The sequence below is a fragment of the Streptomyces sp. ADI96-02 genome (assembly GCF_003846185.1).
Taxonomy (GTDB): domain Bacteria; phylum Actinomycetota; class Actinomycetes; order Streptomycetales; family Streptomycetaceae; genus Streptomyces.
In genome coordinates this window covers 4,144,931-4,191,076 of record NZ_ML123034.1, presented here as the reverse complement: position 1 = coordinate 4,191,076, position 46,146 = coordinate 4,144,931, and the positions used below count along the sequence as shown (strand labels likewise).

Below are 46,146 nucleotides of genomic sequence, written 5' to 3'. Positions count from 1 at the left end.
CACCTACTCACGTGAGTCGGTGCTTCATCGGCTGCACAGCCAGCCTGCCGAGGCCCTCTTGCGCGTCACGCGGACCGCCTGATGCTCGCCCAGGCTCCTGGGAGCGGCAGGCGCGGGGCGTCGGCATCCGAGAAGCAGTCTCCCCCACCAAGGCAGGGATCAGTGAGCGAGCCCCGGGCGTGCACTCCCGGGGCCCACCGCATCGACGGTGCGGCGACGCGTTCGCAGCACAAGAGTGGCGGGCCCCCCGACCTGTTCGGGCTGACCGTCTCAATAGCTCGCCGCGACCATAGCGCACAACTCCCCCCCATCCAGCTATCAGTCACACGATGGAAGAATTCTCGATACCGCCGAGGATCACCGCGCGAGGGGCACTCGGCCGCTTGCCCAGACTTTGTGCGCGCCCCCCTGAGTGACTGGCCAGCGGCCTGTTGCTGAGACAGTGAATCCCTGCGCCTCCGGAGAAGAAGACAAAAGACCTCAAGCCCCCGCGCTACCGCGACGCGATAGACATACCGGTGCTCTTCCGTCACGGCCCGGGCGGGCGAACCAGACGCGCGTGATGCAGAGCCGACCAGATTTCCCCGAAGCAGCGCTATTCACCTTGGAGTAGTACGCCACTGCTCCAGCCGTAGGTCTTGAGCGTGAGGCTCCAAGAGCCTCAATGACTAAAAATCATGATAAAGCACATCAAGTGTCCAGGTTTGGCTCCTCTCCCACCGGACATCAACCTTGCAACCCGTGAACAGGGTTGCACCGTTTCCCGTCTTCGGATTCCTCAATCAGAGATCACTTTTCGAGGTTGAAATGCCTGAACACTTCAGTCGGCTGACTCTCTACTGTCCCATCGAAAGAGCTGAGAACCCGGCCAGATCGGCAATCAATGAAAGCACGATGGCCTGGGCTGCCAAGCAGGGAATCCCTTCCGGCCGGGAACGTCGGGAACAGTTTTCGGCGATGCGGCCAGGAGCTCTCGCGGCGGGCGTTGTGCCGCACGGCAAAGAGGAAGGGCTCGCCGCCTTCGCCGATTACCACACCTGGCTCTTCGCGTTTGACGACGAGTACTGCGACGACGCCGAGAACTCGGACATAGATGTCACCGAGTGGGCGGCTTTCCTGGCGCGGCTCCACAGAGTGGCCGAAACCGGAGACATCGGACTCCTGCCGGACAACGCCTATGCCTGGGCGCTCCGTGATGTAGCCTCCCGCATCTCCGCATGCGCGACACCCACGCAATTCTGCGACTGGGCTGACGCCGTCCGGTCCTACTTCGCCGCTCTGGTCTGGGAGCGGTCGCGGCGGCGAAACGGTGAGAAGCCCCAGAGGCTGGACGACTACTTGTTACTGCGCCTGCGCAACGGTGCGATGCAGAGCAGTATCGCGCTGTTGGACGTGGCCCACGGATACGTGATGCCGAGGCAGTTGCGTGATACGCCCGAGGCCCGGGCTCTGGTGGAGATGTGCGCGGTCCTCGTCTCCCTCGACAACGATATCTTCTCGCATCACAAGGAGTCCCAGCGCGGCTCTCTGGAGGTGAACCTCCTGGATGTGCTGGCAGCGGAGCGGCAGGCAACGACCGCGGAGTCGCTCCAGGAGGCCGTAGTGCTGCGCAACACGGTGATGCGCCGCTTCGTCGAACTGAGTGAGCGTACGGTGACGCCGGAGGTCGGTGCCGAACTCCAGATGTTCGTGGGGAGTCTTGGCCGATGGGTGCGCGCCAATCTGGATTTCAGCCTTGTCACCACGCGCTATGCCGGTCCGGTACGGGAGCGTCTCGTTCTCAGCCCGCACGCACCGGATCCGCGGCCGACGGAGGAGGCATCAGCCCTCGATTCCGCCGTGATCGGCTGGTGGTGGCGCACTCCTGACGTCGCCCAGGCGGGTGAACGCCGACGGCCGTCCCGGCGGGCGGACCCGCTCATCTGATGGACGCGCTCCGGACGGCTGCCCCGCCTGTCCCGGCCGTCCGGACGTCTCGGCATCCAGCCGGGCTGGCGGTGCCTCGAACTCGGAGGCGGCGCCGGCTCCGTCGCGCGCTGGCTGGCCGAGCAGTGCGCCCCGGGGGAGGTCGTGGGCACCGACATCGGCACCACCCTGCTGCCCCGGGACGTGCCCAACCTGTCCGTCCGACGCCACGATGTCGTCCAGGAGGACTTTCCGGCGGCCTCCTTCGACCTCGTCCATGCCCGAGCACTGCTGGAACACCTGCCGGAGCGAGCTGAAGTCCTCGGCAAGATGGCGCGCTGGACCGCACCGGGAGGCTGGGTGTGCGTGGAGACGGTTATGGCGGTCCATCCCCCGTCCGGCACCCGGAACGCCTACCAGCGCTGTCTCAACGCCGTGTTCACCCTGTCCGAGAACGTGATGGGCACCGACCAGCGATGGGGCACCGCGCTGCCGGGACTCCTCTCACAGGCAGGTCTGACCGATATCGGCGTCCACTGCACCCCGGGCCTGGTGGGCAGGAACGGCAACGCCGACGCCTTCCTGCGGCTCTCCCTGGAGCAGATCGGTCCAGCCCTGGTCCGCGCACGTCTCACCACACCCGAAGAACTGACGGAGTGTACGGACCTGCTGGAAGGCGGAAAGTACACCGACCTCGCCCTCATGACCCTGTCCGCCTGGGCCGACGCACCCGCCACTGACTCCCCATAAGCTGATCCCATCCTGAAATCCACAGGTCACGGGCGCCGGCGTGGTGCGGGGGCAGGGTGCTCGGGCAGGTCACGGGCTTGATCATGCTCGGGTGCTCGTCCGCCGGCGGGAGATCTCGGTGTCGATCGCCACGATCAGGGGCGCGCACGAGCCGCATGCGTCTTCTCCGGTGCTCAGACGGAGTAGTCGGTAAGGCGATCCCGCGTTCGGGGTGGGCGACCCCGAACGCGTGGACGTCTGTGATCAGCGGCAGATCGTCACGGGTTGCGGAGCGACAGCGGCCACAAGCGCTCCTTCGCGGGGACGACGCTGACGCTGCCGCCGCCGAAGGGGTATCCAGTGGGCGGCTGGATGCGGTTGAACCGCCGGTGATTGGACATGGTGTACGCGCCGAAGGCGGTGAGTACCAGCCGGCCCAAGGGCCGGCAATCGGGGAAGCGCGGCACGGCGTGCCTGCCGTCGACACGAATAGCGAAGAAGCCGTCGCCGAGGGTGTGTTCCGCGAACAACCCGGGGAGATCGGGGCCGAAGTGGCCTGGCCATCGGGGGCGCGGTGGGCAGCACGCACGACCGGTGCCAAGGCGCGAGACCCCAGGCGCAGGCGTCGACATCACCACACGGTTGCCGACGTGCGGGTGGTGCCGCCGAGCCGAGCGGACCTCGGTGAGGAAGATCCGTGGATGGCGAGGATCGTGCCGACGGGCTCGAAATGCAGCCGAGGGAAAGCACATTCGAACTAAATTTCCATTAACGAACACAATAACGATTTCTACTGCCCATCGAGGTTAGCCTCCCCGGGCCTAAATTAATACAGCAATAAGGTCTATCGAATGTTCATAACATCCCGTAGTGTGTAGCAGCACGGCGAGGAGGCGTCGGCGCACTGCGGAGTGATCACGGGTGATGCGCACTCGACCGTCGAGTTGTACTGACGCGCTCGCTGGGCCGCCGTGACGAAATGACAGGTTTCGTCTCCAAATGACCTGAGCCGTTCGGGCAGAGAATTCGGTGTGAATTCTGACGTGACGGCCTTCTCTCTTCGGGCCGCCCACTTCATGGCGGACTTTCAGACCTGGCGACCGGGAACAGGTATTGGCATGAGAACGTGGCATACAGATGCAGGTAAGCGGTGGTGACCGTGGATTTCCTGATTCGACCACAGAGCGAGAATTGCCGTCGGATCGTCGATGCCTCCGACCACTGCGTCTTGGGTCTGAGCCCGTTCAACGGCTATTACACACCGTGCCGGGTGGAGGCGTTGGCCCAGTGGGCGGCCGGACATTTCACGAGGGTCGATGTTCTCGTTCCCGGGTTCGAGGCGGCGCATACCCTCACCGCCGCTGGTGTCAGGCCGCTGGAGGCGGTGGGACGTGTGAGGCGGGCCGTGAATCAGCTCAGGAATCCCGCGGTGCTGGCGCTGTCGCGTGCCGGTGTGTCCGCGCCGGAGGAGCACGTGCACACCTGGACTCAGCTGATGAGCCGACCCGAGTACGCGGCGTCGCGCGAGCGGGCCAGAGCGGCATACCGAGTCGATCCCGATCTCAGGGCGGCCTGTCGGGCGGTTGCCCGGGCAGCGGTCCGGTCCATCGCGGATACGGAGCCCGGCGAGGAGCAGATCGACGCCTGTGTCAGTTATCCGATCGCCGAGTTGCCGCTGATCGTGGACAGCCCGTCGATCTTTGACGTGGCTTCTTCTGTGTTCGTCTACCACCGGCGGATCGAGCTCGCTGCGGCCCTGCTCGCCGGTCCGGCGACCGGGCTGCGGTCAGCTGCACAACAGGGGTTCGTGGTGGCCGAGCCCGTACTGCCGGATGGTTCGTGATGAGACAGCTCAGGCAGCTCCCGATGCCGGCGAGGACACCGGAAGTACCGTTGAGGTTTCCCTTTGTGCTGGGCCCCCTGGGCACGCCTCCGCCCGTGATCCACTGGGCACGCCGACGGCAGCCGGTCTGCCCGGTAGAGCTTCCGGGCGGATCCTGGCTGTGGATGATCTCCCGCCGGGACGACCTCCTGCGAGTATTCACCGACCCGGACCTCGTGCGGCTGAGCGATGCCGCTGAAGCGCTTCCCCCTCCGGCCGCGATCAGCGGGGCAGCGCGCTCGCGGGCCGGGCAGCCGGGCGCCGAGTATTGCGCGACGTGGGCGGTGGAATCCCACCGGCCCGCAATCGTAAAACAGGCGGGTCTCGTCCTGGACGCCATGGAAACCGGGAACAACCCTGCCGATCTGCTGGAACAATGGGCGGCGCCGCTAACAGCCGCCGTGTGCCGCGATGTCTTCGGGCTGTCATTCGATCCCCAGGAATTGCGGAACCTTCTGATCCAGGAAGAGCCGACAGGAAATTCGGCTGCCAGGCACCCGGTCCTGCACTCGCTCACAGAGCACCTCCGGGATGACCCCGTCCGCGGTAATGCCGCCGGTGCGCCCTTCAAAGCCCGCGAACAGCGGGAGGTCGACACTGAACCGTCGCACACCATGGTGAGCGGCTTACTCGTCCGGTGCGCGAGGTCACTCTTCTCGGCATTGCTGACCGGACCATTCACTCTCCTGCTCCACCCCAAACCGTTACGTGAATGCCTGCGCGATCCAGTGCTGTGGCAGGCGGCAGCAGGGGAACTCCGCCGCTACCACCCGGGCACGGTGCTCGGCCCCACCCACATCGCGCTCAGAGACCTGGAACTACACAGCACTCTGATCAAGGCCGGGGACGCGGTATGCGCGTCGCCCCTCGGCGCTGCCTGGGACGAGGAGCACTACCCCACCCCGGCGAAGTTCGACATCCATCGTCCGGACGCCGGGGCCACGTACCTTCGCACGAATCCTGGGCCCCTGGTGGACGACGGCCTGAGCCGGCTGGTTCTCAGCATTGTCTGCCCCGCCCTGTTCGAGCGCTTCCCACAACTGCGCCTGGCCGTGGATGAATACGAGATTCCCTGGAGGAGCGATCTGACGTTCATCCGTCCCGCCTGTCTGCCTGTGGCCTGGTGACAGCCAACCCGGTGAGAGGAGAACACCATGCGGCCGACTGCCCGCATCATCAGTGTCCTGTCGGACGAGTTCGCCCGGGACCCGTACGCCTGGTACCCCCAGCTACGGGAGAGCGACCCAGTCCACTACGAACCCGGCATCGGCGCCTACTTCCTGAGCCGGCACAAAGACGTTCGCCGGGTTCTGACCGAGGACCAGATATTCACCACCCAGGCCCTACGAGAACGCGCCGAGCCGGTCATGCGCGGTCGCGTCCTGGCACAGATGACCGGCGTCGAGCACACCGCGAAGCACCGAACGATGATCCGCGGATACACCGGGCCGATGCTGGAGAATCAGATCCCGCTCATCCGCCGCAACGTGGAGGAGCTCATCCGCCCCCATCTGCGGCGCGGCCGGTTCGATCTGGTGAAGGACTTCGGACAGCAACTGGCCATCTGGGTCGCGCTGGACAGTCTTGGACTGCCCAAGGACGACTGGCAGAATGTGCACTCCTGGTTCCAGGGGGTGGCCGAATTCGTGACGAGCGTCACCCTGACCGAGGAGCGATACCAGCACTGCGTCCAGTGCGCCCGCCGGCTGGAGGACTATCTGCGGCCCTTCATCGAGGAACGGCGCGAGAACCCCGGCCGGGATGTGATCTCGCTGATGTGCCACACGGAGTACGAGAGCGGGAGGATGAGCCTGCACGAGGTCACGGCTCTGTGCCACAACGTGCTCCTCGCCGCGACCGAACCGGCGGACAAAACACTGGCCCTGCTGTTCCGGCATCTGATCACGCACCCCGATCAGATGGACCTGGTCCGCGGCGATCCCGGGCTGGTGACCAATGCCATCGCGGAGACGCTCCGCTACACACCACCTGTGCAACTGATCCCCCGCAGGACAGCGGAGAGCGTCGAGATCTCCGGTGTCGCCATACCCGCCGAGACCATGGTGTGGTGCATGCTCGCCGCCGCCAATCGCGACCCGCGTGTCTTCGAGCGGCCCGACACCTTCGACCTTCAACGCACAGACCTCGGTCCCGAACGGTCCTTCACCGCCGCCGCGACCCATTTCGGGTTCGGCGCGGGCATGCACTCGTGCGTCGGGGCCGCATTCGCGCGCAGGGAACTGGAGACGGTCGTGACGATGCTGCTGGCCCTCATGGAGAACATCGGCTTCCCCGAGGACGCCTGCTACGAGGAGACCGGCTTCTACTCCCGCGGCCCTGAATCCCTCACCCTGACCTTCGATCCCACCGCGGAAGGACGGCTCCTGGCGGCCTGAACCACCAGAAAGGGGAAACCGCATACAGCCGGCTGCGGCCTCCTCCGCATCACGATGACGGAGGACCGGAAAGGGGACATGCCGTGGACAGTAATCGCCACCACACATCTGTTCTGATTGCCGGAGGAGGACCTGCTGGACTGGTCCTGGCGTTGGAACTGGCCCGTCGGCACGTTGACTTCCGGATCATCGATGCGGGCACGGGCCCCTTTCCGGGATCACGGGGCAAGGGTCTCCAGCCGCGCACCCTGGAGATCTTCGACGACCTCGGAATCATCGACTCCGTACAGGCGGAGGGAGCGCCGCTGCCGCCGATGGTGGCCTGGGAGGAGGGAAGGATCATCAAGGAGTGGGATGTCATCGCCCGTGGCGAGCCCACCGGGTCCACGCCCTACGCGGAACCGCTGATGCTTCCTCAGTCGCGTACCCAGGAACTGCTGCGCGAGCGACTGCTGCGGCTGGGACACGGCGTCGCGTTCGGAGCGCGGCTCGTCGGATTCTCCCAGGACGAGGCCGGGGTGCTGGCCCAGGTCGTCCGGGCCGACGGAGGTACGCGGGAGATCACGGCCGACTATCTGGTCGGGGCGGACGGGGGCGGCAGCACCGTACGGAGAATCCTGGGCGTGAGGTTCGACCGCGAAGAAGTGGATACCCGGCCCCTGCTCGTGGCCGATGCCGATATTCCCGGACTGGACCGCGAGCACTGGCACACCTGGGGCAGCGCGGCCGGCATCATGACCGCGATCTGTCCCGTCGCCAGAACAGACTACTTCCAGGTCATCGCACGGTTCGCGGCAGGAACACCCGACCCCGCCCCGGAGCGGGTCCGCGAACTGGTGGCCGCCCGCACGGGATTGCAGGTGCGGAAGGTGCTGTGGTCATCGGTCTTCCGGGCACGAGCGGCACTCGCGGAGCACTTCCGTGTCGGCCGGGTGTTCCTGGCCGGTGACTCCGCGCATGTTCATTCCCCGGCGGGCGGCCAGGGCATCAACGCGAGCATCCAGGACGCCTACAACCTGGGCTGGAAACTGGCGCTCGCGGCAACCGGGCAGGCAGCACCCTCGCTTCTGGACTCCTACGAGGCGGAGCGCCGGCCGGCCGCGGCGGAAGTACTGGGAGTGAGCACTCGCATCCATCAAGGGGCGGGCCGGGTCAGGGAACTGGCCGCACATCGCGACCGCACCACGCACCACCTGGCACTCGGATACCGGGGCATCCCGCCCAACACGGAGATGCGCCCCGCCCTGGCCGAGGAAGCCCTCCACGCGGGGGACCGCGCACCGGATGCCCCGTGCACCGACCTGGGCGGAGCCCCGGTACGTCTCTTCGACCTCTTCCGCGGACCCCACTTCACCCTTCTCGTCTTCGGAAGCCCGCCCATCCAGCCTGTCAGCGCCCGGGGTCCCGCGGTGATCCGCGTGGTGCGCGTCGGCCACGACGTCTCGGACCCCGCAGGGTTCGCCTCCCGCGCGTACGCACCGCACGGCCTGTTCCTCGTACGACCGGACGGATACATCTCGCTGGCCACGGAGACTCCAAGTGAGGTGACCAGCCATCTTCGCTCACTCGGCATACATGTCGGATGACCGGCGGAACCCTGATCCGGGCTGCTCGTGCTCGCGTCGGCGGCCCTGCACCGCTCGTCGGGCCCGGAGGAACCAGAGAGGCAGACCATGACCGACCCGGACCGTCCGCAACCCGCCCCCTACGTTCTGGATTCAGCCGCCCGAGCGGATCTTGAATTCGATCGCCTGCGCACGATCGAGCAGGTCTACGACCCCGGAACCGAGGAGATCCTCACCCGGGTGAAGCCGGCACCTGGGTGGTCATGCCTCGAAGTCGGCGCGGGAGCGGGCAGTATCGCCCGTCTCCTGGCATCTCTCGCCGGAGAGACCGGAAGAGTGGTGGCAACCGACACCGATCCGCGATTTCTGAGGAACATCGCACATCCCGGGGTCGAAGTGATCGAACACGACATCACCGCAGGCCCTCTGCCACCAGGTTCCTGGGATCTGATCCACGCCAGATCCGTACTGGAGCATCTGCCGGACCCCGAATCCGTCCTGGCCCGGCTGATCCCCTCGCTGGCACCACACGGGCAGCTCTTCGCCGAAGCGATCGACGTCAGTCGCGAGACACTCGCCATCGCCGCCGAACACGCCCCGGACAGAAGAGCGGCCACAGCCTTCCTGGAGTTCGCAACCGCGGTGCACCGGCTGATGACACTCGCCGGAGCACACCCCGAACTCGGCAGCACCCTCCCGGTGCTCCTCGCCGCCCAGGGTCTGGAGGGCATCACCCACCAGCGGCGACACCCCCTCGTCTCCGGTGGAGAGCGCGGTTTCTACGCGCTCTCGCTCGCCCGCCTCGCACCGTCGTTCCAGGACCACGGTCTGCTCGACACCGCGGACGACCGGCTCTCCTCCCTGTTCGACGACCCGTCCATGGTCTTCCCCGCACTCCCCATCGGCGCCGCCCATGGACACACCCCCGCGGTCGGACGGCGACAGCGGAGAACCTGAAGAGCCGGTCCGCCAGGAAGGGCGGAGAGCGCCCATCCGAACGGAACAACACGCAAACGGAACACCGAGAGAGGCGAAGCCGATGAGTGAAGTAACGGTTGTGGGCCGGGTCGTCGCCAAGGCGGGCAAGGAGGCAGAACTCGCACAACTGCTCCAGGCGGTCATCGAACCCACCCGGAACGAGGAGGGAAGCCTGCACTACTCAATCCAGCAGAGCATCGAAACCCCGGAGGAATTCATCGCCATCGAGCGGTGGCGACACACCGAAGACCTCCAGCGCCACTTCCGAAGCGCGCACTCCCAGCACCTCGCCGCTGCGGTGGAATCACTCCTGGCGGAACCGATCAAGATCACGACTTACCGGGAGCTGACATGCGGTGAGAGTCCCCACGAGGGCGACCGCTGACCCCACGGAGACTGCACGGACAAGACCTGAGAAGCCGTATCTCAACCGAACGTGATCTCTTGATTTCTGCTGGTCAGGCATGGTTTCGCTCGGAGTGAGGGAGGCATGCGGCGTCTTGTCCGCTTCATGACCGAGGGGTGCGCGGTGGCGTCGGTGCTGGGAATGCTGGAGGTGCGGGAGGCGGCTGCCCGGGTACGGGTGGAGGGCCTGCGGGAGGAAGCCGCGCGGTTGGCCGAGGTGTTGGAGGCTGCGGAGATCGAGCTGAACCGGCGGGTGATCGCGCGGGAGGAGCTGGTCGAGGCTCTGGCATTGTCCGCCGCCGAGACGACGGCCGTGACCGAGGCGGATCAGGAAACGGTGCCCTCACCGGTGCCGGGGTCGGTGGTGCCGCCCTGGCGGGACGGGCTGCCGGTGACCGTTCTCGCGCCCGACTACCAGCGGATTCTGGCCGTGCTGGAGGAGCGGCGGTCCGCGGGCAAGGGACCGGTGATGGCCAGGGAGATCGCGGTGGAGCTGGGCCTTGGAACGACGCCGGGGAAGGTCGAGGGAGTGCGTTCGAAGGCCAGGCGCCTGGCGGAACGCGGGTGGCTCCTCGTGGAGGCATCGGGGATGTTCAGTGCCAGCCGGCAGGCCGTGGCCGTGCCAGACGCCGGCTCATCCGCGTGATCATCGACCACCGGATCACCGCCTCGTTGCTGACCGGCAACGTCTCGTAGTCCCGGGCCCGGCGGCGGGAGTTCATCAACCACGCGAACGTGCGCTCTGCCACCCAGCGCCTGGGGAGCACCACACCAGTAGGCTTGAGGGATCCGCTCGGCGAACATCCGGACACCACATGCTGACCCGCATCGAAGTCCACGGGTTCAAGAACCTCCTGGACCTGTCCATCGACTTCGGTCCTTTCACCTGCGTCGCCGGGGAGAACGGCACCGGCAAGTCGAACGTCTTCGACGCCATCCAGTTCCTCTCCCTGCTCGCCGACCAGTCGATGATGGAGGCGGCCCAGGAGGTCCGGGGCGTACACGGCGAGCGTCAGGACGACCCCCGCGACCTCTTCTGGAAGGGCTTCGCGCCTGGCAGTCACCGGATGCGGTTCGCCGCTGAGATGGTCGTACCTCTCAACACACAGGACGACTTCGGTCGTGCCGCGAAGGCCACCACCACTTTCCTGCGGTACGAACTGGAAGTCGGCTATCAGGAACCGTCCGGTCTCGACCGTTTCGGACGCTTGACCCTCCTCCACGAAACGCTGGCCCACATCACCAAGGGCAAGGCTCCGCAGCACCTCCGTTTCCCCCACAGCGCCAAGCACTTCCGTGACACCGTCATCCAGGGGCACCGCAGCGGCGCACCGTTCATCTCGACGACCACCGAGTCCGGTGAGTCGATCGTCAAGATTCACCAGGACGGTGGCAGCAGGGGCCAGCCCAAGCCGGCGGCGGCATCCCGCGCGCCTGCGACGGTCGTCTCGACCATCACCAGCAGTGACGACCCGACAATCCTCGCGGCTCGTCGTGAGATGCAGTCCTGGCGACGACTCGCCCTGGAACCCTCCGCTCTACGCAGGTCCGACCGGTACGTCGACCCGCACGTGATGGGTGCTGACGGCTCTCACCTGCCCGCAACACTTTTCCGCGTGGCCCACGACACTCCCGGCGCGGATCCCAGCCAGGTGTACGCCAGGGTCGCGGGACGCCTCTCGGACCTCACCGGAATCCACATCCGTGATCTGGATGTCGATCAGGACGAGGTCCGACAGCTCCTCACGGTCAATGTGCACGAAGTGGCTGGGATGACGCTGCCCGCGCGCAGCCTCTCCGAGGGCACGCTGCGTTTCCTGGCCCTGCGCGTTCTACTCGAAGACCCGTCCGTGCGGGGGCTGATCTGTATGGAGGAGCCCGAGAACGGCATCCACCCGGCGAACCTCAACGCCATGGTCGACCTGGTGCAGGACCTTGCCGTGGACCCTTCCGAAAAGCCCGGCGCAGACAACGCGTTCCGGCAGGTGCTGATCAATACGCATTCACCAGGGGTCGTGCAGCTCGTCGGCAACGAGGATCTTCTCTTCGCCGACACCCAAATCCACAGGAGCGAAACCGGCGCCCTGAACCGGGCACTGCGACTGCGTCCGCTGGCGGGGACTTGGCGGTCCGCGAAAGCAGCACGCGGTGCCTTCGTGACGAAGGCCGACATCCTGCCGTACCTCACGACACCCGTCGGAGCGCAGCTCACGCTGAGCGAGGGGATCACGTGACCTATCGCGTCCTGTTCATCGGAGAGGGCAGCAGCGACAACGGCCTCGTACCCCACGTCGAATCCATTGCCGTTCGCAAGGGGCTCGAGATCTCGGTCACCGTCCCCGACTTCGGTCTGCTCCGGCCGTCGACCGGACACTCCGTGCCGGGCAAACTGAGGGCGATCCGCGCACTCGGAGGAACCTACGACCTGGCTGTGGTGCGACGGGACGCCGACCGGGGCCTTGCCCAGGATCGGAGGGACGAGATCGAGGAAGCCGTGGACGCCGAGTGGCCTGGCCTCCAGCACGTCGCCGTGGTGCCCGTCCGCATGCTCGAAGCCTGGCTGCTCCTCGACGAAGAATGTCTGCGCCAGGTCGCCGAGAACCCTCGCGGCCGTGTCGGTCTTGATCTTCCCAAGGGCGTAGCGGCGGAAAAGGTCGCCGACCCGAAGCAACTCCTCAAAGACTCGCCGGCGCAGGCAAGCGAGTACAAGGGGCGCCGCCTCGCCCAGTTCCAGAAGCGCTTCTCTCAGCACCGGCTGCGCATGCTCGAACTCCTCGATCCCGAAGGTCCCGTTGCCTGTCTTCCGTCGTGGCAGGGTTTCGTCAAGGACCTCGACATCGCGTTCGACACCCTTGGTGGATGACCACCCCCTGCGTATCGGCTCCCCTGTCGTGTGCCTCCAGAAGGGGCCGGGTCTCCGGCGCCAACCGCCCTGACATCACACGTTCCAGCCCCTGAGGGTGCCGTGCGGCAGAGCGGACGGCGCACGCCGGTTGACGGCCTCTGCCGGGCGGGGCGGGCAACCGCGACAGCGCGGGGCGTGACCCGGTGGTCCGGCGCGGAGAGGGGCCGGCCAGTCCCGCATACAGCCCCGGCCCCGGCTCCCCTGCCGCTCAGCCCCGGACGCGGGCCCGGCGTGACATCACCGCGCGCAGCACCCGGCGGCCCTCCGTGGAGAGGTCGAGGGCCTTGCGCATGCCGGCGCCGCTGCCCGCCGTGCCGCCGCTCTCCGCGAGGATCTCCTGGATCTGGATCTGGCGCTGCAACTCCCCGGCGGCGAGCGGCCCCAGGGCCACGTCCTCGCCGGCGCGCGCGGCCTTCAGCAGGTGCGAGCGGTCCTGCACCGGGTCGCCGTCCGGGGCGTCGAACCGTTCGTGGAGCTCCAGGGCCACCAGGGAGCAGGCGTCGGCCCACTCCCGCAGCGGCGCGCGGTCGAAGTCGGACGGGGCCGCGCCCAGCATGGCGCGCACCACGGCGGCCGGGCCGTCGGCCACGGGCTCGTGCTCCATGGCGGTGCGGACGGCGGTGAGGCGCGCGGTCCAGTCCCGCCCGTGCTCGCTGCTCGCCCAGAGCGGGCGCAGCGGCTCGGGTCCGTCCGGCTCGGCCAGCAGCGGCAGGCAGCGGTCCAGGCAGGCCACGGCGCCGGCGGCCAGCGCTCTCTCGTCGGCGCGTTCGATCAGTTCCAGCAGACTCATCGGCGTCTCCCTCGGTTTACCGCGTACTGCGCCGACTGGCTGAATATCGTCACCGCCATCATGGCAGAACAGGGGATTCCGCGGGCCGTTGCGCACGAAAAACGCGGGGCCGTGGCCAAAAGGTGACCACGGCCCCGCGTTCGGGCCGGCCCGCGCCGGACCGGGGCGACGCGCCGCGCTCAGTCCACGCTGCCCGTGCGGGCGGCCAGTTGCTGGAACTGCGTCCAACTCAGCGCGGGCTTGCGCGGGTCCCAGAGCTTCTGCGAGGTCGCCACCAGCGGCATCCTGATGCCGTCGGCCACCTGCTGGGCGGTCTGGGCGTTCGCCAGGTCGCCCCAGACGGCGAACCGGCCGCCGAGGATCTGCGGCGAGTAGCGCTCCGCGACGGGCTGGGTTCCGCGCATCACCAGCGGCGTCCACTGCTCGTAGATGCGCCGGCCCGTCGGGTAGGTGAAGTCGTTGGGCTCGCCGAGCACGTAGTAGAGGAACTCGTCGTTGAGATTGAGCATTTTGTAGCCGGCGGCCAGGTACTCCTGCGGCGGGCGCGCGCCGATCTCCTTGCCGGTCCAGTACTCGATCTCGATGTCCTCGTCGGCCTTGATCTTCGTCTTGCGGAAGAGCCCGTCGTTCCACGCCTTGGCGGTCTTGCCCTTCGGGACGACGACGGCCGCGCGGTCGTTGAGCCAGCCGGTGGCCAGGTCCTCGATCGAGGCGTCGGGGCCGTACTTCTTCTCGGCGGCCCGCTGGAGCTGCGGGAAGGAGGAGGCGGGGTCGCGCACGGTGAGCGCCTGGTACTCGTCGGCCCCCAGGTGCCAGTACTTGCCGCCGAACAGCTCGGTGTACTCGTCCAGCAGCTCGTCGATCAGCTTGGCCGCTCCGGGCTTCGAGATGTCGATGGCCCCCTTCGACGGCACGCCCGCGGTGCTGCGGAGCTGGAGGTCGGGGTGGGCCAGCAGGATGGCGCCGAGGTGTCCGGGCGAGTCGATCTCCGGGACGACCTCGATGTGCCGGCTCGCGGCGAGGGCGACGATCCGGCGGACCTCGGCGCGGGTGAGGTGCTCGCGCGAGACGACCTCGGGGTGGGAGACCGACTCGATCCGGAAGCCCTGGTCGTCGGAGAAGTGCAGGCCGAGCTGGTTGAGCTTGAGGTCGCCCATCTCGCGTATTCGGTCCTCGATCCACGCCGCGCTGTAGTTCTTGCGGGCGGTGTCGAGGTTGAGGCCGCGCTGCGGGCGGTCGGGCCGGTCGTTGACCACGCCCTCGGGCACGGTGCGGTCGGCCTTGAGCGACTGCTTCAGCGTGCGGGTGCCGTAGAAGACCCCCGACTCGTCGGGGCCGGTGATCCGGACCATCCGGTCGCGGACGGTGAGCGTGTACGACTCGGCCGGGCCCTTGTCCTTGTCGCCGAGCGCCAGCTCGACGTCCCCGGCGCGCGGGGCCGCCGCTCCCCGGTAGCGGATCTTCAGCTCTCCGGCGAGCAGCCGCGCCTCGTCTGCGAGGACCTGGCTGCCCTTCGCGATGACGACCGTACTGCCCTGCCCCGGCCGCCAGCCGGGGCCGCGGGCGGCGGTGTGCTCGCGGACCGCCGGGATGGTGCTCGGCGCGCTGGAGAGGGCGTAGCTGCGGGACGGCGAGGGGGCGGCGGAGGTCCCGGCGGACGCCGGTTCGCCGGACGGGTTCCCGTCGGAGCCTTCCGGCCAGACGGCGACGGTGAGGACGGCGGCGGCCACGGCCGTGACGGCCGAGCCGGTGACGAGGGCACCACGCGTAGGCGACATCGGTCAGATTCCTCCGGATCTCCGGGCAAGGGCCTGGAACAGGTGAATAGGCTGAAAGATTGACATTTTTGCGGAGGATTCGCCCATCGGGGAGGTAATGACATTGAACAGGACTCGTTTCCGTGCAGGTCAGGCGTCCATCACGCGTTCCGAAACTCTCCCGTCCGGGTGATTTTTCGGCCATCCACCGGACGATCGCCGACCGATCTCGCTAGCGTTGCGGCACATTCGCCCCTCCCTTCACATCACACGCACCCCGCGCAACCACGATGCACACCCGTCCCTCTTCGGAGTCACACGGGCCCCTCATCAGGGTCACAGACGTCACGGAACCCAAGGAGTCCACGCTGTCCAGGTCCAGCGAGTCCCCCGCCGGGCCGCCGAAGCGATCCGCGCTCCAGGCCGGACGGCCGGCCATACCCGGGCAGCTCCGCCGCCCGGCGCTCGGAGCCGTCGCGGCGGGCCCGGCCGCCGCCCTGCCGCCGGGTGACCACACGGTCGGCCTCGCCCGCTTCAACGGCGCTCCCGCCGACGCCGCCGAGGCGGCCCTCCTGGAGTGCTGCGGCAGCCGCCGCTGGGCCCGTCGCATGGTCTCCCACCGCCCCTACCCCGATCTCGGCGCGCTCCTGGCCGCCTCCGACGAGGCAGGCTACGACCTGGCCCCCGAGGATGTCGCGGAGGCCCTGGCCGCCGAGCCGGCGACCTGCCTCCACCACGCCGCGCCCCGCGCCGCGCACCTGGCGCTGCGGGCCGCCCACGCGGCGTACGAGAGCCGTTTCGGCCACACTTTCGTGATCTGCCTGGCGGCCTGCCCGCCCTCCCAGCACGTGGACCAGGTACTGGCCGGCATCCGCCTCCGGCTGGCGCACGAGCCGGACGAGGAGCGCGCGGTGACGGCGGACGAGCTGCGCCGGCTCGTCCGGAGCCGCCTCGTCGAGCTGGTGGCGGACGACGGGGACGAGCCGGACGCGGCGGGCCCGGCCTGACCGACCGGACGCGGCGGGCCCGGCCTGACCGACCGGCCGTGCGCCGCCCGCGCGGAACGCCGCCCGGGGCCCTTGCCCCCGGATGCCCCGAGGCTGTGTTTCCGGCAGGCCCTAGGCCGTACGTGGCTGATTGATTGCCTCTTTGATCACACCGGAGGCCCCGGCGCGAACGAACCGACAATGCGTCGCTACGATGGCCGGGGCCGGTGGACCGTACCCGGCCGGGTCAGACCGACAGTCAAGCCGGCCGACCCCAATCCCCGCTCCCGGAGGGTTCTTCCGTGCCGGCTGGAACGCTGTACCGCGGCCGGGAAGGCATGTGGTCCTGGGTGGCTCATCGAGTCACCGGTGTCCTCATTTTCTTCTTCCTGTTCGTACATGTCCTGGACACCGCTCTCGTGCGCGTCTCCCCCGAGGCCTACGACGACGTCGTGGCCACATACAAGACGCCGCTCGTCGCCCTTCTCGAATACGGCCTGGTGGCCGCGATTCTCTTCCACGCGCTGAACGGTCTCCGGATCATCGCCGTGGACTTCTGGGCCAAGGGCCCGCGTCTCCAGAAGCAGATGCTCTGGACGGTCGTGGGCATCTGGATCGTGCTGATGGTCGGGGCCCTGTACCCCGTCCTCGGCCACGCCGTACGCGAAGTCTTCGGGAGCTGAGGCCCATGTCGAGCGAGACTACTTCCGCAGCCGCGATCGGCGACGTCGAGGGCGTGAGCCTGTACGACGTCGACCACCCGGCCCCGGTGATCGAGCCCCCGCGCAAGCGCACCGGCAAGACGCCCAAGGCGTCGCGCACCAACTTCGAGATGTACGCCTGGCTCTTCATGCGCCTGTCCGGCGTCGTCCTGGTCGTCCTCGTCATCGGCCACCTGCTGATCCAGCTGGTGCTCGACGGCGGCGTCTCCAAGATCGGCTTCGCCTTCGTGGCGGGCCGCTGGGCCTCGCCGTTCTGGCAGGTCTGGGACCTGGCGATGCTGTGGCTCGCCATGCTCCACGGCGCCAACGGCCTCCGTACGGTCATCAACGACTACGCCGAACGGGACAACACCCGCTTCTGGCTGAAGATGCTCCTGTACACCGCCACGGTGTTCACCGTCCTGCTGGGCACGCTGGTGATCTTCACCTTCGACCCGAACATCCGCTAGGCGCCGGGACAGAGGGACCAGAGGAAACCATGCAGATCCACAAGTACGACACCGTCATCGTCGGCGCAGGCGGCGCCGGCATGCGCGCGGCCATCGAGTCGACCAAGCGCAGCCGCACCGCCGTGCTGACGAAGCTCTACCCCACCCGCTCCCACACGGGCGCGGCGCAGGGCGGCATGGCCGCCGCGCTCGCCAACGTGGAGGAGGACAACTGGGAGTGGCACACCTTCGACACGGTCAAGGGCGGCGACTACCTGGTCGACCAGGACGCGGCCGAGATCCTGGCGAAGGAGGCCATCGACGCCGTCCTCGACCTGGAGAAGATGGGCCTGCCGTTCAACCGGACGCCCGAGGGCCGCATCGACCAGCGCCGCTTCGGCGGTCACACCCGCAGCCACGGCGAGGCCCCGGTCCGCCGGTCCTGCTACGCCGCGGACCGCACCGGCCACATGATCCTCCAGACGCTGTACCAGAACTGCGTCAAGGAGGGCGTGGAGTTCTTCAACGAGTTCTACGTCCTGGACCAGCTGATCACCGAGGTCGACGGGGTCAGGAAGTCCGCGGGCGTCGTGGCGTACGAGCTGGCGACCGGCGAGATCCACGTCTTCCAGGCGAAGTCGGTCATCTACGCCTCCGGCGGCACCGGCAAGTTCTTCAAGGTGACGTCCAACGCGCACACCCTGACCGGCGACGGCCAGGCCGCCTGCTACCGGCGCGGCCTGCCGCTGGAGGACATGGAGTTCTTCCAGTTCCACCCGACGGGCATCTGGCGCATGGGCATCCTGCTGACGGAGGGCGCCCGCGGTGAGGGCGGCATCCTCCGCAACAAGGACGGCGAGCGCTTCATGGAGAAGTACGCGCCGGTCATGAAGGACCTCGCGTCCCGTGACGTCGTCTCGCGCTCCATCTACACGGAGATCCGCGAGGGCCGCGGCTGCGGCCCCGCCGGCGACCACGTCTACCTCGACCTCACCCACCTGCCGCCGGAGCAGTTGGACGCCAAGCTCCCGGACATCACGGAGTTCGCGCGGACCTACCTCGGCATCGAGCCCTACACGGACCCGATCCCGATCCAGCCGACCGCGCACTACGCCATGGGCGGCATCCCGACCAACGTCGAGGGCGAGGTGCTGGCCGACAACACCACCGTCGTCCCGGGCCTGTACGCCGCCGGCGAGGTCGCCTGCGTCTCGGTGCACGGCGCCAACCGCCTGGGCACCAACTCGCTCCTCGACATCAACGTCTTCGGCAAGCGGTCGGGCATCGCGGCGGCCGAGTACGCCGTGAAGAACGACTTCGTCGAGCTGCCCGAGAACCCGGCCCAGCTCGTCGCCGACCAGGTCGAGCGGCTGCGGAACTCCACCGGCACCGAGCGCGTCGCGGCGCTGCGCCTGGAGCTCCAGGAGTGCATGGACGCCAACGTGATGGTGTTCCGCACCGAGCAGACGATCAAGACGGCCGTCGACAAGATCGCCGAGCTGCGCGAGCGCTACCTCCACGTGTCCATCCAGGACAAGGGCAAGCGGTTCAACACCGACCTGCTGGAGGCCGTCGAGCTGGGCAACCTGCTCGACCTGGCCGAGGTCATGGCGGTCTCCGCGCTCGCCCGCAAGGAGTCCCGCGGCGGTCACTACCGCGAGGACTACCCGAACCGCGACGACGTCAACTTCATGCGCCACACCATGGCGTACCGCGAGGTGGCCGCCGACGGCGCCGAGTCGATCCGGCTCGACTACAAGCCGGTCGTGACGACCCGCTACCAGCCGATGGAGCGTAAGTACTGATGGCTACCCCGACCCTGGACAAGATCGACAAGGCCGAGGCCGGCTTCGCCGACTCGCCCTTCATCACGGCCACGTTCCGGATCCGCCGCTTCAACCCGGAGGTCTCCGACGAGGCCCAGTGGCAGGACTTCCAGATCGAGATCGACCCGAAGGAGCGTGTCCTCGACGCCCTTCACAAGATCAAGTGGGAGCTCGACGGGACGCTGACGTTCCGCCGTTCCTGCGCCCACGGCATCTGCGGCTCCGACGCGATGCGGATCAACGGCAAGAACAGGCTCGCCTGCAAGACGCTGATCAAGGACATCAACCCGGACAAGCCGATCACGGTCGAGGCCATCAAGGGCCTCACGGTCCTCAAGGACCTCGTGGTCGACATGGACCCGTTCTTCCAGGCGTACCGCGACGTCATGCCCTTCCTCGTCACCAAGGGGAACGAGCCGACCCGCGAGCGGCTCCAGTCCGCCGAGGACCGCGAGCGCTTCGACGACACCACCAAGTGCATCCTGTGCGCCGCGTGCACGTCCTCGTGCCCGGTGTTCTGGAACGACGGCCAGTACTTCGGCCCGGCGGCGATCGTCAACGCGCACCGCTTCATCTTCGACTCGCGCGACGAGGCCGGCGAGCAGCGGCTGGAGATCCTCAACGACCGTGACGGCGTGTGGCGCTGCCGTACGACGTTCAACTGCACGGACGCCTGCCCGCGCGGCATCGAGGTCACCAAGGCGATCCAGGAAGTGAAGCGCGCGCTCATCACGCGCCGCTTCTGACCCTGCGGGCTCCGCCCGGCACACCGACAAGCCCCGTCCCCGCGGTCTCGGCACCGCGGCGGGCGGGGCTTCTCGCTGCGGCCGGGGAGGTCCGGGCGGTACGGTCGTGCGGAGCCGAGGACGAGCGCCGAGCACGGGCGTCCAGGACGAGCAGAGGATCGGGGATCCCATGAGCGAGCCGAATCCGTATCCGGGCGACGCGTACACGTGGGGACCTCCCCAGCAGCCCGGCCACCCGCCCACCGCCGGCTCCGGCGACCAGGGCTACGGCTGTCCCGCGTACGGAGCGGCACCCGCGTACGGCTACCCGCAGCCGCTGCCCGAGTCCGCCGCTCAGCCCGGCCCCGGCTACGGCGTGCCCGGTGCGGGCACCGTGCCGGTGCTGACGCTCGGCGACATCACCGTCATGAACGACTCGGTCGTCACCCCGTCCGGCACGCTGCCGCTCAAGGGCGCGGTGTGGACGGCGACGGACATGTCGCACACGGAGGAGCGGATCCCGCCGGTCGCGATCGTGCTGGCGATCGTCTTCGCGCTGCTGTGCCTGATCGGGCTGCTCTTCCTGCTGATGAAGGAGAAGAGGACGACCGGCTTCATCCAGGTCACGGTCACCAGCGGCGGCCGGTACCACGCCACGATGATCCCGGCGATGGGCCCGCACACCTTCCCCGGAGTCATGGGCCAGGTCAACGCGGCCCGCTCGATGAGCGCCTGAGCCTCCGAGGCCGAGGGGGGCCGGGGCCGCGCCCGGTTCGGGCGCACGGTCGCCGTCGGGCGTCCGGCGGGCGCCCCGATAGCCTGGGACCGTGGCGAAGGAAGCGAAGAACGCGCAGGAGAACCGGCCCGCCAAGGCGGCGAAGAGCGAGCAGACCCGCACGCTGATCCTCGAAACGGCACTGGCCCTCTTCGCCGAGCGGGGCTACGACCGGACGACCATGCGGGCCATCGCCCAGGAGGCCGGGGTCTCCGTCGGCAACGCCTACTACTACTTCTCCTCCAAGGAGCACCTGGTCCAGGGCTTCTACGACCGGATCGCCGCCGAGCACGCGGCGGCGGTCCGGCCCGTGCTGGAGGGCGATCCGGATCTGGCGGTGCGCATCCGGGGCGTACTGCTCGGCTGGCTCGACGTGGCGGAGCCGTATCACCGCTTCGCCGCCCAGTTCTTCAAGAACGCGGCCGACCCGGAGAGTCCGCTCTCCCCGTTCTCCCGGGACTCGGCGGCGGCCCGGGACGCGGCGATCTCCATCCACGCGCGGAGCCTGGCCGGCGCGAGCACCGGAAGCGATCCGGAACTGGCCCCGCTGCTCCCGGAGTTGCTGTGGCTGATGCAGATGGGCCTGGTGCTGTTCTGGGTGTACGACCGGTCCCCGGGCGCGGAGCGCAGCCGCCGGCTCGTCGAGCGCGTCGCGCCGATCGCCGCACGGGCGATCGCGCTGTCCCGCTTCCGGGTGCTGCGCCCGCTCGTGCGGCAGGTGCACGGGCTGCTGGTGGAGTTCATGCCGCAGCCGGCGGAGACCTCCGCGCCGGCCGCGCGGACGGCCGGCCCGAAGGACTGACCGGCCGGTCAGATCCAGCCCAGCTCCCACAGGCGCCACAGGCCCGTGCCGTCGGAGAGGTACTGCGATCCGGAGACGTCCGACGTGGCGATGACGTAGTCCTTCTTCTGCCACAGCGGCAGCAGCGGGACGTCCTCGCCGACCAGCTTCTGGAGGTCCTTGAAGTCGGACGAGGTCCGGCTGCGGTCGCTGAACTCCTGGGTGGCCGCGATCAGCCGGTCCATCGCCTTGCTGGAGTAGCCGCTGTGCAGGACGTTGCCGGTGCCGACGAGCGGCTGGCTGAACGTGTCGGAGTCCGGGAAGTCGGGGAGCCAGCCGACGGTGTAGGCGTCGTACTCACCGGCCGCGTAGCCCTTCTGGTACTCCGTCCACTCGACGGCCTTGACGGAGACCTTGAACAGGCCGTCCTTCTCCAGCTGCCGGCGGAGTTCGGCGGTCTCCTTCGTGTACGCGTCGTCGTCGCGGTAGGCGAACTCGACGGGCACCGGCGTCCGGACCCCGGCCTCCTGGAGGAGCCGCGCGGCGCGCTCCGGGTCGGGCGAGGGATAGGAGTCGAAGAACGGCGTGCTGTGCCCGATGTAGCCCTGCGGGATCAGCGAGTACAGCGGCTCGACGGTGCCCTTGTAGACGTCGCCGACCAGCGGTCCGCGGTCGATGAGGGCGGCGACGGCCTGGCGGACCTTCCTGCTCGCGAACGGGGAGCCCTCGCGGACGTTGAAGATGATGTTGCGGATCTCGGCGCTGTCCGCCTCGGTGACCCGCAGGTCCGGGTCGCCGAGGTTCAGCTCGGCCAGCCGCTCGGGGGGCAGCTGGCGGTGCGTGACGTCGACCTCGCCGCTGTTCCAGGCGGCCAGCAGCTCTTCGGAGCCCTTGTAGTAGCGGACGTCGACCGCGACGCCGGTCTTCTTCAGCGCGCCGCGGTACTTCGGGTTGGGCACCAGCTCGGCGCTGACGCCCGGCTGGTAGGACTTCAGGACGTACGGGCCGGAGCCGTCGACCTGGTTGCCCGGACGGAGCGCGTCCTGCGGGTACTCGGTCGAGTCGACGATCGCCCCGGCGCCGGTCGCGAGCTTCTGCGGGAAGGTCGCGTCCTTGGCGGACAGGTTGAAGGTGATGAGGCGGTCCTCGGTGACAACGCTGTCGAGGTTCGGGAAGAGAGCCGCGGGGCCGACATCCGCCTTGATCCTCAGCATGCGGTCGAAGGAGTACTTGACGTCGTCGGCGGTGATCTTCCGACCGTTGGAGAAGGTCAGGTCGTCCCGGAGCCTGCACTGGTACGTCTGGAGCTTCTGCCCGACGAAGCCGCAGCTCTCGGCGGCGTCCGGCTCCGGCAGGATCGCGCCGGAGCGGAAGGTCAGCAGCGACTGGTAGAGGTTGCTGTAGATCGCCCAGGAACCGGCGTCGTACGCGCCGGCCGGGTCCAGAGCGGTGACCTCGTCCGAGGTCCCGACGGTGATCGCGTCGGTCTTCGCCTCCCCCGACGGGAGCAGTTGCCAGGCGACGACGCCTGCGATGACCAATACCGCGAGTATCGCGAGAATCCGAACCCGGACCGACCGCATTGCCGTGCTCTCCCTTGCCAGCCCCACCCCGGCCGCTGTGCGCGCAAACGCGCACGACCGCCGCACGTTTGGGCTCAGCCAATCACACGATTTTCACATCTGGAAGAGCAAAGGGGGCGCTCACGGCCTTTTGTTCGACACGTCCGACCAAGCCTGTCCGAAAAGGGCGTTTCCGGCTTCTCACCTGCTGCTTTTCGTCGCTCAGGGTGAGTCGTCCGTGCCGTATTCACGACGACGGACCGGTCGTTCGAGCGTCGTTCCAAAGGTTGCGGACGGCGCCTACGCCTGACGGGACGCCAGTTGTACGACGGTGATGTCGGACTCGGCGCCGACGCGCACGGGCGGACCCCAGGCGCCCGCGCCGCGGGAGACGAAGAGCTGCGTGTCGCCGTAGCGTTCGAGGCCGGCGACGGTCGGGTTGGCGAGCTCGGCGAGGTAGTTGCCGGGCCAGAGCTGGCCGCCGTGCGTGTGGCCGGAGAGCTGGAGGTCCACGCCGTGCTCGACGGCGTCGTGGATGACGACGGGCTGGTGCGCGAGGAGCACCGAGGCGCGTGTGCGGTCCCGGTCGCCGAGGGCGCGCTGGAAGTCGGGCCCCTGGCCCTCGGTCTCGCCCGCCACGTCGTTGACGCCGGCCAGGTCGAAGCCGGCGATCTCCACCCGGGCGTTCTCCAGCGGGTGCAGGCCCAGCTCGCGGACGTGGTCGATCCACTGTGCGGCGCCGGAGTAGTACTCGTGGTTGCCGGTGACGAAGAAGCTGCCGTGCCGCGCCCGCAGGTCGGCCAGGGGCTCGGCGGCCCGGCCGAGGTCGGCGACGGTCCCGTCGACGAGGTCGCCGACGACCGCGACCAGGTCGGGCGAGGTGGAGTTGATCGCGTCGACGATGCGGCGGGTGTGGGAGCGGCCGAGGGTCGGGCCGAGGTGGATGTCGCTGACCACGGCGATCCGGAAGCCGTGCGCGGCGCGGGGCAGCTTGGCGAGGGGCACGGTGATGCGTTTGACGCTCGGCCCGTTCAGCACGCCGTACGCGCCGCCGCCGACGGTGGAGAGCCCGGCGACGGCGGCGGCCCCGCCGACGATCCGGGAGACGAACAGCCGCCGGGAGGGGCCGGTGGCGGTGGCCCCCGCGGGTGTGTCCGAGCCGGGGCCCGTGCCGGAGCCCGTGCCCGGCACCGGTTCCTCGGCCTGGGACGGGCCGCCGCTCGGCGCGGGGGCGGTCGCGACGGCGGTTCCGGCCGAGGGCTCGGCGGACGTCCCGGCGGGCGTTCCGGCCGACGTTCCGACCGGCGCCGCGGCGGGCGCTCCGGCCGGGGTTCCGGCGGGTATTCCGGCCGGGGCCGCGGACGCGCCGTTCCGGGCCCGCCGGGCGAGGAACCGGGTCAGCAGCGGACGTACGGCCTCGCCCACCAGCAGGGCCAGCGTCAGGTACAGCAGCGCGGCCAGCCACAGGAAGCCCGGCCAGGCCAGCACCTGCTGGAGCCAGAAGGGAGCGCCGATCCGGCCCGAGGCCAGGGCCCCGACGCTCAGCAGCGGCAGGACGAAGGCGGCGACGGTGCCCACCCGGCGCAGCGGGCTGCCCGGCGCCGTGGTGTCACCGACGAAACGACGCCACACGTAGCGGTGCACGGCTGCGAGCACCGCCAGCACCACGATCGCCACCACGGCGGATACCACTGCCATCACTGCTTACCCACGTTCCTGTCGTCAACCGCGCTCGTTGCGCAAAGCCCGGACACCGCGCAACCCGATGACGCCGACGGCCGTCCCCAGAAGAAAGGACGTGATGGCGAGCAGCAGATGCACCCAGAAGTATCCCGTGGGCTCACCCGCGTCGTCGAACGCCAGCCCGCTGCCGTCCTGCCACAGGTTCTTGACGAAAGTGATCCAGATGAACCAGCTCCACACCCCGAACACGAGCAGGAACCAGGAGACGGGGCGGCTGAGCTTCATGGATCCAGTATCGCCGCCGCCTTCCGGGCCGGTCGTCCGGGGTGGGGTGGCGGAGCCGGGAGGCGACGCGGTGCGGGCTGCGTCGCGCACAGGGCTGTCCCGGCGGTCCCTGCGGCGGGTCCGGCGGTCCGGATCCCCATCACTATCTTCGCCCTGTACGTTTCCGACCGTGTCTGCTCTGAAGAAGATCGCTATGACGGTCACCTCCGCCGCATTGTTGTCCGTTTTTGTCCTCAATCCCGCAGTGGCGGCCGACAAGGACAAGGCCGACGACAAACAGCCGAAGCCGCCGAACGCGATGTCGAGCCTCGGCGGGGAGCAGCTCGCCAAAGCGGGCACCCAGGTCAATCTGGGCCCCGGCGCACCGGTGCTGCCCAAGGAGCTGTCGGGCCGCTCGTGGATCGTGGCGGACGCGGAGAGCGGGGACGTGCTGGCGGCGCACAACGCGCACTGGCGGCTGCCGCCCGCCTCGACGCTGAAGATGCTCTTCGCGGACACCGTGCTGCCGGCGCTCCAGCCGACCACCCTGACCCACACGGTGCGCGAGAGCGAGCTGTCCGGAGTCGGCGAGGGCAGCAGCCTGGTGGGCGTCAAGGAGGACCACACGTACACGGTCCACGACCTGTGGCTCGGGGTCTTCCTGCGCTCCGGCAACGACGCGGTGCACGTGCTGTCGGAGATGTACGGAGGCATCCCGAAGACCGTGGAGGCCATGCAAAAGCACGCCGAGGAGCTTCAGGCGCTGGACACGAAGGTGATCTCGCCGGACGGGTACGACGCCCCGGGCCAGGTCTCCAGCGCCTACGACCTCACGCTGATCGCGCGCAGCGGCCTCCAGAAGAAGGACTTCCGCGAGTACGCCGCGACGGCCTCCGCCGACTTCCCCGGCGACGAGAAGGAGGGGAAGAAGCGCGAGACCTTCGAGATCCAGAACACCAACCGGCTGATCACCGGGGACATCGGCGTCGATCCCTACCGGGGCATCGCCGGGGTCAAGAACGGCTACACCACGCACGCGGGCAACACCTTCACCGGCGTGGCCGAGCGCAACGGCCGAGTGCTGCTGGTAACCGTGATGAACCCGTCGGCGGAGGAGAGCCACGCCGTCTACAAGGAGGCGGCCAACCTGCTCGACTGGGGTTTCGCCGCGAGCGGCAAGGTGACCCCGGTCGGCGAGCTGGTACCGCCGAAGTCGGTGGACACCGGCATCGGCGGCAAGGGATCGCAGCAGACGGCCGGCGCGGACCGGGGCGCCGGGGACCCGGCGAAGGCCACGCACGCGTCCACGGGCTCCGGCTCCAGCGGGGTCGGCATCGCGCTGGCCGTCGCCGGCGGAGTGCTGGTGGCGCTGGCCGGCGCGGTGTTCCTGGTCAACCGGCGCTGGCCGCTGCCCGACCTGGTGCGCCGCCTCCCCCGCCGCTGACCGCCCGGGTGGAGCCGCCGGAAGCACCGCCCGGCGCTCCGGCGGCTCCGCCGCCGTCCGGACCGGCGGCCCCGCCGTCCGCCGTCTCGCCCCTGGACCGGGTGGCCGTCCAGGCGGCGCAGAACAGCAGCAGCTTGGCGGTGAGGTTGATCCACAGGAGCAGGGCGATCGGCACGCCGAACGCGCCGTACATGCTCTTGCCCGCGACGCCCTTGATGTAGCTGCCGAGGAGCAGCTTGAGCAGTTCGAAGCCGACCGCGCCCAGCAGGGCCGCGACGACCAGCCGGCGGCGGGGCGGCTCCACTCCGGGCAGCAGGGTCAGCAGGTAGAGCATCAGCAGGAAGTCGGCGAGGACGGCCACCACCAGGGCGGCGATCTGGAGCAGCACGCCGCCCGCACCGCCCTCCGGGATGCCGATCCGGTCGGCGCTCCAGCCGACGGCCGTCGAGCCGGCGGTGGAGACGGCGAGCGTGGCGAGCGCCGCGCCGCCGAGGCCGACCAGCAGCACGGCGTCCTTCACCTTGGCGACGACCGGGTTGGCCTCCTGGACGTCGTCCAGTTCCCAGACCGCGCGCAGGCATTCGCGCATCGAGCCGACCCAGCCGATGCCGGTGAACAGCAGCAGCGCGCCCGCGACGAGTCCGACCGTGCCCGCGTTGGCCACCAGGCCGTCGATGCCGAGCTGGTCGGAGATGCCGGGCACCTGCTCGGCGATCTTCTCCTTGATGGTGTCCAACTGCTTGTCCGTCAGCAGCGCGGCGGCGATCGCCGCGCCCACCGCGATCAGCGGGAACAGCGCGAGGAAGCTGATGAAGGTGATCGCGGCGGCGAGCCTGGCCCAGTGGACCCGCTCCAGCGTCTCGTAGGAACGCCAGGCGTGCGTCTCCATCAGCCGGGAGACGAGGGGCCCGACCACGGGGAGTTTTCTGAGCCAGTCCATGACGTACGCGTACCCTCCTGGGCCCGGAACACCAGCGGCCCGCACGGGGACTCTTCCGGACCTTTCGGACAGAACTCCACCTCGTCCCGCTGACACTCTCCCCATCACCCCTTCCGGTGAGTCCTGTAACAAATGCCTCAAATGGGTTTTGCCGGGCGATACGGTCACCGTCATGTCCGTCGACACGGTGTCCTTGACCGGCCGGGGCCGCACCGCCCCGACGACCGCCGTCCGGTTCCGCCCCGGCGGTGACGCGGAGGCGGCTGCCGTCGTCCGCGGTCGGGGTCCGCGCGGGGCCATCGCCCGCGGGCTGGGCCGCTCGCCCGGCGACGCGGCGCAGAACGCGGGCGGTTCGGTCCTCGACATGACGGGCCTGGACCGGATCGGCTCCGTCGACGAGGCGGCCGGCACGGTCCGCTGCGACGCGGGGGTGGGTCTGGAGCGGCTGCTGCGGGTGCTGCTGCCGCTCGGCTGGTGCCTGCCGGTCGTGCCCGGGACGGGCCGGATCACCGTCGGCGGGGCCGTCGCCTCCGACGTGCACGGCCGCGACCACCGCGTCAGCGGCTCCTTCTGCCGCCACGTCGGCGCGCTGGACCTGCTCACCGCCGACGGCGAGGTGCGTACGGTGCTGCCGGGCACCGCCCTCTTCGACGCGACCGCCGGCGGCCTGGGGCTGACCGGGGTGGTGCTGCGCGCCACGCTCCGGCTGCGCCGCGTCGCCACCCCGCTGATGGCCGTCTCGACGGAGCGGGCCCGGGACCTGGACGACCTGCTGGACCGCTTCACCGCGGGCGGCGACCGCGCGCCGTACGCCTCCGCCTGGATCGACCTGCTCGCGCGGGGCGGGGCGACCGGGCGCGGCGTGCTCACGCGCGGGGAGCACGCGCGCCCCGACATGCTCCCGGCGCACGCCCGGCGCACATGGCGCGCACCGCGCCCGGCGCTCCCGCCTCTCCCAGCCCTCCCTGCGCTCCCAGCCCTCCCGGCGCGGGTGAGCGCGCTGCCCGCCGCGGTCCCCGCGTTCCTGCCGGGCGGGCTGCTCGGCCGCGCTCCGGCCTCGGTGCTCAACGAACTCCGCTACCGCGGCGCGGTGCTGTCGCGGGGCGTCGAGCTGCGGTCGGTACCGGCGTTCTTCCACACGGCGGACGCCCTCCCGGACTGGAGCCGGCCGTACGCCCGCGGCGGCTTCGTGCGCTACCAGTGCCTCGTCCCGTACGGCCAGGAGGAGGCGCTGCACCGCGTGGTGCGGCGGATCTCGGCGCAGCGGAGCCCCGCCGTCCGGGCCGTGCTCCAGCGGCTCGGCGCACCGGGCCCGGGGCCGCTCTCCTTCGCCGCGGCCGGCTGGACGCTGGCGCTGGACCTGCCCGCCGGCCCGCCCGCCCACCCGGCCCGCCTGCTCGACGCCCTGGACGAGGAGGTGGCGGCCGTCGGCGGCCGGGTCTGCCTGGCGGAGGACTCCCGGATGCGCCCGGAGACGGCGGCGGCGATGTATCCCGGGCTGGAGACCTTCCGGGCGCTGCGCGCGGAGCTGGACCCGACGGAGGCGTTCCGGTCCGACCTCTCCCGCAGGCTCGCCCTCTGACCGGAGCCCTCACGGGCCCCGCCCCCCGCCCGGCCTCCCGACTCCGCCCGTCCCATTCCGCCCCGCCCCGCCCCACCCGTTCCCCGAACAGGAGTGTTCCGTGAAGGACGCCTTCGGTGCCCCGCAGTCCCTGCTCGTCCTCGGCGGCACCTCGGAGATCGCGCTGGCCACCGCGCGCCGCCTGATCGCCCTGCGCACCCGTACCGTCTGGCTGGCCGGCCGCCCCTCCCCCGCCCTGGACGAGGCCGCCGCCGAGCTTCGGGGCCGCGGGGCCCAGGTCCGTACGGTCGCGTTCGACGCCCTGGACTGCGCCGGGCACGAGGACGCGCTCGGCAAGGTCTTCGCGGAGGGGGACGTCGACGTGGTGCTGATGGCGTTCGGGATCCAGGGCGACCAGGCGCGCGACGAGGAGGATCCGCAGGCCGCCGCGCGCGTGGCGCAGACCAACTACACGGGGGCGGTCTCCGCCGGGCTGGTGTGCGCCGGAGCGCTCCAGGCGCAGGGGCACGGTTCGCTGGTGGTGCTGTCCTCGGTGGCCGGGGAGCGGGCCCGGCGGGCCGATTTCATCTACGGATCGAGCAAGGCGGGCCTGGACGCGTTCGCGCAGGGGCTCGGCGACGCGCTCCAGGGCACCGGGGTCCAGGTGATGGTCGTACGGCCCGGCTTCGTCCGCACCCGGGCCACGGCGGGGCTGCCGGAGCAGCCGCTCGCCACCACGCCCCAGGCGGTCGCGGCGGCGATCGTGACGGGGCTGCGCAGGCGCTCGGAGACGGTGTGGGTGCCCGGTTCGCTGCGGGTGGTGATGTCGGCGCTGCGGCACGTGCCGCGCCCGCTGTTCCGGCGGCTGCCGGTGTGAGGCGGGGCGCGGGTCCCGGCGACCGCCGGTCCGGGACGGACCCCGGCGGTCAGGGGCGCAGCGAGGGCGCGTCGACGGAGTAGCCGCCCTGGGCCGGGACGGCGGGGGTGCCGCCCCCGGCCCCGAACGGGAACTCGTTGATCTTGCGCCAGACCGCGTCCGCGCCCTGCTCGTACAGCGCGAAGGAGCCGCAGGTCCAGGCCGCCTCGTAGTCCGAGAGCTCCTCGTAGGCCCGGTCCATGGCCTCCTCGGAGATGCCGTGCGCGACGGTGACGTGCGGGTGGTACGGGAACTGGAGCTCGCGCACCAGCGGCCCGGAGGCGTCCCGGACCCGCTTCTGGAGCCAGGAGCAGGCCGAGGCGCCCTCGACGACCTGTACGAAGACCACCGGCGAGAGCGGCCGGAAGGTGCCGGTTCCCGACAGCCGCATCGGGAACGGCCGCCCGGCCGTGGCGATCCGCTCCAGGTGGGCCTCGATCGCGGGCAGGTCGGCCGCCTGCGCCTCGGTCGGCGGGAGCAGGGTGACGTGGGTGGGAATGCCGAAGGCGGCAGGGTCCCCGAAGCTCGCGCGCCGCTCCTGGAGCAGGCTGCCGTAGGGCTCCGGGACCGCGATCGAAACGCCGAGCGTTACGGTCCCCACGTCGTTCTCCTCGTCGTCGAAGGGCGGTTTTCGGTCGCCGCCGCAAGTGTCGTGCCGCCGCAAGTGTGGCCCCTCGGGCCGTGTTCTCGCCAGGGACCTTGGACTCGGTGCCGGTCGGGACTCAGTGCTTGGCGGGCAGGAATCCCATCCGGTCGTACGTCTGTGCCAAGGTCTCCGCGGCGACGGTCCGGGCCTTCTCCGCTCCCTTGGCCAGGATGGAGTCCAGCGTCTCCGGGTCGTCCAGATATTCCTGCGTACGGGTCCGGAACGGGGTGACGAATTCCACCATGACCTCGGCGAGGTCGGTCTTCAGCGCACCGTAGCCCTTGCCCTCGTACCGCCGCTCCAGCTCCTCGACCGTGCTGCCGGTGAGCGTGGAGTAGATGGTCAGCAGGTTGCTGACGCCGGGCTTCTTCTCGGCGTCGTAACGGATCACCGTGTCGGTGTCCGTGACGGCGCTCCTGACCTTCTTGGCCGTGGTCTTCGGCTCGTCGAGGAGGTTGATGAGCCCCTTCGGCGTGGAGGCCGACTTGCTCATCTTCACCCCCGGGTCCTGGAGGTCGAAGATCTTCGCCGTCTCCTTGAGGATGTACGGCGCCGGGATGGTGAACGTCGGCCCGTAGCGGCCGTTGAACCGCTCGGCGAGGTCCCGGGTCAGCTCTACGTGCTGGCGCTGGTCCTCGCCGACCGGGACCTGGTCCGCCTGGTAGAGGAGGATGTCGGCGACCTGGAGGACGGGGTAGGTGAAGAGTCCGACGGTGGCCCGGTCGGCGCCCTGCTTGGCGGACTTGTCCTTGAACTGCGTCATCCGCGACGCCTCGCCGAAGCCGGTGAGGCAGTTCATCACCCAGCCGAGCTGCGCGTGCTCGGGCACGTGGCTCTGCACGAACAGCGTGCACCGCTCCGGGTCCAGGCCGGCCGCCAGCAGCTGCGCGACGGCGAGGCGGGTGTTGGCCCGCAGCTCGGCGGGGTCCTGCGGCACCGTGATCGCGTGCAGGTCCACGACCATGTAGAACGCGTCGTGGGACTCCTGCAGCGCCACCCACTGACGCACCGCGCCCAGGTAGTTGCCGAGGTGGAACGAGCCCGCGGTGGGCTGGATCCCGGAGAGCACACGCGGACGGGAGGCCGCACCGGTGCGGCCCGTCTGCGGCTGGTCGGTGGGGAGCGAGGGGCGATCAGAGGCCATGCGTCCATTGTCTCAGGTACGGAGACGATCTCCGGCAGCCGGTGCGGGGCGCAACCGGGCATACCCGCATGGGTCTGGAGCCCGCAGGCGCATGCTTGAGACGAAGCACACATTCCGGCCGCCGGGGCGTGCGACGGCGGGCACGGCGCCGGGGCGGAGGTTTCCCGGCGCGGGATGCGACCGACGATACAAAGTGGGCACCACCCCGCGCCCGCACCGCACGACGAACGGAGATCCCGTGTCGATCACGGAGAACGCCATCGCCTCGGCAGAGGCGCACAGCGCGCACAACTACCACCCGCTGCCGGTCGTCGTGGCCTCGGCGGAGGGCGCCTGGATGACCGATGTCGAGGGGCGGCGCTTCCTCGATCTGCTCGCCGGCTACTCGGCGCTGAACTTCGGTCACGGCAACCGGCGTCTGATCGACGCGGCCAAGGCCCAGCTGGAGCGGGTGACGCTGACCTCGCGGGCCTTCCACCACGACCGGTTCGCCGACTTCTGCGCGAGCCTGGCGGAGCTGTGCGGCATGGAGACGGTGCTGCCGATGAACACCGGCGCGGAGGCCGTGGAGACGGCGGTGAAGACCGCCCGCAAGTGGGGCTACCGGGTCAAGGGCGTGCCGGACGGCATGGCGAAGATCATCGTGGCCTCGGACAACTTCCACGGCCGTACGACCACGATCGTCAGCTTCTCCACCGACCCGGAGGCACGCGCCGACTTCGGCCCGTACACCCCGGGTTTCGAGATCGTGCCGTACGGGGATCTCACCGCGCTCCGCGAGGCGATGACGGAGAACACCGTGGCGGTGCTGATCGAGCCGATCCAGGGCGAGGCGGGCGTGCTGGTGCCGCCCGCCGGCTATCTGGCCGGGGTGCGCGAGCTGACCCGCGAGCGGGACGTGCTGTTCATCGCGGACGAGATCCAGTCGGGGCTCGGCCGGACCGGGAGGACGTTCGCGTGCGAGCACGAGGGCGTGGCGCCCGACATGTACGTGCTCGGCAAGGCGCTGGGCGGCGGTGTGGTGCCGGTGTCCGCGGTGGTCTCCTCGGCGGCGGTGCTCGGGGTGTTCCGGCCCGGCGAGCACGGCTCCACGTTCGGCGGGAACCCGCTGGCGTGCGCGGTGGCGCTGGAGGTCGTCGCGATGCTGCGGACCGGCGAGTACCAGCAGCGCGCCGCCGAACTGGGCGACCACCTCCACCGCGAGCTGGGGGTGCTCGCCGGGGGCGGCACGGTGGACGCGGTCCGCGGCCGGGGGCTGTGGGCGGGCGTGGACATCGCGCCCGCGCTGGGCACCGGCCGGGAGATCTCCGAACGGCTCATGGAGCGGGGCGTGCTGGTGAAGGACACCCACGGCTCGACGATCCGGATCGCGCCGCCGCTGGTGATCTCCAAGGAGGATCTGGACTGGGGCCTGGACCGGTTGCGGGCGGTGCTGGGCGCCTGACGGGCGGAAGCCCCGGCGGCTACGGGCGGGGCGGGCGGCCCCGGCGGCTACGGGCGGGGCGGGCGGCCTCGGCGGGTTCGGGCGGGGCGGGCGGCGGCCCTCAGAGGATGACGTGGGGCAGGAAGCGGGCGTACTCGTCGGTGACCGGTCCCGCCGATTCCCGGATGCCGAGGCCGGCCGCCTCGCTCTCGACCACCCAGGCCCCGAGCACCACCCGGTTGCCGTCGAAGTCGGGCAGGGGGGCCAGCTCCTGGTAGCAGCAGGGCTCGTCACGGGTCTCGGCGGCCGAGCCGGGCCCGTGCAGTTCCACCCCGGCGCCCTCGCGGCCCAGCAGCGGCTTGGACGCGTAACCGGGCCCGCCGGGACCGGCCAGCTCGCGCGGGCCGTCCAGGTGGGACGCCAGCAGGTGCGGGTGTCCGGGGTACAGCTCCCACAGGATCGCCAGCAGCGCCTTGTTGGAGAGCAGCATCTTCCAGGCGGGCTCGATCCAGCAGGTGGTGCCGGTGGAACCGCCGTTGTCGAGCGTGTCCAGCACCCGCGGTCCGAAGCGGTCCGTCGTCAGCCACTCCCACGGGTAGAGCTTGAAGCAGCTGCGGATGAAGCGCAGCCGGTCGTCGACGAACCGGCCGCTCAGCCGGTCCCAGCCGATCTCCTCGACGGACAGCGCCTCGGTGTCGATCCCCGCCTGCCGGGCGGTCTCGCGCAGGTAGGCGACCGTCATCAGGTCCTCGCCCAGTTCGTCGCCGTCCGAGTGCGCGAAGTGCAGCGGCCCCGGCGGCAGCAGCGGCGCCTGCCGCCGCCAGGCGTCGACCAGGCGTTCGTGCAGGGAGTTCCACTGGTCGGCGTCGGGAAAGCGCTCCTCCATCCAGAACCACTGCGGGCCGGCGGCCTCGACCAGGGAGGTCGGGGTGTCGGCGTTGTACTCCAGCAGCTTCGCCGGGCCGCTCCCGTCGTAGCACAGGTCGAACCGCCCGTAGAGCGAGGGGAGTTCGGCACGGCGGCGCCAGGACTCGGCGACCAGGCGCACCAGCCGCGGATCGGTGATGCCGAGGTCGGCGAAGCGGTCGTGCTCGACGATGTGCGCGGCGGCGGCCAGGCACATCGCGTGCAGCTCCTCGACGGTCTCCTCCAGTGCCTCGACCTCGGGCAGCGAGAAGACGTAGTACGCGCTCTCGTCCCAGTACGGGCGCAGCGATCCGTCCGGGTAGCGGGTGAGCGGGTAGACCAGCCCCTGCGCCTCCACGGTCTGCTGCCAGCCGGGGCGCGGCTCGATGGTGCGGCGCTCCACGGCGGTCAGCCGCCGCCCGATCCGGAGCAGCCGAAACCGCCGCGCTCCACCGCGGACTTGTCGAAACTGCCGCCCGTGACCTTGCCCTTGCCGCTCTTGCCGCCGTAGTAGTACGAACCGCTGCCGCCGGTGCGGCACTCGGAACTGGGCAGGGTCTTCTGGGTCTGCCGGTCGGCGCAGCGCCGGTCCGGTTCCGATCCGCAGGACGTGATCGTCAGCGCGAGCAGTCCCATGCCGCCGAGCGCGACGGTGCTCGACCTCAGCCTTCGCTTGGCCATGTTCCGGTTTCTCCCCCGTGGTACGCGTCCGGCATCCACCTTCACCGGACCTCTTGTCAGATTAGTTGGACGGTCGGCCGGATCGAAACCCGGTTCCCCAACTTCCGCCCGGTACATTCCTTATGTGCTTCTGGGGATGATCTGCGCGCTCGGGGCCTCGGTCTGCTTCGGCACGGCCTCCGTCCTGGAGGCCGTCGCCGCGCGGGCCGCCGCCCGGCCGGGTCCGGCGGCGGGCGTCGATCCGGCGCTGCTGCTGCGGGCGCTGCGCCAGTGGCGCTACGTCGCCGGACTCGCCCTGGACGGCCTGGGTTTCGTCCTCCAGATCGTGGCGCTGCGTTCGCTGCCGATCTACACGGTGAGCGCGGCGCTGGCCTCGTCCCTGGCGGTCACGGCGGTGGTCGCGGCCCGGCTGCTGTCCGTCCGGCTGAGCGGTACGGAGTGGGCGGCGGTGGGCGTGGTCTGCGCCGGGCTGGGCATGCTGGCGCTCTCCTCCGGAGCGGAAGGGCACGATCCGGGCCCGGCGTGGCTGCCGTGGGCCATGCCGGCCGCGGCGCTCGGGGTGCTGCTCGTCGGGGCGGTGGCCGGGCGGCTGCCCGGGAGGCGGCGGGCGGCGGCGTTGGGGCTCGGTTCGGGGTTCGGCTTCGGGGTGGTCGAGGTGTCGGTGCGGCTGATCGACGATCCGGCGCCGGTCGCGCTGGTGACCGACCCGGCGGCCTACGGGCTGCTGCTGGGCGGTGGGGCCGCGTTCCTGCTGCTGACCTCGGCGCTGCAACGGGGCTCGGTGACCACGGCGACGGCCGGCATGGTGCTGGGCGAGACGGTCGGCCCCGCGCTGGTCGGGGTGGTGTGGCTGGGCGACGGGACGCGGGCGGGGCTGGACTGGCTCGCGGTGACCGGCTTCGCGGTGGCGGTGGCGGGTTCGCTGGCCCTGGCCCGCTTCGGCGAGGCGCCGGAACCGGGGTCGGGGGCCGGGGCGGATTCGGGGTCGGGGTCGGGGTCGGATTCAGGGTCCGGGTCAGGGTCCGGGTCGGATAGGGCGGGCGGGCCGCCGGGTCCCTGACCGTCGCGCCTGGCCGGGGCGGGGCCGGGGCGGTGGCGGTCCCGCCGCGTCTCTACGGCAGCACGCGGCAGAGCGCGTCCAGAGCGCCCGCCCAGGCGCTGTCCGACGGCGAGCCGTAGCCGATCACCAGTCCGTCCCGGCCGGGCGGCGCGTCGTCGTGCCGGAAGCGGGACAGGCCCTCCAGCGCGAGCCCCTGGAAGGCCGCCGCCTGGATCACTGACCGCTCGGCGCCCTCCGGGAGTTCGAGCACCGCGTGCAGTCCGGCGGCGATCCCGCTGACCTCCACGCCGGGCGCGCGTTCGGCGAGGGCCGCCACCAACTGGTCGCGGCGACGCCGGTAGCGCAGCCGCATGGACCGCACATGCCGGTCGTACGCCCCCGAGGCGATGAACTCCGCGAGCGTCAGCTGTTCGAGAGCTCCGGGCGTCCAGTTGGAGTAGCCCTTGGCCTCGGTCACCTCCGCCACCAGGGCGCGGGGCAGCACCATCCAGCCCAGCCGCAGCCCGGGGGCCAGCGACTTGCTGGCGGTGCCGAGGTAGACGACGCGTTCGGGGTCCAGGCCCTGGAGCGCGCCGACCGCCTGCCGGTCGTAGCGGAACTCCCCGTCGTAGTCGTCCTCCAGGATCAGCCCCGCGTGCGACCGGGCCCAGTCGACGGCGGCGGCCCGCCGGTCCGGGTGGAGCGGTACGCCCGTCGGGAACTGGTGCGCCGGCGTCATCAGGGCCGCCCCGGCCCCGTGCAGGGCGGCCAGCTCCCCGGTGCGGGCCCCGAGCCCGTCCAGCGGCAGGCGCGGGGTGCGCAGCCCGGCGCCGACGAGCAGGCCCCGGTGCAGGTCCAGCCCGTACGACTCGACGGCGACCGCCCGCACGCGGCGTCGCCTCAGCACCGTGCCCAGCAGGGTCAGCCCGTGGACGAAGCCGGAGCAGACGACGATGCGCTCCGGGTCGGCGTACACACCGCGCGCCCGCGCCAGGTAGTCGGCGAGCACCGTGCGCAGTTCGGCGCGCCCGCGCGCGTCCCCGTAGCCGAACGCCTCGTCCGGCGCGCCGGTGAGCGCCCTGCGGGCGGCCCGCAGCCAGGCGGCGCGCGGGAAGGAGGACACGTCCGGCGAGCCCGGCTTCAGGTCGTGGACGGGGCCGGACCGCGCGGGGCGGCCGATCCGGGCGCGGTCGGCCCCCGGGTCCGCCCGGCGCGGCGCGGACCGCCGGGCGACCCGGGTCCCCGAGCCCTGCCGGGCGGTGAGCCAGCCCTCGGCGACCAGTTCGGCGTAGGCGTCGGCGACCGTGTTGCGGGCGACGCCGAGGTCGGCGGCGAGCGCCCGGGAGGACGGCAGGCGGGTGCCTGGGGTCAGTCGGCCGCTGCGCACCGCCTCGCGCAGTGCCTCCCGCAGTCCGCTGCGCAGCCCCGTGCCGACCGGGTCCAGATGCAGGTCGGCCCCGAAAGTGGCCCACGAATCCGTCATGGCAATGGACCATAGCGGTGTGCCACCCGAGTCGTAACGTCGTACTCATGACGACGACACACGAACACCACGGCACGCACTCCCCGTACGCCCCCGAGGAGCCGGCCAGGCTGCCCTGGGCCAAGTTGGCGCCCGAGGTCTACAAGGCGATGGTCCGGCTGGACGCGGCTGCCCGGAAGGGGCTCGACCCGGTCCTGCTGGAGCTGGTCAAGGTGCGCGCCTCGCAGCTCAACCGCTGCGCGCTCTGCCTGGACATGCACACGAAGGACGCCCTCGCCGCGGGCGAGTCCGTCGAGCGGATCATCCAGCTCAGCGCCTGGGAGGAGTCGCGGCACTTCTACACGGAGAAGGAACTGGCGGCGATCGAGCTGACCGAGGCGGTCACCGTGCTGACCGACGGTTTCGTCCCGGACGCGGTGTACGCGAAGGCGGCCGAGCACTTCGAGGAGACCGAACTGGCCCAGTTGATCGCCGCGATCACGGTGATCAACGCCTGGAACCGCTTCGGCGTCTCCACCCGGCAGGCGCCCGGCCACTACACGCCGGGCGACCTCAAGCACTGAGCCGCGCCGCGCGCTCCGGCGCACTCCGGCGCGCTCCGGCCGTCGCGTCGCGTCAGAACGGGTCGCCGTACGGGTCGAAGTGCTGGACGGCGATGTCCAGCACCTCCTGCTGGCGCGGCCAGTCGGCGTCGAGGGCGGCGACCAGCACCGCGTACAGCCGCCCGTCCGCGGCGGTGAAGACCCGCTCGGCGACCTGCCGGCGGCCTCCCGCCTCCTCGCTGTCGTACGCGTACACCAGCTCGGCGGCCTCGCCGCCGGCGGCGTCCACCGCGCCGATGCGGACCTCCTCGAAGCCGGGGTTGACGCTGCGCTCCTCGGAGGCGGCGCGCACCGCGTCCAGAGCCGTCATGCCCGGCTCGGACACCCGGAACACCTGGAGCAGGTCCGTGCCGTCGGCCGGCCGGTAGAACACGCCGCCGGAGGCGCGCGTGCGCTCGCCCCACTCCTGCGGCACGGCGATCCGGAAGCCCTCCGCGTCATCCCGGACGGCGAACCCGGCGGGCGGTCCGGACGACTCCGGCGGCGCGTCGGGCGCGGAGGCGTCGGGCGCGGTCGCCCCGTCGCCCCCGGCCGCCGGGTCCGCGGCCTCTCCGGTGGTGTCGGCGACGGCGCTGGACGTGCGCCCCCGGGCGTCGTCGCGCGCTCCGTCGTCCCCGCCGGACAGCGCGAACCAGAGCGCCGCCGCCCCGCTCGCCAGCACCACCACGGCGAGCCCGGCGGTCAGCGGAGTGGTCCGCGCGCGGAAGGACCGCCCGGCGGGCGTCCCGTCCTGCGCGGGGAGGCCGTCCGGCCCGGTCGGCGGGTAGGCCGCGCCCCCGGGTCCGTACGGCCCCTGATCCGGCGCGTGGGCCGGAGGTCCGGGCGGGACCGGCGGTCCGGGCGGAGCCGACCGCACCACCGGAGGTCCGGCGGGCGGCGGTGGTGGGGGCGGGGTGCAGGTCCGCGGCTGTTCGGTCTCCCAGCTCTGGGTCTCGTCGTTCCAGCGTGCTCGGCCGCCCCCGGTCATCGTTCAGCCTCCCAGCAGGGTGGACAGCGACTCGGCCACCGCGACGCCGGAGGCGAGTGTTCCGGTGAGCGCGCCCGCGGCCGTCAGGGCCTGCTGGAGCCGGGCGAGGCGGCCCGGGGCCGCGGCTCCCGCGCTCTCGATCTCGTCCTCGACCGAGACCAGCTCCGCGTCCAGGATCTCGGTGGTGTCGGTGGCGACGAACCGGGCCAGGTCGGCGCGGAGTTCGCGGACGGCCCGCAGCAGTTCGGCCTGGCCCTCGTCGGCCGGGCCCGGGTGCTGGTGCTGGGTGACGGTGTTGTGGTCGCCGACGGCGAAGGCGCTGCCGGTCACCGTGCCGATGTGCACGGTGCGCGGCGGCGGCTGTGCGCCGGGGGGCGCCTGTCCGCCCGGGGGTACCTGTCCGCCCGGGGGTACCTGTCCGTCGGAGAACGCCTGTCCGTCGGGGATGCGGCCGGTCACTTCTCTCCCGCTTTCGGCTGGGGGTCGGGGCCGGGCGTGGGGCCGCCCGGAGTGCGCGGGCCGGACGGGCCCGGCTGTCCGCCGGGTGGTTTCCGCAGCCCGGTGGTGCGGCCCGGGTCCGCCGGGGCGGACGGTCCGGTGCGCCGGATGTCGTTGTGGTCGCCGATGCCGATGGCGCTGTCCCGGGCGGACTCGATGAAGACGCCGCCCGCGCCGATGTTCACGATCTTCTGCTCGAACTCGTCGGTCTGCCAGCCCGCTTCACGCAGGGCCAGCCGGACACCGCCGTTCACCCGGTCCTGGACGGACTTCAGGTAGCGGTTGACGTCCATGGCCTGGAAGAGCGACGCCTCATCGTCGGAGCCCAGCTCCCGGACGGAGAACGCGGGCCCGTCCGCCAGCGCGCCGCCGTTCCCGGCCGTGAGCACCTTCCAGCCGCTCGCCGCGCCCCGCCCCAGCGTGACGATCGAGCGGACCAGCGAGGCGGGAGTACGGGTCGCCGCCCAGACGGCCTTGCCGAACCAGTTGTTGTTGCGGTGCCGGTGCGCGATCCGGTCGGCGTCGCGGAAGAGCGGGTGCACCGGCATCAGCACGTGCGGGGCCACCTCCAGCATCAGCATCCCGCCCTGGGTGTGGACCCGGACGAAGACGGTGACGACGACCTCCTCGTTCCAGCCGCCGACCCGCACCCGCAGGAAGTGGCGCCGGCTCTCGCCGCCCTCCTCGACGGCGCGGCTGCGGTGCGACGCGAACTCCTCGGGGCCGTACGGGGCGTCCTCGCGCCGCGGCATGCCCACCACCGGCAGGAAGACGCACTCGTCCACGACCAGTTCGCGCAGCCGGTCCCGCACGGCGGCCGCGCCCTCCGGCGAGCCGTGCGGGGAGGGGATCCGCAGGGCCTCCAGCAGCGGCACGATCCGGCGCAGGATGCTCGCGTTGTCGATCGGCTCCGCCGGTCCGTCCCCGGCGGGCCGGAGTTCGACGGCGAGGTTCCACGGGCGGTAGGCGCGGCCCGATCCGCAGAACGGGTCCTCGGACCCGTACATGACGAGCGGGGCGTGCTGCTCCAGGCGGATGCGCTCCCGCAGCCGCCGGAAGCGGGCCCCCGGAGCCCGCTCGGCCGGGTCTGCGGCGAGGTCGGGGAAGTTCCGCCGGGACAGCTCCTCCGTCATCACCCAGGCGAACTGCCCGCGCTGGAGGCCCACCAGACCGGCGATCAGAGCGAGGAAGAAGAGCGCCGCCCAGGCCGGACCGGAGCCGCCCTCGGCGAAGCCTCCGGTGAACAGGCCGGGACCCAGGTCGGAGACGTCCGGCACGCCGTCGGAGAACCCGCCCGAGCCGGAGTCGTACGCGCCGGAGGAGTCGTAGGAGTCGTACCCGTCGGAGTCGTCGGAGTCGTCGGCGAACAGGTCGGCGATCGCGCTCCCGAACACCCAGAGCCCGACGGCCAGCAGGATGAACCTGCCGTACCAGCGCAGGAGAAAGGCCGGAACCCGCCGGTAGACCGGTGGATTGTGCGCGGTTCCCCGGATCCACGGCGCGACGGCCAGCAGGACGCACGGCAGGAAGAAGGCGCCGATCACGCCCCGGGTGAGGACCGCGCCCAGCAGCCAGGCGGCCAGGATGCCCGCGGCCCAGCCCAGTTCGGTGCGGCGGGCGCGCAGCGCGTGGGCCAGGACCCGGGCGGCGTCGAAGCCGGCGGAGGGGGCGACGATGCGCTGTTCCTGGACGTAGAGCTGGTCGATGACGGCGTCGCGGTAGCCGTCGTGCAGGTGGACCCCGGCGCACAGCAGTCTGCCGGCCTCGCTCGCGGCCGGGTGCACGGGCGGTTTCCCGAGCAGATCGTCCTGGCCCTGCGACGGACGCGGCACGGCACTCCCGGTCACCCGGTCTCCTCTTCCTCTGGAGTCGTCGTCGTTCCGCCGGCTCCTCCCCGGCGTTCGGGCCGCGGCGGCGGCGTGGAACACGGGCTGGACGCGGACCGGAGCCGAGGACGGCCCGACGAGCGAAAGGTGCCAATGTAACGGCGGCCTGCCGCCCTGGGGAGGCGATTGTCGGCCATGAAGTCATCGTCCGGAACGGCGAAGCGCCCCCGGCGACGACGACTGCCGGGGGCGCTTGGGGTACGGGCGGCGGGCCCGGCGGACGGACCGCCGGGGCCGGACCGGGTCCGGGTCCGTACGGTCAGATCAGGCCGAGCTCGCGGACGGCGTCGCGCTCCTCGGTGAGCTCCTTGACCGACGCGTCGATGCGCGCGCGGGAGAACGCGTTGATGTCCAGGCCCTGGACGATCTCGTAGCGGCCGTTCGCCGTGGTGACCGGGAAGGAGGAGATGATGCCCTCCGGCACGCCGTAGGAGCCGTCCGACGGGATGCCCATCGAGGTCCAGTCGCCCTCGGCGGTGCCGTTGACCCAGGTGTGCACGTGGTCGATGGCGGCGTTGGCGGCCGAGGCGGCCGAGGACGCGCCACGCGCCTCGATGATCGCGGCCCCGCGCTTGGCGACGGTCGGGATGAAGGTGTCGGCGAGCCACGCCTCGTCGGCGACGACCTCGGCGGCGTTCTTCCCGGCGATCTCCGCGTGGAAGATGTCCGGGTACTGGGTGGCCGAGTGGTTGCCCCAGATCGTCAGCTTCTTGATGTCGGAGACGGCCGCGCCGGTCTTGGCGGCCAGCTGCGAGATCGCGCGGTTGTGGTCGAGGCGCGTCATGGCGGTGAAGCGCTCGGCCGGTACGTCGGGGGCGGCGGCCTGCGCGATGAGCGCGTTGGTGTTGGCCGGGTTGCCGACGACGAGGACCTTGATGTCGTCCGCGGCGTGGTCGTTGATCGCCTTGCCCTGCGGCTTGAAGATGCCGCCGTTGGCGGCGAGCAGGTCGCCGCGCTCCATGCCCTTGGTGCGCGGGCGCGCGCCGACGAGCAGGGCGACGTTCGCACCGGCGAAGCCGACGTTCGGGTCGTCGGTGATCTCGATGCCGCGCAGCAGCGGGAAGGCGCAGTCGTCGAGCTCCATCGCGGTGCCCTCGGCGGCCTTGAGGCCCTGCGGGATCTCCAGGAGGCGCAGGTTGACCGGCACGTCCGGGCCGAGCAGGTGGCCGGAGGCGATGCGGAAGAGCAGCGCGTAGCCGATCTGGCCGGCTGCGCCGGTCACGGTGACATTCACGGGAGTGCGGGTCATGGCGGTCTCCGTTAGACAGCTGGCGGTGGGGGTCCCGGCCCCTGGTGCCGGACCCTCTTGCTGGACACCTCTGAATCTTGACGTGAAGAGACATCCAGCGGTCAGGCTATCGGACCCGGACGCCCCCGACCGCCCGGCCCCCTGTGGCACCGCACACAGCCGGTCACACAGCGCACCCGCCGCCGCGCCGCCGCGCGCCGGGCGTCCTCACTCCAGCCCCTCGGCGCACCCCCGCGTACCGGAGGTGAGGGTCGCGCACGCCTTCGCGCCGTCCGCCGTCCTCACCGCGACCATCGGCGTGTACGCGTCCGTCTCGCCCCGGACCGTGCCGTCCTGCCCGCCCGCGCCGGACGTGATCCGCACGGTGTCGCCGGGGGCCGCCTCGGTGAGCCGGGCCCAGGAGGCCGCGCAGATCTCGCTGTAGCGGACCTCGACGCGGCTGGTGCCGACGGTGGCGTTGGCCACCGTACGGGCGAACTGGCCGCCGCAGCCCATCGCCTCGGGGTCCTTCCCGGTGCACGCGTCACCGCTGCACTCGACGCCGACGGGCAGCTCGGGCGCGGCCGTGCTCGGGGTGGCCGACGCGGAGGGTGCGGCCTTGGCCGGCTCGTCGCCGCTGGGTGCGAGGAGCACCGCGCCGACGGCCACGAGCAGCGCGCCGGTCAGGCCCACGACGAACCTGGCGGTCTTGCGGCGGCCTCCCGGGCCCCGGCCGCCGGAGCCCCGGTCGGACCGCCGCCCGGATCGCGGCTGCTCGGCCGTCTGCGGGGCCCCGCCTCGCTGGACCGGTACGGACGGCGCGCGCCCGTCGTCGCCGTAGCCGCCGTAGCCGCCGTAGGCGTACGCCGCGTGGCCGGGCGCTCCCTGGGCGGGCACTCCCTGGCCGTGGGACCCATGGGAGCCGTGGCCGCCGTGGCCGCCGGGGTCCGTTCCGCCCGCCGGGCCCGTTCCGGCGGCGGAGGGCGCGGCGGCGGACGGCGCGGCGGCGGAACCGGCGCCGAGCGCCGCGCGGGCCTGGCTGACCCGGATGGCCTCCATCGTCATGTCGTGGCGCATCTCGGCGCGTCTCCACGCCTGTTCGGCCAGCTCCCACATGGTCGAGAGGTGGTGCTGGGGAGTGTTCGTGACCTCGGCGAGGGCGACGACGGCTCCGCGCGGAGGGAGCAGCCGTCCGTCGAGGTACCGCTCCCAGGACGTCTCGCTGTAGCCCGTACGGTCGGCCACGGCGTCGATGTTCAGCCCGCTGCGGTCCACCAGCCTGCGCAGTTGGCCGGCGAACTCCCTGATCTGCGGGTCGAGTTCTTCGGGCAGTGCCTTCCAACGAGGCATCGCTTTTCCCCCCTTGTGGTCCCAGGACGTGCTTGCTGCGCCCATTGCGGCCGGCTCCGCCGGCCCGCGCTCCCCCTCGGCCGCGTCCGCCGCTCGTCCGTCGCTCGCCCGTCGCGGACTCTTCAGCCGGACTGCCCAGGAGGATGCGCTGTGCCAGGGTGTCAGTTCCTGGCGAGGGGGCGCACTGGAGCGTGAGGTCCGGTACGCGCGTCCGCTCGCGCCGGTACGCCCTCGACTGCTCCGTGCGCCGTGCCAGTCTGCCACCGTTGGGCCACGATCACAGCGTGCGGAATGGTCACTTCCGTGCCACAGGCCCCAGCGTCGTCCGGTTCCGGCCTTCCGCGCACATGCCGCCCGAGTCGGGACGGGCCGAGGATGCCCGTCCCGTCCCGCTTCAGGGCGTATCGCCCCGGCCCGACCGGCGAGGGCCCCGTCCCCCCGGCCGATCAACGGGGCGCCTGCTAGCGGATCGTGAAGTGGACCGCGTCCTCCAGGACCGGGATGTCCAGCCACGGATGCGGCTGGGCCACCAGCGCGAGCAGCACGATCAGGGTGCCCATCAGCCCGTACGTAACCAGGTCCGTGAAGCGCGAACGCACCGCGAGCATGCCCACCGAGGGCACCGCCCAGCGCAGCACCGCGCCGGTGATCAGGGCCAGTCCGATCAGGATGGCGCCGACGCGGAACGCGGCCTCGAACGGGTCGAAGGCCACGACGAGCAGGCCGACGCCCGCCGTGCAGAGCACGGTGAGCAGGGGCCACTGCCTCGCGGGAGCGGGCGCGTCGCCCGGCGCGGCCCGGCCGCCGCCCTCGGGACGCGCGGTGTCCCGGGTCAGCGACGGGAAACGCCGGGACCTGCGGGCCGGCCCGCCCGCGACCCCGTCGCTGGTCCCGTCGCCGGTCCCGTCCGCCGATCCGCCCCTGGACCCGTCACCGGCCCGGTCCGCCGATCCGTCCCTGGACCCGTCGCCGGCCCCGTCCGCCTGTTCGTCGTCCGTCGGCTCACCGACGGTGGAACCGGCCTCGGCGGCGCGCCCCACGACGGCGGACGAGACGCTCCGCTCCGGGTCGCGCACGCCCTTGACGCCGCTGACGGCGCTGCCGCCTCCGACGACGCCCCGCACGCGCTCCACGTCCTTCGCCGCAGCACCTTCGCCCGCGCCCGCCGGAGCCGGGTCGGCCGGGCTCGTACCAGCACCCATGGGGTTCCTTCCGGTTCCGGTCAGCCCGCGGCGGGGTCAGTGGCCTCGGCGGCGGTCCGCTCGGCCGCCTCGACCACGTTGACGAGCAGCTGGGCGCGGGTCATCGGGCCGACGCCGCCCGGGTTCGGGGCGACCCAGGCGGCCACCTCGCGGACGCCCGGGTGCACGTCTCCGACGATCTTGCCGTTCTCGTCGCGGCTGACGCCGACGTCGAGCACGGCCGCGCCCGGCTTCACGTCCTCGGGCTTGATCAGGTGCGGCACTCCGGCGGCGGCGACGATGATGTCGGCCTGCCGCAGGTGGGAGGAGAGGTCGCGGGTGCCGGTGTGGCACTGGGTCACCGTGGCGTTCTCCGACTTACGGGTCAGCAGCAGCGGGATGGACCGACCGATGGTGACGCCCCGGCCGACGACCACGACGTGCGCCCCGTCGATCTCCACGCCGTGCGCGCGCAGGAGCTGCACCACGCCCTGCGGGGTGCAGGGCAGCGGGCCGGTCTCGTTCAGGACGAGGCGGCCCAGGCTCATCGGGTGCAGCCCGTCGGCGTCCTTCGCCGGGTCCATCAGCTCCAGCACCCGGTTGGTGTCGATCCCCTTGGGCAGGGGCAGCTGCACGATGTAACCCGTGCATTCGGGGTCGGCGTTCAGCTCCCGTACGACGTCCTCGATCTCCTCCTGGGTGGCGGTGCCGGGGAGTTCGCGCTGGATCGAGCCGATGCCGACCTCGGCGCAGTCGCGGTGCTTGCCGTTCACGTACCACCGGCTGCCCGGATCGTCGCCGACGAGCAGGGTTCCCAGGCCGGGGGTGATGCCCTGGGCCTTGAGGGCCGCCACACGGACGGTCAGATCGGACTTGATCGCGGCAGCGGTGGCCTTGCCATCGAGAATCTGGGCAGTCATGGTCCCATCCTCGCGGATGACCCCGCCCGCAGACCAATTGCCTGCGCCCCCGACGTGCACGAGATTGCACTTGCACAACGTCTGGGGCTCCGGGCTGGACAAACGCGACCGGGCCTCACAACGATGAGGATCGCGGTTGCACGGGGGGCGTGCCGCTGACGCTGTCCTTCCTCCGTGTGGCCATCCGTCCCCACACGCGAGTTGAGGAACACCCCTTATGAGCTTCGGCGACCCGAACAACCCGTACGGGCAGCAGCCCGGCCAGCC

43 protein-coding genes and 1 pseudogene are annotated in these 46,146 nt (G+C 71.0%); 24 read left to right on the top strand and 20 right to left on the bottom strand.

What is annotated here, in order from left to right; all coding sequences use genetic code 11:
• Positions 1–741: 741 nt before the first annotated feature.
• Positions 742–1,926, top strand: a complete 1,185-nt coding sequence (locus EES43_RS18565) for a terpene synthase family protein (RefSeq protein WP_124269734.1) — start codon at positions 742–744, stop codon at positions 1,924–1,926.
• Between the two features lie 18 nt (positions 1,927–1,944).
• Positions 1,945–2,655, top strand: coding sequence for a methyltransferase domain-containing protein (locus EES43_RS18560; protein WP_124269733.1), 711 nt, complete (start codon positions 1,945–1,947; stop codon positions 2,653–2,655).
• A 257-nt stretch (positions 2,656–2,912) separates the two neighbouring features.
• On the opposite strand, the gene EES43_RS18555 is transcribed toward EES43_RS18560, so the two are convergent.
• On the bottom strand, positions 2,913–3,164 hold the full coding sequence (locus EES43_RS18555) for a hypothetical protein (protein ID WP_124269732.1): 252 nt from the start codon (positions 3,162–3,164) through the stop codon (positions 2,913–2,915).
• A gap of 623 nt (positions 3,165–3,787) precedes the next feature.
• On the opposite strand from EES43_RS18555, the gene EES43_RS18550 reads away from it, so the two are divergent.
• From EES43_RS18550 to EES43_RS18520, 7 genes are all read left to right on the top strand, one after another.
• On the top strand, positions 3,788–4,477 hold the full coding sequence (locus EES43_RS18550) for a tRNA-dependent cyclodipeptide synthase (RefSeq protein ID WP_164493200.1): 690 nt from the start codon (positions 3,788–3,790) through the stop codon (positions 4,475–4,477).
• A gap of 164 nt (positions 4,478–4,641) precedes the next feature.
• A complete protein-coding gene (locus EES43_RS18545; protein ID WP_164493199.1) occupies positions 4,642–5,643 on the top strand; it encodes a cytochrome P450 in 1,002 nt (333 codons plus the stop codon).
• Between the two features lie 27 nt (positions 5,644–5,670).
• Positions 5,671–6,912 (top strand): cytochrome P450, encoded by a 1,242-nt coding sequence (locus EES43_RS18540; protein WP_124269729.1) that lies wholly within the window; start codon positions 5,671–5,673, stop codon positions 6,910–6,912.
• A gap of 83 nt (positions 6,913–6,995) precedes the next feature.
• Positions 6,996–8,498: an FAD-dependent monooxygenase gene (locus EES43_RS18535; protein ID WP_124269728.1), complete on the top strand. Its 1,503-nt coding sequence runs from the start codon at positions 6,996–6,998 to the stop codon at positions 8,496–8,498.
• Positions 8,499–8,585: 87 nt separating this feature from the next.
• Positions 8,586–9,434 (top strand): class I SAM-dependent methyltransferase, encoded by an 849-nt coding sequence (locus EES43_RS18530; RefSeq protein WP_124269727.1) that lies wholly within the window; start codon positions 8,586–8,588, stop codon positions 9,432–9,434.
• Positions 9,435–9,516: 82 nt separating this feature from the next.
• Positions 9,517–9,840 carry a putative quinol monooxygenase gene (locus EES43_RS18525; RefSeq protein ID WP_164493198.1) on the top strand — a complete coding sequence of 108 codons (324 nt, stop codon included), beginning with the start codon at positions 9,517–9,519 and terminating at the stop codon, positions 9,838–9,840.
• 126 nt (positions 9,841–9,966) lie between these two features.
• Positions 9,967–10,506 (top strand): hypothetical protein, encoded by a 540-nt coding sequence (locus EES43_RS18520; protein WP_124272053.1) that lies wholly within the window; start codon positions 9,967–9,969, stop codon positions 10,504–10,506.
• Here the strand turns inward: EES43_RS18520 and EES43_RS18515 are convergent.
• A pseudogene (locus EES43_RS18515) lies at positions 10,454–10,657 on the bottom strand (hypothetical protein); the annotation flags it as partial. The gene EES43_RS18520 and the pseudogene EES43_RS18515 sit on opposite strands and share 53 nt — an antisense overlap.
• Before the next feature lie 18 nt (positions 10,658–10,675).
• Here EES43_RS18515 and EES43_RS18510 point away from each other — a divergent pair.
• Both EES43_RS18510 and EES43_RS18505 read left to right on the top strand, forming a co-directional pair.
• Positions 10,676–12,094, top strand: a complete 1,419-nt coding sequence (locus EES43_RS18510; RefSeq protein WP_124269725.1) for an AAA family ATPase — start codon at positions 10,676–10,678, stop codon at positions 12,092–12,094.
• The gene (locus EES43_RS18505; protein WP_124269724.1) at positions 12,091–12,723 is read left to right on the top strand and encodes a DUF4276 family protein; all 633 of its coding nucleotides are present in this window, start codon (positions 12,091–12,093) and stop codon (positions 12,721–12,723) included. Before EES43_RS18510 ends, EES43_RS18505 begins: the two co-directional genes overlap by 4 nt.
• Positions 12,724–12,973: 250 nt before the next feature.
• Here the strand turns inward: EES43_RS18505 and EES43_RS18500 are convergent, their stop codons facing one another.
• Both EES43_RS18500 and EES43_RS18495 read right to left on the bottom strand, forming a co-directional pair.
• Positions 12,974–13,555 (bottom strand): hypothetical protein, encoded by a 582-nt coding sequence (locus tag EES43_RS18500; RefSeq protein ID WP_124269723.1) that lies wholly within the window; start codon positions 13,553–13,555, stop codon positions 12,974–12,976.
• Between the two features lie 179 nt (positions 13,556–13,734).
• Positions 13,735–15,333: a family 20 glycosylhydrolase gene (locus EES43_RS18495; protein WP_124269722.1), complete on the bottom strand. Its 1,599-nt coding sequence runs from the start codon at positions 15,331–15,333 to the stop codon at positions 13,735–13,737.
• A gap of 476 nt (positions 15,334–15,809) precedes the next feature.
• Here EES43_RS18495 and EES43_RS18490 point away from each other — a divergent pair, with 476 nt between their 5' ends.
• The 7 genes from EES43_RS18490 to EES43_RS18460 all read left to right on the top strand — a co-directional run bounded on the left by EES43_RS18490 (position 15,810) and on the right by EES43_RS18460 (position 21,576).
• A complete protein-coding gene (locus EES43_RS18490; protein ID WP_124272052.1) occupies positions 15,810–16,319 on the top strand; it encodes a 2-oxo-4-hydroxy-4-carboxy-5-ureidoimidazoline decarboxylase in 510 nt (169 codons plus the stop codon).
• A 281-nt stretch (positions 16,320–16,600) separates the two neighbouring features.
• Positions 16,601–16,981, top strand: coding sequence for a succinate dehydrogenase, cytochrome b556 subunit (gene sdhC, locus EES43_RS18485; protein ID WP_124269721.1), 381 nt, complete (start codon positions 16,601–16,603; stop codon positions 16,979–16,981).
• 5 nt (positions 16,982–16,986) lie between these two features.
• Entirely contained in the window at positions 16,987–17,469 is a 483-nt protein-coding gene (locus EES43_RS18480; RefSeq protein WP_124269720.1) for a succinate dehydrogenase hydrophobic membrane anchor subunit, read from the top strand.
• Positions 17,470–17,498: 29 nt separating this feature from the next.
• Positions 17,499–19,253, top strand: coding sequence for a succinate dehydrogenase flavoprotein subunit (gene sdhA, locus EES43_RS18475; RefSeq protein WP_124269719.1), 1,755 nt, complete (start codon positions 17,499–17,501; stop codon positions 19,251–19,253).
• The gene (locus EES43_RS18470) at positions 19,253–20,020 is read left to right on the top strand and encodes a succinate dehydrogenase iron-sulfur subunit (protein ID WP_124269718.1); all 768 of its coding nucleotides are present in this window, start codon (positions 19,253–19,255) and stop codon (positions 20,018–20,020) included. The genes sdhA and EES43_RS18470 overlap by 1 nt, the downstream gene beginning before the upstream one ends.
• A gap of 169 nt (positions 20,021–20,189) precedes the next feature.
• On the top strand, positions 20,190–20,735 hold the full coding sequence (locus EES43_RS18465; protein WP_124269717.1) for a hypothetical protein: 546 nt from the start codon (positions 20,190–20,192) through the stop codon (positions 20,733–20,735).
• A 91-nt stretch (positions 20,736–20,826) separates the two neighbouring features.
• Positions 20,827–21,576, top strand: coding sequence for a TetR/AcrR family transcriptional regulator (locus tag EES43_RS18460; protein ID WP_124269716.1), 750 nt, complete (start codon positions 20,827–20,829; stop codon positions 21,574–21,576).
• Between the two features lie 8 nt (positions 21,577–21,584).
• Here the strand turns inward: EES43_RS18460 and EES43_RS18455 are convergent, their stop codons facing one another.
• The 3 genes from EES43_RS18455 to EES43_RS31450 all read right to left on the bottom strand — a co-directional run bounded on the left by EES43_RS18455 (position 21,585) and on the right by EES43_RS31450 (position 25,085).
• Complete coding sequence (locus EES43_RS18455; protein ID WP_124269715.1) at positions 21,585–23,138, bottom strand: ABC transporter substrate-binding protein; 1,554 nt, start codon at positions 23,136–23,138, stop codon at positions 21,585–21,587.
• A gap of 279 nt (positions 23,139–23,417) precedes the next feature.
• Positions 23,418–24,809 carry a metallophosphoesterase gene (locus tag EES43_RS18450; RefSeq protein WP_124272051.1) on the bottom strand — a complete coding sequence of 464 codons (1,392 nt, stop codon included), beginning with the start codon at positions 24,807–24,809 and terminating at the stop codon, positions 23,418–23,420.
• Between the two features lie 30 nt (positions 24,810–24,839).
• The gene (locus EES43_RS31450) at positions 24,840–25,085 is read right to left on the bottom strand and encodes an SCO4848 family membrane protein (protein ID WP_241192469.1); all 246 of its coding nucleotides are present in this window, start codon (positions 25,083–25,085) and stop codon (positions 24,840–24,842) included.
• A gap of 169 nt (positions 25,086–25,254) precedes the next feature.
• Between EES43_RS31450 and EES43_RS18445 the strand changes: the two genes are divergently transcribed.
• Positions 25,255–26,508 (top strand): D-alanyl-D-alanine carboxypeptidase family protein, encoded by a 1,254-nt coding sequence (locus tag EES43_RS18445; protein WP_241192468.1) that lies wholly within the window; start codon positions 25,255–25,257, stop codon positions 26,506–26,508.
• On the opposite strand, the gene EES43_RS18440 is transcribed toward EES43_RS18445, so the two are convergent.
• A complete protein-coding gene (locus EES43_RS18440) occupies positions 26,456–27,448 on the bottom strand; it encodes a YihY/virulence factor BrkB family protein (RefSeq protein ID WP_124269713.1) in 993 nt (330 codons plus the stop codon). The genes EES43_RS18445 and EES43_RS18440 overlap by 53 nt on opposite strands.
• 172 nt (positions 27,449–27,620) lie before the next feature.
• On the opposite strand from EES43_RS18440, the gene EES43_RS18435 reads away from it, so the two are divergent.
• Together EES43_RS18435 and EES43_RS18430 are read left to right on the top strand one after the other, a co-directional pair.
• On the top strand, positions 27,621–29,030 hold the full coding sequence (locus tag EES43_RS18435) for an FAD-binding oxidoreductase (protein ID WP_124269712.1): 1,410 nt from the start codon (positions 27,621–27,623) through the stop codon (positions 29,028–29,030).
• A gap of 100 nt (positions 29,031–29,130) precedes the next feature.
• Positions 29,131–29,886: a decaprenylphospho-beta-D-erythro-pentofuranosid-2-ulose 2-reductase gene (locus tag EES43_RS18430; protein WP_124269711.1), complete on the top strand. Its 756-nt coding sequence runs from the start codon at positions 29,131–29,133 to the stop codon at positions 29,884–29,886.
• A gap of 49 nt (positions 29,887–29,935) precedes the next feature.
• Here the strand turns inward: EES43_RS18430 and EES43_RS18425 are convergent, their stop codons facing one another.
• Complete coding sequence (locus EES43_RS18425; RefSeq protein WP_124269710.1) at positions 29,936–30,526, bottom strand: 2'-5' RNA ligase family protein; 591 nt, start codon at positions 30,524–30,526, stop codon at positions 29,936–29,938.
• Positions 30,527–30,647: 121 nt separating this feature from the next.
• Positions 30,648–31,715 carry a tryptophan--tRNA ligase gene (trpS, locus tag EES43_RS18420; RefSeq protein WP_346774296.1) on the bottom strand — a complete coding sequence of 356 codons (1,068 nt, stop codon included), beginning with the start codon at positions 31,713–31,715 and terminating at the stop codon, positions 30,648–30,650.
• 238 nt (positions 31,716–31,953) lie between these two features.
• Between trpS and rocD the strand changes: the two genes are divergently transcribed.
• Positions 31,954–33,159, top strand: a complete 1,206-nt coding sequence (rocD, locus tag EES43_RS18415) for an ornithine--oxo-acid transaminase (RefSeq protein WP_124269709.1) — start codon at positions 31,954–31,956, stop codon at positions 33,157–33,159.
• A 100-nt stretch (positions 33,160–33,259) separates the two neighbouring features.
• On the opposite strand, the gene EES43_RS18410 is transcribed toward rocD, so the two are convergent.
• Complete coding sequence (locus tag EES43_RS18410) at positions 33,260–34,447, bottom strand: glutathionylspermidine synthase family protein (protein WP_124269708.1); 1,188 nt, start codon at positions 34,445–34,447, stop codon at positions 33,260–33,262.
• Between the two features lie 5 nt (positions 34,448–34,452).
• A complete protein-coding gene (locus tag EES43_RS18405) occupies positions 34,453–34,725 on the bottom strand; it encodes a hypothetical protein (RefSeq protein ID WP_124269707.1) in 273 nt (90 codons plus the stop codon).
• Positions 34,726–34,861: 136 nt separating this feature from the next.
• On the opposite strand from EES43_RS18405, the gene EES43_RS18400 reads away from it, so the two are divergent.
• Complete coding sequence (locus EES43_RS18400) at positions 34,862–35,785, top strand: DMT family protein (protein ID WP_124272049.1); 924 nt, start codon at positions 34,862–34,864, stop codon at positions 35,783–35,785.
• Between the two features lie 52 nt (positions 35,786–35,837).
• On the opposite strand, the gene EES43_RS18395 is transcribed toward EES43_RS18400, so the two are convergent.
• Complete coding sequence (locus EES43_RS18395) at positions 35,838–37,247, bottom strand: MocR-like pyridoxine biosynthesis transcription factor PdxR (protein WP_124269706.1); 1,410 nt, start codon at positions 37,245–37,247, stop codon at positions 35,838–35,840.
• 47 nt (positions 37,248–37,294) lie between these two features.
• Here EES43_RS18395 and EES43_RS18390 point away from each other — a divergent pair, with 47 nt between their 5' ends.
• Entirely contained in the window at positions 37,295–37,810 is a 516-nt protein-coding gene (locus EES43_RS18390) for a carboxymuconolactone decarboxylase family protein (protein ID WP_124269705.1), read from the top strand.
• A 52-nt stretch (positions 37,811–37,862) separates the two neighbouring features.
• Here the strand turns inward: EES43_RS18390 and EES43_RS18385 are convergent, their stop codons facing one another.
• The 7 genes from EES43_RS18385 to EES43_RS18355 form a co-directional block, all read right to left on the bottom strand.
• Positions 37,863–38,816, bottom strand: coding sequence for a serine/arginine repetitive matrix protein 2 (locus EES43_RS18385; protein ID WP_124269704.1), 954 nt, complete (start codon positions 38,814–38,816; stop codon positions 37,863–37,865).
• A 3-nt stretch (positions 38,817–38,819) separates the two neighbouring features.
• Positions 38,820–39,161: a hypothetical protein gene (locus EES43_RS18380; RefSeq protein ID WP_124272048.1), complete on the bottom strand. Its 342-nt coding sequence runs from the start codon at positions 39,159–39,161 to the stop codon at positions 38,820–38,822.
• A gap of 110 nt (positions 39,162–39,271) precedes the next feature.
• Entirely contained in the window at positions 39,272–41,161 is a 1,890-nt protein-coding gene (locus tag EES43_RS18375) for a hypothetical protein (RefSeq protein ID WP_124269703.1), read from the bottom strand.
• A 298-nt stretch (positions 41,162–41,459) separates the two neighbouring features.
• Entirely contained in the window at positions 41,460–42,449 is a 990-nt protein-coding gene (locus tag EES43_RS18370) for a malate dehydrogenase (protein ID WP_124269702.1), read from the bottom strand.
• Between the two features lie 207 nt (positions 42,450–42,656).
• Positions 42,657–43,778, bottom strand: coding sequence for an XRE family transcriptional regulator (locus EES43_RS18365; protein ID WP_124269701.1), 1,122 nt, complete (start codon positions 43,776–43,778; stop codon positions 42,657–42,659).
• A gap of 461 nt (positions 43,779–44,239) precedes the next feature.
• Positions 44,240–44,980, bottom strand: a complete 741-nt coding sequence (locus EES43_RS18360) for a DUF3017 domain-containing protein (RefSeq protein WP_124269700.1) — start codon at positions 44,978–44,980, stop codon at positions 44,240–44,242.
• Positions 44,981–45,000: 20 nt separating this feature from the next.
• The gene (locus EES43_RS18355) at positions 45,001–45,879 is read right to left on the bottom strand and encodes a bifunctional methylenetetrahydrofolate dehydrogenase/methenyltetrahydrofolate cyclohydrolase (protein ID WP_124269699.1); all 879 of its coding nucleotides are present in this window, start codon (positions 45,877–45,879) and stop codon (positions 45,001–45,003) included.
• Positions 45,880–46,146 lie beyond the last annotated feature (267 nt).

Bases quoted from the DNA above. Each gene is read 5' to 3' on its own strand.
- EES43_RS18545 (WP_164493199.1), top strand. From the start codon at position 4,642: ATGATCTCCCGCCGGGACGACCTCCTGCGAGTATTCACCGACCCGGAC.
- EES43_RS18540 (WP_124269729.1), top strand. From the start codon at position 5,671: ATGCGGCCGACTGCCCGCATCATCAGTGTCCTGTCGGACGAGTTCGCC.
- EES43_RS18530 (WP_124269727.1), top strand. From the start codon at position 8,586: ATGACCGACCCGGACCGTCCGCAACCCGCCCCCTACGTTCTGGATTCA.
- EES43_RS18525 (WP_164493198.1), top strand. From the start codon at position 9,517: ATGAGTGAAGTAACGGTTGTGGGCCGGGTCGTCGCCAAGGCGGGCAAG.
- EES43_RS18520 (WP_124272053.1), top strand. From the start codon at position 9,967: ATGACCGAGGGGTGCGCGGTGGCGTCGGTGCTGGGAATGCTGGAGGTG.
- EES43_RS18510 (WP_124269725.1), top strand. From the start codon at position 10,676: ATGCTGACCCGCATCGAAGTCCACGGGTTCAAGAACCTCCTGGACCTG.
- EES43_RS18500 (WP_124269723.1), bottom strand. From the start codon at position 13,555: ATGAGTCTGCTGGAACTGATCGAACGCGCCGACGAGAGAGCGCTGGCC.
- EES43_RS18495 (WP_124269722.1), bottom strand. From the start codon at position 15,333: ATGTCGCCTACGCGTGGTGCCCTCGTCACCGGCTCGGCCGTCACGGCC.
- EES43_RS18480 (WP_124269720.1), top strand. From the start codon at position 16,987: ATGTCGAGCGAGACTACTTCCGCAGCCGCGATCGGCGACGTCGAGGGC.
- sdhA (WP_124269719.1), top strand. From the start codon at position 17,499: ATGCAGATCCACAAGTACGACACCGTCATCGTCGGCGCAGGCGGCGCC.
- EES43_RS18470 (WP_124269718.1), top strand. From the start codon at position 19,253: ATGGCTACCCCGACCCTGGACAAGATCGACAAGGCCGAGGCCGGCTTC.
- EES43_RS18465 (WP_124269717.1), top strand. From the start codon at position 20,190: ATGAGCGAGCCGAATCCGTATCCGGGCGACGCGTACACGTGGGGACCT.
- EES43_RS18455 (WP_124269715.1), bottom strand. From the start codon at position 23,138: ATGCGGTCGGTCCGGGTTCGGATTCTCGCGATACTCGCGGTATTGGTC.
- EES43_RS31450 (WP_241192469.1), bottom strand. From the start codon at position 25,085: ATGAAGCTCAGCCGCCCCGTCTCCTGGTTCCTGCTCGTGTTCGGGGTG.
- EES43_RS18440 (WP_124269713.1), bottom strand. From the start codon at position 27,448: ATGGACTGGCTCAGAAAACTCCCCGTGGTCGGGCCCCTCGTCTCCCGG.
- EES43_RS18435 (WP_124269712.1), top strand. From the start codon at position 27,621: ATGTCCGTCGACACGGTGTCCTTGACCGGCCGGGGCCGCACCGCCCCG.
- trpS (WP_346774296.1), bottom strand. From the start codon at position 31,715: ATGGCCTCTGATCGCCCCTCGCTCCCCACCGACCAGCCGCAGACGGGC.
- EES43_RS18405 (WP_124269707.1), bottom strand. From the start codon at position 34,725: ATGGCCAAGCGAAGGCTGAGGTCGAGCACCGTCGCGCTCGGCGGCATG.
- EES43_RS18400 (WP_124272049.1), top strand. From the start codon at position 34,862: ATGATCTGCGCGCTCGGGGCCTCGGTCTGCTTCGGCACGGCCTCCGTC.
- EES43_RS18395 (WP_124269706.1), bottom strand. From the start codon at position 37,247: ATGACGGATTCGTGGGCCACTTTCGGGGCCGACCTGCATCTGGACCCG.
- EES43_RS18390 (WP_124269705.1), top strand. From the start codon at position 37,295: ATGACGACGACACACGAACACCACGGCACGCACTCCCCGTACGCCCCC.
- EES43_RS18385 (WP_124269704.1), bottom strand. From the start codon at position 38,816: ATGACCGGGGGCGGCCGAGCACGCTGGAACGACGAGACCCAGAGCTGG.
- EES43_RS18370 (WP_124269702.1), bottom strand. From the start codon at position 42,449: ATGACCCGCACTCCCGTGAATGTCACCGTGACCGGCGCAGCCGGCCAG.
- EES43_RS18365 (WP_124269701.1), bottom strand. From the start codon at position 43,778: ATGCCTCGTTGGAAGGCACTGCCCGAAGAACTCGACCCGCAGATCAGG.
- EES43_RS18360 (WP_124269700.1), bottom strand. From the start codon at position 44,980: ATGGGTGCTGGTACGAGCCCGGCCGACCCGGCTCCGGCGGGCGCGGGC.
- EES43_RS18355 (WP_124269699.1), bottom strand. From the start codon at position 45,879: ATGACTGCCCAGATTCTCGATGGCAAGGCCACCGCTGCCGCGATCAAG.